This window comes from Dyadobacter sediminis (assembly GCF_005860765.1).
In the GTDB taxonomy this organism is placed as follows: Bacteria; Bacteroidota; Bacteroidia; order Cytophagales; family Spirosomataceae; genus Dyadobacter; species Dyadobacter sediminis.
Window position 1 is genome coordinate 1,211,099 of sequence record NZ_VCEI01000011.1, and the last position, 57,671, is coordinate 1,268,769.

Annotated in this window: 48 protein-coding genes (2 of these 48 running past the window's edge); 21 read left to right on the forward strand and 27 right to left on the reverse strand. The window is 45.4% G+C overall.

Annotated features, from left to right (window positions below; genetic code table 11):
- Positions 1–1,266, reverse strand: the start of a protein-coding gene (locus FEM55_RS05645) for a DUF6797 domain-containing protein (RefSeq protein ID WP_138280300.1). The gene continues 1,518 nt to the left of window position 1, outside the view; the window shows 1,266 of its 2,784 coding nt (coding positions 1–1,266); the start codon lies at positions 1,264–1,266; its stop codon lies beyond the left edge, outside the window.
- A 185-nt stretch (positions 1,267–1,451) separates the two neighbouring features.
- On the opposite strand from FEM55_RS05645, the gene FEM55_RS05650 reads away from it, so the two are divergent.
- Positions 1,452–2,750, forward strand: coding sequence for an NCS2 family permease (locus tag FEM55_RS05650; RefSeq protein WP_138280301.1), 1,299 nt, complete (start codon positions 1,452–1,454; stop codon positions 2,748–2,750).
- Between the two features lie 7 nt (positions 2,751–2,757).
- Entirely contained in the window at positions 2,758–3,564 is an 807-nt protein-coding gene (locus FEM55_RS05655; protein WP_138280302.1) for a 5'-methylthioadenosine/adenosylhomocysteine nucleosidase, read from the forward strand.
- 8 nt (positions 3,565–3,572) lie between these two features.
- On the opposite strand, the gene FEM55_RS05660 is transcribed toward FEM55_RS05655, so the two are convergent.
- Positions 3,573–3,995, reverse strand: a complete 423-nt coding sequence (locus tag FEM55_RS05660; RefSeq protein ID WP_138280303.1) for a BLUF domain-containing protein — start codon at positions 3,993–3,995, stop codon at positions 3,573–3,575.
- A gap of 734 nt (positions 3,996–4,729) precedes the next feature.
- Here FEM55_RS05660 and FEM55_RS05665 point away from each other — a divergent pair.
- The 4 genes from FEM55_RS05665 to FEM55_RS05680 all read left to right on the forward strand — a co-directional run bounded on the left by FEM55_RS05665 (position 4,730) and on the right by FEM55_RS05680 (position 9,080).
- A complete protein-coding gene (locus FEM55_RS05665) occupies positions 4,730–5,029 on the forward strand; it encodes a hypothetical protein (protein WP_138280304.1) in 300 nt (99 codons plus the stop codon).
- A 231-nt stretch (positions 5,030–5,260) separates the two neighbouring features.
- Positions 5,261–7,609: a PAS domain-containing sensor histidine kinase gene (locus FEM55_RS05670; protein ID WP_138280305.1), complete on the forward strand. Its 2,349-nt coding sequence runs from the start codon at positions 5,261–5,263 to the stop codon at positions 7,607–7,609.
- A 531-nt stretch (positions 7,610–8,140) separates the two neighbouring features.
- Positions 8,141–8,416 carry an SWEET family sugar transporter gene (locus tag FEM55_RS05675; RefSeq protein ID WP_138280306.1) on the forward strand — a complete coding sequence of 92 codons (276 nt, stop codon included), beginning with the start codon at positions 8,141–8,143 and terminating at the stop codon, positions 8,414–8,416.
- A gap of 49 nt (positions 8,417–8,465) precedes the next feature.
- Positions 8,466–9,080, forward strand: coding sequence for a hypothetical protein (locus FEM55_RS05680; RefSeq protein WP_138280307.1), 615 nt, complete (start codon positions 8,466–8,468; stop codon positions 9,078–9,080).
- 108 nt (positions 9,081–9,188) lie between these two features.
- Here the strand turns inward: FEM55_RS05680 and FEM55_RS05685 are convergent, their stop codons facing one another.
- Entirely contained in the window at positions 9,189–9,806 is a 618-nt protein-coding gene (locus FEM55_RS05685; protein ID WP_138280308.1) for a hypothetical protein, read from the reverse strand.
- Positions 9,807–10,031: 225 nt separating this feature from the next.
- Here FEM55_RS05685 and FEM55_RS05690 point away from each other — a divergent pair, with 225 nt between their 5' ends.
- Together FEM55_RS05690 and FEM55_RS05695 are read left to right on the forward strand one after the other, a co-directional pair.
- Positions 10,032–10,904: a manganese catalase gene (locus FEM55_RS05690; protein ID WP_138280309.1), complete on the forward strand. Its 873-nt coding sequence runs from the start codon at positions 10,032–10,034 to the stop codon at positions 10,902–10,904.
- Between the two features lie 225 nt (positions 10,905–11,129).
- Complete coding sequence (locus FEM55_RS05695) at positions 11,130–11,906, forward strand: TspO-related membrane protein (RefSeq protein ID WP_138280310.1); 777 nt, start codon at positions 11,130–11,132, stop codon at positions 11,904–11,906.
- A gap of 84 nt (positions 11,907–11,990) precedes the next feature.
- Here FEM55_RS05695 and FEM55_RS05700 read toward each other — a convergent pair whose 3' ends face one another.
- Positions 11,991–13,277: a sensor histidine kinase gene (locus tag FEM55_RS05700; RefSeq protein ID WP_138280311.1), complete on the reverse strand. Its 1,287-nt coding sequence runs from the start codon at positions 13,275–13,277 to the stop codon at positions 11,991–11,993.
- A 366-nt stretch (positions 13,278–13,643) separates the two neighbouring features.
- On the opposite strand from FEM55_RS05700, the gene FEM55_RS05705 reads away from it, so the two are divergent.
- A complete protein-coding gene (locus FEM55_RS05705; RefSeq protein ID WP_138280312.1) occupies positions 13,644–14,528 on the forward strand; it encodes a response regulator in 885 nt (294 codons plus the stop codon).
- A gap of 20 nt (positions 14,529–14,548) precedes the next feature.
- Here the strand turns inward: FEM55_RS05705 and FEM55_RS05710 are convergent, their stop codons facing one another.
- The 7 genes from FEM55_RS05710 to FEM55_RS05735 all read right to left on the reverse strand — a co-directional run bounded on the left by FEM55_RS05710 (position 14,549) and on the right by FEM55_RS05735 (position 19,886).
- Entirely contained in the window at positions 14,549–14,905 is a 357-nt protein-coding gene (locus FEM55_RS05710) for a hypothetical protein (protein ID WP_138280313.1), read from the reverse strand.
- Between the two features lie 165 nt (positions 14,906–15,070).
- Positions 15,071–15,244 (reverse strand): hypothetical protein, encoded by a 174-nt coding sequence (locus FEM55_RS24895; RefSeq protein ID WP_171036476.1) that lies wholly within the window; start codon positions 15,242–15,244, stop codon positions 15,071–15,073.
- Between the two features lie 985 nt (positions 15,245–16,229).
- A complete protein-coding gene (locus FEM55_RS05715; protein WP_138280314.1) occupies positions 16,230–16,496 on the reverse strand; it encodes a hypothetical protein in 267 nt (88 codons plus the stop codon).
- A gap of 11 nt (positions 16,497–16,507) precedes the next feature.
- Positions 16,508–17,599 carry a M4 family metallopeptidase gene (locus tag FEM55_RS05720; RefSeq protein WP_138280315.1) on the reverse strand — a complete coding sequence of 364 codons (1,092 nt, stop codon included), beginning with the start codon at positions 17,597–17,599 and terminating at the stop codon, positions 16,508–16,510.
- Positions 17,600–17,732: 133 nt separating this feature from the next.
- Positions 17,733–18,215, reverse strand: a complete 483-nt coding sequence (locus FEM55_RS05725; protein WP_171036477.1) for an inorganic diphosphatase — start codon at positions 18,213–18,215, stop codon at positions 17,733–17,735.
- Between the two features lie 4 nt (positions 18,216–18,219).
- On the reverse strand, positions 18,220–18,996 hold the full coding sequence (locus FEM55_RS05730) for an FRG domain-containing protein (RefSeq protein ID WP_138280317.1): 777 nt from the start codon (positions 18,994–18,996) through the stop codon (positions 18,220–18,222).
- Positions 18,997–19,295: 299 nt separating this feature from the next.
- The gene (locus FEM55_RS05735) at positions 19,296–19,886 is read right to left on the reverse strand and encodes a T9SS type A sorting domain-containing protein (protein ID WP_138280318.1); all 591 of its coding nucleotides are present in this window, start codon (positions 19,884–19,886) and stop codon (positions 19,296–19,298) included.
- A gap of 441 nt (positions 19,887–20,327) precedes the next feature.
- On the opposite strand from FEM55_RS05735, the gene FEM55_RS05740 reads away from it, so the two are divergent.
- Complete coding sequence (locus FEM55_RS05740; RefSeq protein WP_138280319.1) at positions 20,328–22,859, forward strand: GEVED domain-containing protein; 2,532 nt, start codon at positions 20,328–20,330, stop codon at positions 22,857–22,859.
- Between the two features lie 9 nt (positions 22,860–22,868).
- Here the strand turns inward: FEM55_RS05740 and FEM55_RS05745 are convergent, their stop codons facing one another.
- The 3 genes from FEM55_RS05745 to FEM55_RS05755 all read right to left on the reverse strand — a co-directional run bounded on the left by FEM55_RS05745 (position 22,869) and on the right by FEM55_RS05755 (position 29,265).
- Positions 22,869–23,987: an AI-2E family transporter gene (locus tag FEM55_RS05745; protein WP_138280320.1), complete on the reverse strand. Its 1,119-nt coding sequence runs from the start codon at positions 23,985–23,987 to the stop codon at positions 22,869–22,871.
- Between the two features lie 206 nt (positions 23,988–24,193).
- Positions 24,194–27,964, reverse strand: coding sequence for a glycosyltransferase family 2 protein (locus FEM55_RS05750; protein ID WP_138280321.1), 3,771 nt, complete (start codon positions 27,962–27,964; stop codon positions 24,194–24,196).
- Positions 27,961–29,265: a glycoside hydrolase family 2 TIM barrel-domain containing protein gene (locus tag FEM55_RS05755; protein ID WP_171036478.1), complete on the reverse strand. Its 1,305-nt coding sequence runs from the start codon at positions 29,263–29,265 to the stop codon at positions 27,961–27,963. Before FEM55_RS05755 ends, FEM55_RS05750 begins: the two co-directional genes overlap by 4 nt.
- 445 nt (positions 29,266–29,710) lie before the next feature.
- Here FEM55_RS05755 and FEM55_RS05760 point away from each other — a divergent pair, with 445 nt between their 5' ends.
- Positions 29,711–30,055, forward strand: coding sequence for a hypothetical protein (locus tag FEM55_RS05760; protein ID WP_138280322.1), 345 nt, complete (start codon positions 29,711–29,713; stop codon positions 30,053–30,055).
- Between the two features lie 208 nt (positions 30,056–30,263).
- Here the strand turns inward: FEM55_RS05760 and FEM55_RS05765 are convergent, their stop codons facing one another.
- The 5 genes from FEM55_RS05765 to FEM55_RS05785 all read right to left on the reverse strand — a co-directional run bounded on the left by FEM55_RS05765 (position 30,264) and on the right by FEM55_RS05785 (position 37,952).
- Positions 30,264–30,782, reverse strand: coding sequence for a TlpA family protein disulfide reductase (locus tag FEM55_RS05765; RefSeq protein ID WP_138280323.1), 519 nt, complete (start codon positions 30,780–30,782; stop codon positions 30,264–30,266).
- 8 nt (positions 30,783–30,790) lie between these two features.
- Positions 30,791–31,231, reverse strand: a complete 441-nt coding sequence (locus FEM55_RS05770) for a rhodanese-like domain-containing protein (protein WP_138280324.1) — start codon at positions 31,229–31,231, stop codon at positions 30,791–30,793.
- 78 nt (positions 31,232–31,309) lie between these two features.
- A complete protein-coding gene (selD, locus tag FEM55_RS05775; protein ID WP_138280325.1) occupies positions 31,310–32,350 on the reverse strand; it encodes a selenide, water dikinase SelD in 1,041 nt (346 codons plus the stop codon).
- 15 nt (positions 32,351–32,365) lie between these two features.
- Positions 32,366–33,403, reverse strand: a complete 1,038-nt coding sequence (gene mnmH / locus FEM55_RS05780) for a tRNA 2-selenouridine(34) synthase MnmH (RefSeq protein WP_138280326.1) — start codon at positions 33,401–33,403, stop codon at positions 32,366–32,368.
- A gap of 334 nt (positions 33,404–33,737) precedes the next feature.
- On the reverse strand, positions 33,738–37,952 hold the full coding sequence (locus tag FEM55_RS05785; RefSeq protein ID WP_138280327.1) for a hybrid sensor histidine kinase/response regulator: 4,215 nt from the start codon (positions 37,950–37,952) through the stop codon (positions 33,738–33,740).
- Between the two features lie 379 nt (positions 37,953–38,331).
- On the opposite strand from FEM55_RS05785, the gene FEM55_RS05790 reads away from it, so the two are divergent.
- The 6 genes from FEM55_RS05790 (at position 38,332) to FEM55_RS05815 (ending at position 44,990) form a co-directional block, all read left to right on the forward strand.
- Positions 38,332–39,519, forward strand: a complete 1,188-nt coding sequence (locus tag FEM55_RS05790; RefSeq protein ID WP_138280328.1) for a PQQ-dependent sugar dehydrogenase — start codon at positions 38,332–38,334, stop codon at positions 39,517–39,519.
- A 48-nt stretch (positions 39,520–39,567) separates the two neighbouring features.
- Positions 39,568–40,605 carry an aldo/keto reductase gene (locus FEM55_RS05795; RefSeq protein WP_138280329.1) on the forward strand — a complete coding sequence of 346 codons (1,038 nt, stop codon included), beginning with the start codon at positions 39,568–39,570 and terminating at the stop codon, positions 40,603–40,605.
- A gap of 367 nt (positions 40,606–40,972) precedes the next feature.
- The gene (locus FEM55_RS05800; RefSeq protein ID WP_138280330.1) at positions 40,973–41,887 is read left to right on the forward strand and encodes an NAD(P)/FAD-dependent oxidoreductase; all 915 of its coding nucleotides are present in this window, start codon (positions 40,973–40,975) and stop codon (positions 41,885–41,887) included.
- Positions 41,888–42,089: 202 nt separating this feature from the next.
- A complete protein-coding gene (locus tag FEM55_RS05805) occupies positions 42,090–43,217 on the forward strand; it encodes a DUF4249 domain-containing protein (protein WP_138280331.1) in 1,128 nt (375 codons plus the stop codon).
- A gap of 211 nt (positions 43,218–43,428) precedes the next feature.
- Positions 43,429–44,151, forward strand: coding sequence for a hypothetical protein (locus tag FEM55_RS05810; RefSeq protein ID WP_138280332.1), 723 nt, complete (start codon positions 43,429–43,431; stop codon positions 44,149–44,151).
- Positions 44,148–44,990, forward strand: coding sequence for an outer membrane beta-barrel protein (locus FEM55_RS05815; RefSeq protein WP_138280333.1), 843 nt, complete (start codon positions 44,148–44,150; stop codon positions 44,988–44,990). Before FEM55_RS05810 ends, FEM55_RS05815 begins: the two co-directional genes overlap by 4 nt.
- A gap of 7 nt (positions 44,991–44,997) precedes the next feature.
- Here the strand turns inward: FEM55_RS05815 and FEM55_RS05820 are convergent, their stop codons facing one another.
- Positions 44,998–45,486: a MarR family winged helix-turn-helix transcriptional regulator gene (locus tag FEM55_RS05820; protein WP_138280334.1), complete on the reverse strand. Its 489-nt coding sequence runs from the start codon at positions 45,484–45,486 to the stop codon at positions 44,998–45,000.
- Positions 45,487–45,630: 144 nt separating this feature from the next.
- On the opposite strand from FEM55_RS05820, the gene FEM55_RS05825 reads away from it, so the two are divergent.
- Entirely contained in the window at positions 45,631–46,527 is an 897-nt protein-coding gene (locus FEM55_RS05825) for an NmrA family NAD(P)-binding protein (protein ID WP_138280335.1), read from the forward strand.
- A 222-nt stretch (positions 46,528–46,749) separates the two neighbouring features.
- Here FEM55_RS05825 and FEM55_RS05830 read toward each other — a convergent pair whose 3' ends face one another.
- From FEM55_RS05830 to FEM55_RS05845, 4 genes are all read right to left on the reverse strand, one after another.
- Positions 46,750–47,607: a DUF2306 domain-containing protein gene (locus tag FEM55_RS05830; RefSeq protein ID WP_138280336.1), complete on the reverse strand. Its 858-nt coding sequence runs from the start codon at positions 47,605–47,607 to the stop codon at positions 46,750–46,752.
- Between the two features lie 124 nt (positions 47,608–47,731).
- A complete protein-coding gene (locus FEM55_RS05835) occupies positions 47,732–48,415 on the reverse strand; it encodes a DUF2490 domain-containing protein (protein WP_138280337.1) in 684 nt (227 codons plus the stop codon).
- Entirely contained in the window at positions 48,415–49,005 is a 591-nt protein-coding gene (locus tag FEM55_RS05840) for a hypothetical protein (RefSeq protein WP_138280338.1), read from the reverse strand. The genes FEM55_RS05835 and FEM55_RS05840 overlap by 1 nt, the downstream gene beginning before the upstream one ends.
- A 156-nt stretch (positions 49,006–49,161) precedes the next feature.
- Positions 49,162–49,797 carry an MgtC/SapB family protein gene (locus tag FEM55_RS05845; protein WP_138280339.1) on the reverse strand — a complete coding sequence of 212 codons (636 nt, stop codon included), beginning with the start codon at positions 49,795–49,797 and terminating at the stop codon, positions 49,162–49,164.
- 64 nt (positions 49,798–49,861) lie between these two features.
- Between FEM55_RS05845 and FEM55_RS05850 the strand changes: the two genes are divergently transcribed.
- The gene (locus FEM55_RS05850) at positions 49,862–51,022 is read left to right on the forward strand and encodes a DUF3800 domain-containing protein (protein WP_138280340.1); all 1,161 of its coding nucleotides are present in this window, start codon (positions 49,862–49,864) and stop codon (positions 51,020–51,022) included.
- Between the two features lie 75 nt (positions 51,023–51,097).
- Here FEM55_RS05850 and FEM55_RS05855 read toward each other — a convergent pair whose 3' ends face one another.
- The gene (locus FEM55_RS05855; RefSeq protein ID WP_138280341.1) at positions 51,098–52,675 is read right to left on the reverse strand and encodes a sulfatase family protein; all 1,578 of its coding nucleotides are present in this window, start codon (positions 52,673–52,675) and stop codon (positions 51,098–51,100) included.
- A gap of 229 nt (positions 52,676–52,904) precedes the next feature.
- On the opposite strand from FEM55_RS05855, the gene FEM55_RS05860 reads away from it, so the two are divergent.
- Positions 52,905–54,878 (forward strand): patatin-like phospholipase family protein, encoded by a 1,974-nt coding sequence (locus FEM55_RS05860; protein ID WP_138280342.1) that lies wholly within the window; start codon positions 52,905–52,907, stop codon positions 54,876–54,878.
- A gap of 126 nt (positions 54,879–55,004) precedes the next feature.
- On the opposite strand, the gene FEM55_RS05865 is transcribed toward FEM55_RS05860, so the two are convergent.
- Positions 55,005–56,120: an alpha/beta hydrolase gene (locus FEM55_RS05865; RefSeq protein ID WP_138280343.1), complete on the reverse strand. Its 1,116-nt coding sequence runs from the start codon at positions 56,118–56,120 to the stop codon at positions 55,005–55,007.
- A 648-nt stretch (positions 56,121–56,768) separates the two neighbouring features.
- On the opposite strand from FEM55_RS05865, the gene FEM55_RS05870 reads away from it, so the two are divergent.
- Positions 56,769–56,957, forward strand: a complete 189-nt coding sequence (locus tag FEM55_RS05870) for a hypothetical protein (protein ID WP_138280344.1) — start codon at positions 56,769–56,771, stop codon at positions 56,955–56,957.
- Between the two features lie 114 nt (positions 56,958–57,071).
- Here FEM55_RS05870 and FEM55_RS05875 read toward each other — a convergent pair whose 3' ends face one another.
- On the reverse strand, positions 57,072–57,671 hold the end of the coding sequence (locus FEM55_RS05875) for a hypothetical protein (RefSeq protein ID WP_138280345.1). It continues 1,461 nt past the right edge of the window; only the last 600 of its 2,061 coding nucleotides appear in the window; its start codon lies off the right edge, out of view; it ends in the stop codon at positions 57,072–57,074.

The following is a 57,671-nucleotide window of genomic DNA, read 5'->3' on the forward strand; positions in this document are numbered from 1 at the left end:
AACATAGATCGTATCTCTAATTACCTCCACGCTCATCGGCTCGTGCAGTCCGGAGGCAAACCTGCGCCATTTGATATCCTGAAGATCGCGGTTAATCCCTTCAATCGTCCACACGTCCCCTTCAAACGTTACGGCAGCGGCCCGGCCGTTACCGAAAAAAGCGATATCCGCAACCCGGACGTTTCTTTTCCAACGGTTTGGGAGCGGCAATGCAAGCTGGTCTGTTACGAATGCAGCCGTATCCGGAGCCAATTTTCCTTTCGTTACAGCAGCCTCGCCCCAATGCGCTGCTCCGCCTTTTCTGAATTCGGGCAGGTTTATACGTGTTTTAACACACCATTTTTCAAAAGCAGCCAGCTGACTTGCGGGTCCTTTCCAGATGGCCAGGGAAGCTTCCGGTTTTTTATCCGAAGCAACGCGGACGGTCAGGTAACGATCAGCCGTCACCTCGGGTGTGAGCATGGAATGACCTTTCCCCAGAACCCCGATTGCCGTAACCGAATCTTTGCCGGAGCCGTGATAAACGTAAGCCACGCCCCCTTTTGTCGCACCGGAATTTCCGTTCACAACCTCGGCAGCAGTCAGGTAAAGATCATTTTTCACATTACTTATGCGGAAAGCCCTCGTAAAAACCGTCTGATCTGAAAACTTTTCGCTGCCCGGCATTTCGTACACTTCCGCATTTCCGACGGTATAATGAAGTACAGCTTTGTTTCCATAAACAAAAACCCCGCTCCATCTGCCTTTTTCCGCCGGCATCGCTTTCCAGAGTGGCTGAGTTTTAGTGCCTGATGCTGCAATTCTGCCGGTAAAATCCGGCTTGCCGGTTGTCCAGCCGGGATACGAACCCGTTGCGATTGCAGGGTTGCCGGTTACAGTCGGGATCTGGTTATTTTTGTTGAAAAAATCCTTGTATGAAATCTGCGCCATCAGAACCATCGGCAGGAACTTGCCCGTCCATGCTACAGACCATCTTAACAGATCGGTATCAAAACAGACATAAGCGCTGTCGCCCAGCGTCAATGCAAGCGTTCTGGCTGCGATGTTATCGTCCGGAAAATGCGTCCCGAGTTTTCTTGCATCCATGGAAGTCGAAATGAAAGGAAAACCGGGTTCTGAAAACGAGTTCAGTTCAAGGGTATCAGCCGCACCGAAACTGCCGTTTTTGCAACCCGTGTAACCAAACAGAAATACCGAAGCCAGAAACAGCATTCCGAGCCAGATAATACCCAGATTTTTGTAGTTGCTTTTAAAATAGGAAAACATATTGTTATGAGGAATTTAGGAATAAGCTTAAAAGTCCGGAACGCTTTGGTTCTTACTGGAAAGCCCTGCCAAAATACTATTTAAATAGCAAATGCCACTGCATCCGCACGGCAAAATCCGGTTCGCATCTTCAACGATTTTTAAAAACAGGCACTAACCGGTATATTTGGAAGAAACCCGCTGCTATGTTCTCCTTTTTTGAACTGAAGAAAAATAATATTTCACTTTCTACAGAAATCCTGGCGGGCGTATCGTCATTTCTGGCAACAGCTTATATCATCGTTGTCAATCCGTCCATTTTAAGTCAGACCGGCATGCCGTTTTCGGCTGTTCTTACGGCAACGGTACTGGTTTCATTTTTCAGCAGCCTGATGATGGGCATTTATGCGAACAATCCCATACTGGTTGCACCCGGAATGGGGCTCAATGCATTTTTCACTTTTACAGCGGTATTTGCTGAAAAACTGAGCTGGCAGGTTGCGCTGGGAACCGTTTTCTGGTCAGGTGTTTTCTTTCTGCTTCTGTCTGTTTTCAATATCCGGTCCTACATTGTAAAAGCCATTCCCAAGGCACTCCGGTTTGCAATAGCTGCCGGAATCGGGTTGTTTATTACACTCATCGGTTTTGCAAATGCCCGATTTATCGTTGCCAATCCGGCCACGATGATCAGCCTCGGCAACCTGAATGCTTCCACGCTTACGTTTATCGCCGGCTTGCTCCTGACCGTTGTTTTACTGATCCGAAAAGTAAAAGGCAGCATTCTGATCGGGATTGTGCTTACGAGCCTGCTCGCATGGCCGATCGGCAGATGGTGGGGCGGCCCGGAAACGGTTGTTACGATCGGTCAGATTGTTTCCAAACCGGATTTCAGCCTGTTGTTTCAGCTGGATATTGTTAATTCACTTCAATGGAGCCTGGCACCGATTATACTGGCATTTGTATTCACCGATATGTTCGACAGCCTTTCCACTTTCGTCGGACTGGCAGAAGCGGCCGATCTGCTGGATGAAAACGGAGAACCGCGCAATCTGCAGAAGTCACTGATTGTGGATGCATTTTCCACAACCGTCGCCGGATTGGTGGGCAGCAGTCCGGGTACCGCTTACATCGAGTCCGCGGTAGGAATAGAACAAGGCGGAAAAACCGGCCTCACAGCCGTTACAGGTGCTTTTCTCTTTCTTCCGTTTCTGTTTTTATCGCCTCTGATCAGCGCGGTTCCTGCCATTGCAACGGCACCGGCTCTGGTTCTGGTCGGTGTGTTTATGATGAAACCGGTTGTCAAAATAAACTGGAACCAGTTGGAAGAAGCGTTTCCTGCTTTTATAGCCATGGTGCTTATTCCTTTTACTTATTCCATCACACAAGGCATCATATGGGGATTTCTGAGCTGGACGGCGCTGCATATTGCAACCGGAAAAATCAGGGAAATCAGCCTTGCTTTGTGGATTATTAACGTATTTGCGGTTCTCGCACTCCTTTTTTAAACCAACAATGAAAAAGAATTTACTGCTTGTTTTGTTTTTTATCAGCACTTCCATTCTTCACGCTCAGGATATTACAGGCATACTCGGTGCTTTTCCGCCTGAACTCGTTCTGCTGGAAAGTAAAATGGAACATAAAAAAGACACGCTGATCGGACAAATGCGGTTTATAAAGGGCATTTTGAACGGCAAATCCGTCGTACTCGCGCAAACCGGAATCGGGAAAGTGAATGCAGCCATTGCTACCACGCTGATGCTGGAACATTTCAGGCCGAGAGAAATTGTTTTTTCAGGCATTGCCGGCGGCATTGATCCTGCACTTTTTCCGGGAGATATCGTAATCGGAACGCAGGTTACCTACCACGACTACGGTGCGATTGAAGATGGCGGCATGCAGTACACTCCTACCCGAAATCCTTTTAATATGGAAGCCAATCCGGTTGTTTTCAGCTGTGATTCAATGCTGGTCCAAAAAGCAGTTGCTGTTTCCCGTAACCTGGTTTTCACCAAGATAAAAAGGGAGAACGGTAGTTTTTCACCGTCTGTAAAGAAAGGAGTTATTGTTACCGGCGATGTATTTGTATCATCTGCCACAGCCACGCAGCGGTTACGGAAAGACCTGAATGCAGCAGCCACCGAGATGGAAGGCGCCGCCATCGCACAAACCTGTTTTCAGCAGCACACGCCTTTTCTGATTATCCGCAGCCTGAGCGACAATGCCAATGACAAAGCCAGAAACGATATGCAGGCGTTTTACAAGATTGCTGCTGAAAATGCCGCTACGCTGGTGATGGCCGTCGTGGGAAATCTTAAGTAAAGCTGCACTCAATTGCGGTAATTATTTCTGTAAAACGTTTTGATCAGATCAATCACAACATTCTGGTTTTGCAAATCTCCGGCATACGGGTTTTTTACAATCGGCTCAATTTCCTTAATATGGCTGAATTCCCTGGCCGTCATGGTGCTGTAACCCATCGACCACTTTTCGAATGACCGTCTCGGTATATTTTGCATATACAACGGAATAACCTGCGTGTGCCTGCGGTCGCGGCTGATGACGTTGTAAAGGGATCTGACCTTTTCTTCGTCTCCTTCCAGCACCTGAATGATGCTTCCGTTAAAATAAAGGAGTACGCCGGTAATATTGTCCGAAGCGTTTTTAGTCCGGCTTTTTTGTAAAATCGTTAACAGTTCTTCCTGAGAAAGCAAGTCTGTTGATGAACTGAGATATACGATGCAATAATCCATTATGACGACTGTTTGTTGCGAAATCCGATAAAAAAGTCAGTGCAAGCTATTAACAAATAAGTAGAAGAACTTCTAAAACCCTATTTATATTTTCGAACTGACAATCCATTCCAAAGAACAGAAATATACGTAACTATTATGTTGTCCGATAAAAATCAATGAATTTCGGTGACCGGAATACCGTCTTAACCTGTAATCGAACAATGATTTTGAATAAGAACGGTGAAAATAGGCCGGACATGTTCGGAACAAACTTCTAAAATAATCATGCTTGCGATTCCATTCAGCTAAATTACCTTTTTCTGATAAGGAAAATTGATTTTTCAAGGCTTATGAGATGGTTTGTACTGCAATTCTGAACTTGTTTTGGACAGCTAAAATAATTCATTTGATTACCACAATAAATCGCAAAAATTAGAAATTAATTCTAATCAATTGTAGTATAATTAATTCTTATCAATTAAATTTCGGATGGCTTGGGTTTATTCCGTTGTTTTTCAATTCTGTGAATGATCTCTGAATGATTGAAGGACATGGAAATGCCTGATTCATAATTTTAGGTAGTATTATATAAAGGAAGTTCTCCATGAGGGCTTCCTTTCTGTTTCTGTCGGGAAGTACGCACTGATGATCAGAAAAGTACAGAAGTTTTCTGTTGTTTGTAAATAAAGAGGAATGTCGCCGTAACTGGTATGATTTTTCAGCAACGAACTGTAAATAGGCACTCTTTGATTATGAATTCTGCAGAACAAAAAGATTTTGAATATGTTACACCTACCGACGAGGAAATCAACGATACGGTTGCAGCGATCAGTGAAATACTTTCCTCAACCGATACATTTCAGTCCGAAAACAAGGATTTGCACGAAGGCTACGAAGAAGCAATACGACTGCTGACTTCCCGGAAAAACAGTTATGACGAAATCAACCCGGCCCTGGCAAGTACAAAGGGAAAAGCGGTTGCCGTACTGGCGGTCAAATACCTGAACGGCGAATGCAGCAAAGCAGTTTTAACGGGCTTGTCTGTCAAATAACCGCTTGTTGCTGTCTTCTGTTTCGAATTAACCATTATGTTTCCATTGTAAAATACACTTTCATGACAGAAAGTATAAATAATTTGCTTTTATTGAAGTGATTAATGAGCTGCATTTGGCAGTTCGGGCTGAAAACCGGCATCCGGAGTCGATCATATGGCATTGATTTGATAGCAAAATAAACCCGAAGTTAATCAGCTAATGTAAAAAGCAACCTTTATTCCATTCCATATGGACATAGAAGATCAGGGATATCAGAGGCTCAGTCAACTTTTTAACCGCTTGCCCAATGGAGTTATTCTGTACAAAATACTCGGTAATGAATCAGGCATGCCTTATGATTTCAAAGGAATTTACGCCAACTTAAAATCCGAAGACATTTTTGGCCTGCCCGTAGATCGTATCCTGAACAGCACGCTGAGCGAACTGAACGCGGACTTTGAGCTTTTGCTCGAACATTGCCGATTGGCAGCAAACAACCGGCAATCCATCTCCTTTTCCTGGGAGCGGAATTATGCAGCCTACAACGGCTTTTCCGCAGCCGTCCGCTGGATCGACGTACATATTGAAATGCTGGACGAAGACCTCTTTTGCTCGTTCACAGACGCTACCGCCTACAAGCAGGCCGAACTGGAAGCCCACCGGAATGCAGCGGCTTTACAGTTTGTACTTGATTCTACCCAGTCCGGGGTAATATTGTACCGGCCGGTTTATGATGGTAAAAAACGGATTACAGATTTTGAAATGCTTGCCTCCAACCAGGAAGCATCCGGCGCTTTCCTTTCAGATCAGTTTGTACAAACCCTTTTACCCATCGGAAACCGGAGCGAACTTTACCCGGTTTTCAAGGAAGTCGTTGAAACCGGCAGGTTCCAGCGTTTTGAACGGCTTTTTCAATGGCAGGAAACCGAAGTCTGGTATGAAGTTACGGCCAGCCGGACTTACGAAAAAAGTAATGCTTCCAATCTTCTGAGGCTTACTTTCATTGATATCACCAAAAGGAAGAAAGCGGAACAGGAAAAATTCAAGAACCTGATATTACTGCAGCAGACTGAAGATCTGGCCAATGCCGGCAGCTGGGAATACAACCGTACAACGGAAACGTATACCTGGTCCCCGGGAATGTACCGGTTATTTGGACTGACACCCGGGACGGAAGTCACACCGGAAATATACATTTCCTTATCGGTTGAAGAAGACCGCGACATTGCAAACCGGATTGTGAACCAGATGCAGCACGGCCTGCATGCGTTTGAAGAAGTGCTTACCATACAGATCGGTGATTCCAGAAAAACCATCAAGGTAAAAGGTGAAACGCTCAATATGGGAAAAGACGTAATGATCTGTTCCCTGGGAGTTGATCTTGACATTACGCAGCTGATTGAAACGCAGAACAGGATTACAAGAATTGCGGACAATCTTCAGGCGGTGCTGAATTCATCTCCGGCTTTCATCGGTATGCTGAAGGCCATCCATCATCCTGACGACCATGCGGAAATTGTGGATTTTGAACTGGTTGTGGGCAACCAAAAACTGGCGGAATTTTATCATCAGCCTTTACCGCAACTGGCTGGCATGCGTGTAAGCAATCTGGCCGGAAAACTGTGGCAGGAAAAAACGGTGGACAACTTGCGTTCGGTTTACCTTTCTAGGGAAACCATGTACCTTGAATACCAGATTATTTCCGAAGATGGCGAAGATCAGTGGCTTGCCGTATCCATAACGCGGCAGCAGGAAGGCGTTATACTGACCGGACTGGATATTACAGCCCTTAAGCATGGCCAGGAACAATGGATACAGCAACTTGAACGCTCGGACACCAACCTGAAATCACTGGATGAACTCAAGGAATATCTGAAACAGCGGGGCGAATTGCTTCGTTCGACGTCCCATGATCTTCGGGGGAATTTTGGAGCCATTGCCAGTCTTGCAACGCTTCTGATGATGACGTCTTCTGAAGAGGACCGCTCCAAAATGCTTGGAATGCTGCAAAGTACCATTGCGCAAGCCACCAAAATGCTTACGGATCTGCTGAACTATGCACGTCTCGAGTCTGGCAAGGAAGCACGGAACATCAGCCTCTTAAATGCTTCCGAAGTATTGACCAATCTGGGTGAAAGCATCAGGCCGTTTGCCATCGAACGCGGACTGGATGTGCGTATGAACAGCAATCCCGAAATCATAGTCGAAGGCGACGAACTTAACATGCTCCGGATTGCACAGAATCTGCTTCTCAATGCCATCCGATATACCGATTCCGGTTTTGTTGAATTAAGCTGGGGGTTCGGGGAAACGGAACAATCCTGGTGGTTTAAGGTAAAAGACAGCGGGCCGGGCTTTCCCGTGGAATTTGTAAAGGAATGGGATCAGTATAAAACAGCTCAGCTTCCCGAAAGTCCGGCACGAAATGCAGAAAACGAATTGCAGGATCCACAGATTTCCTGGACGCCGCTGCACGGAGAAGGAATCGGACTGAGCATTGTAAGGCAGCTCGGACAGTTGCTGCAAGCAACTATTTCTTTGAAAAGCAGCCCGGAAACCGGCTCGGAATTTACTGTAACCTTACCGTCAAAGTATTGATTTCAGCAATTTGATTCCTTTGACAATTTCAAAATTTTATTGAATAATTTCTTTTCAGCTTTATTGTGGATTTGATGCCACAATCTATAACACCCCACAAATCAGCAATTTGCGGAAACAACAATGTCCGCCGCCACTGTTCATGTTCTCTTCTGAATCCTGTCCCGTTTTCAGCCGCCTTCCCGCTATGTTTGCAAACTTGCACGCATGTCACGGGCTTCGGCAATCCTTCTTACGAAAAAAATCAAGATCGAAACAAATCTGCAACTTGGACGCTTCCTTCAGATGCGTTCGGAACAACGTATAATTAAACAGATTATCAGTTGTTCGGATTGGCAGGAGTTTTCATTGCCTTTTTCAATCCCGCTGGTACTTGTTTACACAAATAAGGAACCGCAGGATTACAGATTTAATCTGGTATGCATTTTTAACAGACTCAGACCGAAATTGATTCTTCAACCCGCATTGTTGAACATTTCTGTATAGCCGGTTTGATACGGAATGGACAACGAGGTATTAAACAAATCATAAATGGATTTTATAGAAGGGCTGGGATTAGCCGCCGGGATTTGTACATCATCCGCAATTATTCCACAACTGGTTACTACCATCAAAAAGAAAAAAGCGAGCGATGTTTCAGCACTGATGTTTATTGTTCTGCTCACAGGAAATGCATTGTGGGTTTATTACGGAGTTGACAAAAAAGATATTCCCATAATCTCGACCAACATTTTCACCTTGCTGCTGAACATTGCAATGCTGTTTTTAAAAGTAAAATACAAGAAAAATGAAAGTGACAAAGAATAATCCATAACAGCACGCCGGAAGAAACTGGTGTCCTTAATTACCCGAAACAATGGAAGAAAAAAATTACACGAACGTCATTCCAGGGCAAAAGGAAGGCGAAATCATCCATGCTGAGAGCTTGGTTGAAACTGAAAACGTCCACATGGCAAAAAAACGGTTTGAAAGTGCAAAACTGAAACTGCTGGACGTTAACAACTGGCAGAAACAGGCCGGCAAAGCACTCGCGGCATTTCAGCTTACGGATGCAGCCGGAAATGATGTTACAGGTCCGGTACAGGAAGGATATTATTTCAAGATCGATATTCCCGGGCCCGGATCCAATGCAGGAGAAGGTTTTGACTGGGTCAAGGTTGAAAAAATGGAAGAATATCAATCCGGTGACGTTGAAAGTATCGCAATCCGGGTAAGGCCGGCTTCCAATCCGGCGACGGATAACAATGAAACAGCTCATTTTTATTCCAGCGATTCCACCAGCACATTTACCGTTACAAGAGAAGGAAACAAAGTAACTGCTGCCGTTTATGACCGGAATACCAAAGCCAATGCGGAGTCAGATGGGATTATTGATAAAATCAGAGATGTACTTGTTGGCATGGTCGGAATTGCTACTTTCTCTGAAATGCAATGGAAAAGTCTTACAAACGGCCTGATCGCTGAGGATTGATTCCAATTTTGCAAATACAGCAACGACAAATAAAAAATGCGGACAGAATTGAAATTTCTGCCCGCATTTTTATTTGAGTTTTCTTAATCTAGACTCCGGCTGTTGTTATCAGTTTGGAGTAGAACCCGATGTACCTGAACCGGAAGTTCCTGAACTGGATGACGAACTGGAACCGCTCTGGTTTTTACGCTGTTTTTTCGAGTTTTTTTTGTTGGAATCCATATCAGTGCTGGTTCCTGACGAAGAGTTCAGACTTCCGGAACCTGTGGAAGTCCCTGCTGAGCCTGTTGAGCCGGAACCGGTTGTTCCTGTACCTGTTGAACCCGTAGTGCCTGTTCCTGTAGAACCTGTGGATGATGACTGTCCGCTTGTTCCCTGAGACTGGCCACTTGTTCCCTGCGACTGAATGGAACTTTCTGAATTAGATGTACCCTGATTTTGAGTACCTGTTCCCTGAGAGCTGGTTCCCTGTATCGATCCGGCCGACGAATTCATATTTGATTGTGTCGCACTGCTTCCTGTTGTTCCCGATGAACTGTTGTCGGACTGTACTCCGCTTGTTCCTGTACTTTGTGACTGTCCGGAAGTTCCCTGTGTTCCTGTTGTGGACCCGGTACCTTGCGTAGTCCCTTGTTGAGACGATGAGCCGGAAGTACTGGTCTGTGCATATACAGTTCCGGTAAGTACCATTAAAAATGTTGCGATGCTTATGGTTATCTTTTTCATTATGATTCTGATTTTTATGATGGAAGTAATAATTAATTTGTTGATGTCATGAAGGTTATAAAAACTGTTCCAGCAGAAAAGTACGTTTTGTTTTAAATTGATCCTTCCCGTTTTTTCGGTATGCCTGAAAAACTTCACATAAAGTTCATTTGAAACCTTCCTGAGGTGGTACAATTTTTTACAAGGCCACTACCTGAAAATTTTATCACCTTAACTGTTAATCATATGTTTTATCATGACGGAAAGCTTCAGTACAATGTAAGAGTAGATAAACCGAACCCTGAATTTGCAAGGTTACTTCAGCAGGCCATCGGCGGCATTGAAGGTGAAATGCGTGTTTGTCTTCAATACCTTTTTCAATCCTGGAATTCAAGAGGCCCGGTGAAATACAGGGATATGCTGATGGAAACCGGAACCGAGGAAATTGCTCACATTGAAATGCTGGCCACAGCTGTTTGTCTGAATCTGGAAGGCTCATCTACTGCGGTAAAAGACGAAATGGCAAAGAGCAACCCAATGATTGAAGCTGTAATGGGCGGCCGCGATCCGCGTCATATTTTGTCTGCCGGACTTGGCGCAATGGCATCGGATGCGAACGGAGTGCCGTTTAACGGTTCATGGATTGTAAGCAGCGGAAATATTGCAGCAGACATGTATGCAAACGTGATGGCCGAGGCAACCGGGCGTGTACTGGCTACCCGATTATACGAACTTACCGACGATTCCGGTATGAAAGACATGCTTTCTTTTCTCATTGCAAGAGATACCATGCACCAGAATCAATGGATGGCCGTATTGGAAGAACTTGGTGTCAATGCCTCGCACCCGATTCCTAACAGCTTCCCTGAAAGTCTGCAGAACAACGATGTCAGCTATACATTCTTCAGTACAAGTGTAGACGGAAATACCTCGGCACAAGGCCGGTGGACACAGGGTACTTCGATTGACGGAAAAGGCGTGTTCCGGATGGAACGAGCAGTTCCTACCGGCGGTAAGCCTGTACTGGCACCTGCCGACAAGGAAGTACATGCGCAGGTTGAACAAGGCGTAAAGCCGGACAGCGGTTTTATTGATCAGGTAAAAGACTTTTTAAGCTGAAAAATGCCTGCATTTTTTTAAAAAGCATAAAATGATAAGTATTGTAAAGCGCGAAAAGACCGGTTAATCCGGTCTTTTTTCATAAATGCAGAATCTTATCCACTCATTTGAATTCACTGAGAAATCATGAGCCTGAACATGGCCGCCAGCCAGATAAAGCCAATGGCAGGAAAATTATAGAAACAGTATAAAGTAACTTTAAACTGTGGCATATTAAAAAAACGAATGAAAAAAACACTTCAGATTTCCAACATCCTAGCACTGCTGGTTACGATCATTATGAATTACCTTTCCAATACGGGTATTTTCAATGGAAATACAATGGCAACAGTTTCGGCCAGATACCAGAATTCCTTTACACCTTCCGGATATGCGTTTTCAATCTGGGGAATCATATATCTGGGATTGGCGGCCTTTGTAATTCATCAGAGCAAGGGTTTAGTAAAAAAGAGTGATACGCCGCCTGTTGTTTCGAAAATCGGATGGCTTTTTGTTGTTTCCTGTGCCGCCAACTGCGCCTGGATCCTGGCATGGCTTTACGATTTCACGGGTATGTCGGTGATAATCATGGCTATTCTGCTGTTTTGCCTCCTGCGCATTGTGCTTGCCACACGAATGGAACTGGATACGCTTCCCTTGAAAAAAGTAGCGCTGGAATGGTGGCCTTTTTCCATTTACACCGGCTGGATTCTTGTGGCTGTTATTGCCAATGTTGCGGCTTATCTCACCAAACTAAACTGGAACGGCTTCGGGATTTCCGGTGAAAGCTGGACAATCGTCATGATCTGTGTGGCTGCGGTCATTAACCTTTATCTGATCTGGAGCAGGAATATGCGCGAAACGGCACTTGCGGGTGCCTGGGGTATCACTGCGGTCGCCGTTGCCAATTGGAATGAAATGCATTTGATTGCTTATACAGCTATTATTGCAGCCGCGGTTCTTGTCATCAATGCCACGGTTCATGCATACCGGAACAGAGGAAATTTCTTTACGCTGCAATGATCAGCAATAAAAGTACATGACGGCGTCATGTACTTTTATTGCTGGCCAAAGAACCTCCTTTTTTTCAGCGTACTTGATCCGGTTCTACATGACCGTTGAAGGTTCCTGCCGCATCAAAAATTTGATCCTCACCAACGTTCCTTTGCCGGGAGCACTTTCTATATCCATCGTCGCTTTCATCAGTTCACATATTTTCTTGACGATATACAGGCCCAGCCCTTCACTTTCCTTCATATTGCTTTCCTGTACTTTCTCTACCGGATTGCTGTTTGGCGGCGGCTGAACCATCTGAGCTTCCTGATGGCTGGCGCTGTTTATAACAATAGGTTTCAGATGTTCTGCCAGCAATGCGGTACGACTATTGGCAGAAAAACCCGGTCCTGTATCCTGTACGCTCATGATCCATCGTGTTTCGTTTTCCTGTGCCCATGTTATATATATTCCACCCTCTTCAGTATATTTCAGGGCATTGTGAATCAGATTTTGTAAAATACGCTGGACTTTTACCGGATCACTGGATACTTCAAAGCCTTTGGTACCTTCGGCCTGAAGAAACAATTTGCGGTTTTCAGCCAGCGGACGGGCACTTTCAACCGTTTTACTGATCAGACTTGCTACATCGAATTTTTTAATATCCAGTGACTCCTGCCCTGCTTCAATCCGTGTAAAATCGGTCAGTTGCATCAGCATTTCTCTGATGAACGACAGGTTTTTATTCAGCATGTTCATCAGCTGTTCACGTTCGTTTTCAGTTCCGGGCATTTCCAGCAACTGGGAAGCCATCATCAGAATACTGAAACTGGAACGCAGATCGTGCGAACTGTGCCGCAAATGCTCGCTACGCTGTTTGCCCAGTTCCAGAAGCTGATTCAGTGCATTTTGCAGACTGGCAGCCTGTTCCGCAGCTGTTGCCTGTCTGAGTTCCTGATAATAGGAAACACTTCCCCGGGTAGATTCTGAATAAAGCCGAAAAACTTCCCTGTAAACTCTGGAAAAAGCATCCGGATGCAGGCCGTCAACAGTCTCGTTAAAAAGCTGAATTTCTTCCAGCAATACGGAAAACAGATGTTCCATTTCAATAACCAGATCTGAAAGAGGGTACCCCGACTGCCAGCGGTGCAGGCCATGCTCATTGGCTATCGTAACCGGGTCGGAAAGCACGGGTTCATGGTTCAGGCGCTGATGCAAAACGTTGAGCAAAACAGGTATCTGATCATTAAACTCCTCCCGGGTAAAACTGCTTTTACTGCTCAGGACAGGATCTTCTTCGCATACATTGCGCCATCTGGTCAACAGAATTTCCCGTCTACTTTGCAGAAACTCGACCAATTTACTCATTTCATTATCGTTATCCGATTTTGTTTTAGCCATAATTAGCTTCTTGTTTGTTTTTTTAGCTGTGTAAAATGGATATTCAAACTATTGCAAATTTATCTTCAAATGGAATGCCTGAAAGGATATTTTATCTTGTAACCAAATTAATAAAGCACCTATACAGCCGATGCACTGTATTTCCAGCTTCCGAGCCGGACTAATTGTAATTTCCCGGTAACACAGTTTTACAAATTTTCTGCCAGCACTTTCGGTTATAATACAACGAAATATAAAATTATTTTCTCCTTTGTTAAATTAAGTAAACTCATTCTGTCAAATCATTTTGAATGTTTTAACTTGCGAATTGTAAATATCATTCAACTTACGAAGGATATTTCAAACTCAATAAAGGCTGGTTACCTGATGATTTCAGAGATAAAAAATACCAAGATTTACATCGCCGATGATGACGAAGATGACCGTATGCTGATACGGGTGGCGATTGAAAACGTAGTGCAAAATGCAACGGTTATTGAAGCAGTTGATGGTACGCAGCTTTTGTCCATGCTGAGTAATGAAGAAACCGGAAGACAGCTGGTCATTATGGATATGAACATGCCACAGATGAGCGGGCTGGAGACGTTTGAAATTATCAAATCCAACGATAGCACAAAGCACATTCCGGTCATTATGGTATCCACCGCATCCAGTCCTCATTTGGTAAAAGAAGCATATGATCATGGAATCAATGCGTATATGACAAAACCGTTATTTGCCAGTGAATACCAGAAAATTGCCCATCTGATCAACCTTTGTTACCTTAATGACCATTCGTCAGTGCTGCCGAGTTCGGCGGGTAAGTACATGCAGCAAAAAAATATTCTTTTAATTGAAGACAACAGCGACCATCGGACCCTGATGAACATGGCATTAAAAAACAGCGTGCCTCAATCAAACATTATCAGTGTAATGGACGAAACCAGCGCCATAGACTTTTTCACTTCTGTATGGAACAACCTCGCTCCTCTTCCGGACCTTATTCTTCTGGACCTGTACCTTCCAAACAGACAGAATGGTCTCAATCTGCTTGAACTGATCCGGAACTTTCTGAAAACCCAGAATTTAAGGAATGTACCGATTATTATACTCAGCAATTCTGACCATCCCGACGATATTGCAGAATGTTATAGGTGTAACGCCAATGCCTATATGATCAAGTCACAGGACCCTCGGACGTGGTATGCGTATTTTTCCAATTTGTGCCACTTGTGGCTGGAAATAATCAACTTGCCGGTTATGGGCAGATAAGCATCGGAGATAATTCCAGTTTATTGCTTCTGGTTATCCGCTACTTCTCCTGACATTCTCAAGGCACTAGCCAATGCTGCAAGCAAAGACGGCATTTCACCTTCAGTTCCCATGTCCGGTGCCAGAACAGCCACTTTCCCGGCAATCTGGTTCATTTGTGATGTTATATTTGCTTCATTAACAGGTTGTTCCTGTAACAAAGCTTTTAACTTCTTGATCTCTTCTGCAATGGGTCTGGTATTCTCCGAACTTTGCAGCGGGTCTATCCATTGATCTGCGAGTAAAATTCCTTTTTCAGCAGTGAGTGTATCGGTTCCTGCCATCAATTGAGCAATCGTTTCTTCCAGCAATGCCGTTATATCAGCTAAATTTTCCATTCTAATTGTTTTTTATACAGTCTGTTATTTGGTAAAAAAAATCAATCCTAACGCTCATTGACCATTACAATGATTGATTCCTGAAATACGGGATAACGGTACTGAGTACAGGTTGGATAATCTTGATGCTGACAGTGCAATCAAGTGCATTTATTCGAGCTAAAATCAGGATAACCTTACAGAATAGATCGGCTTAAGGATACGTGGTCTTTTGCCTTCTTTTTTTACAGGCTGTGTTGAATAAGTGGAAAGAAACGGATTAGTGCTTTCTTTGTATTGGTTCATGCTGTCAGCGTAATCGCTCATGCCTATGGTTGTAGTCTTATTTGTAAATTCCATTTGGTTGTTGTTTTGTTTATACCAGGAGTATTTATAAAACCGTGCCTGCATGTTTTACTACAACTTTGTTTATGCAATTTTTTATATGCCATTTTCCGTCATACATGATTTAAAAGAACAATAATAACCGAAGCTTTAAGTAACTTATTGAAAACTAAAAAGTTATTGCCTTCATGTATGGCATGAAACAGACAGCACCATTTTTGATTCCTTCTTTAAAAAATTTCCCCCACACGTGTGTAATTGCCGAAATTTCATTGTTCAAAATGCTGCACACAGGTAAACACCCCCAGTGCAGTTGCCTGTTTGTAGAAAGCGTAAAAATACATGAATTGGATTCGAACCTCGGAGAGGTTTCCGGACAATAACAAAAGGATGCTCCGCCCGAGCAAAAAATCGTAAATACCGCATTGAATTGGCTGCAAACAGAAAGCTCATTCAAAGCTACTACGAACCGCGGAGCGGTTGCCTGTTTGTAGAAAATGTAGAAATACATGAATTAGATTTGAACCTCGGAGAGGTTTCCTGACAATAGCAAAAGGATGCCCCGCCGAAGCAAAAAATCGTAAATACCGCATTGAATTGACTGCAAACAGAAAGCTTATCCGGAGCTACTGCGAACCGCGGAGCGGTTGCCTGTTTGTAGAAAATGTAGAAATACAGGAAATGGATTTGAACCTCGGAGGGGTTTCCTGACAATAACAAAAGGATGCTCCGCCGGAGCAAAACCGCAAATACCAGATTGAATTGGCTACAAACAGAAAGCTTATCCGGAGCTACTGCGAACCGCGGAGCGGTTGCATGTTTGTAGAAAATATTGAAATACAGGAATTGGATTTGAACCTCGGAGAGGTTTCCTGACAATAGCAAAAGGATGCTCCGCCGGAGCAAAACCGCAAATACCAGATTAAATTGGTTACAAACAGTAAAGCTGCTCCGCGGTTCGCGCGATCCGCGGAGCAGCTTTACTAAGGTTTAACTTAAATTACTCCTTTTTGAATTTTAAATTTTCCTTCAGTTCTTCAAAGGTCTTTTTATATGGAGCAGGAATTTTTTGAAGATCGACCGGAACGGATCGGCCGTTTACTTCCAGATAGTGACTGGTAGCATCTCTCTCATTCAGACTGGCACTTACATTTCTGGCAATATTCTCGAGCAGCTTATTCACTTCCTGATCCGACCAGTCAACTTCCGCCGTTGCTTCTTTCATCACCGGCAACAAACCTCCAAAACGCTGCAACTTTATTTTCATACCTCTAATGATTATACCTTCGCTTCCTTCCAGCCGTCAGATATCGCTTTGGATTCCAGACTTCCCGTCCCAAACAACAAATCTGCCTTTTGCAGCGTCGCCTCTTTAAAGGCAGCAAAGTCTGTGTTTTCAGAAACCATCGAATTGTCGGTTAAAGCTGCGTACCAGATTCTTCCGGCTTTCTCCCATGAAAAACCACCCAGATTAAATGCAGTTACGTAAAAAGCAAAATTGGGAATTCCTGAATTGATGTGCACACCTCCCCAGTCGCCCCTTTCGGTATCCGGCAACGATACAAATTGATCATAAGTGGCAGGCTGCGGGTCGGTACCGAGATCGGGATGATCCACGTATGCCGTTCCCGGTGCTTTCAGACTGCGGAGTGCATATTTGGATCCTTTTAAAACATTTTCTCCGATAAGCCAGTCCGATTGCTTTGCATCCTGATTCAGCAAACGCTGTTTGATCATGATTCCGAATACATCCGAAACCGATTCATTGAGCGCCCCGCTTTGATTATGATAGACCAGATTGGATTCATATTGTGTGACGCCGTGTGTCAGTTCATGGCCAATGATATCCGCGTCAGCGGTAAAACTGTCAAATATGGTTCCGTCTCCGTCGCCATAGACCATTCTCATCCCATCCCAGAAAGCATTGTCATACTGATTCCCATAATGGATATAATGCTTCAGTATCATACCCAGGTTATCCACAGAATTGCGGCTGAAAATTTCGAAATACAATTTCCAGGTAGCCGTTCCGGCTTCGATCACATTCAATGCATCCTGGTCCAGCCCTTTTTTGGGTTTTCCGTTCTGCCAGATCAGTTTGGCATCGCCCAGAACCGTATCATGCTGCATATCATAAACATGCATTTTCATAGCCGGTTTTTTCAACCGCTTTGCCGGCGGACTTAATACAGAACGCTGCGTTTCATTAAGCTTGCTGAAAAAGGACCGGTCGCTACGGAATCTGGAATTACGCAGTTCATCATCAATGACATTCGGCAGTTTACTTTTACTGGCTTCCGACAGTAATTTCTCTGAAATGTAAGGTGGTATAATACATCTGACCGGGTTATGCGAATCGTGGCTGCACATAGGATATGTTTTTAGAAATGTATTCAAGCACTTGTTCAAAAATAATAATTATTGTTCCAGCACTTGTACGATTAGCCGGTCTTTTGTTCGGTTGAATAAAAAAGAATACACGCCGGTTGAAAATGGATTTTCCCTACCCTTTCTGCTCTGTAATCAGCCGGAATGATTCCTCCGAACCAATGGTTTCAAAAGGGTCAAATTCTTTTCCCGCCTGCTCATTATAGTTTTTAAAAAAACTTCTTAACTGTTCCATGACTCGCTCGGGCAACTGGTTCACACCGGTTATGTCCCTGAATAGTTCTGACACAACGGGAACGCCCAAGAACCGGTCGTTACGCATCTTTTTCCCATTTCTTTCCGTTTGTAAAGCCTTTATGGCGCCAATAATCCTGCATTCCATTACACAGCCCGGAAAACTCCGGAATTCGGAAATCACAATGATATCGAGCGGATCGCCGTCTTCTCCAAGTGTCTGGGGTATAAAGCCGAAATCAAACGGGAACACCATACCGGCAGGTAAAATCTTTACGAGCCTGAACAACTTCATTTCCGGATCGTAATCATATTTCTGACCGCTGCCTTTCGGACTTTCGATAATTGCTGTTATATTATTCATTCGTTTACATACTGATTTGCATTTGATTACTACAGGAAAACAGATCCTGCTTGCTGGCATGCTGGTACAGGTATTCCCAGTTGAGGTAATGGCACAAACCCGAAAGTTCTGGAAACAGCGTATGCGCGTTGAACCCGAGCATATTCAGATGATCCATCAGCATGCGTTTCATGCCCGGGACAATGGTAAATTCAATCACATTCAGCTTTACATCCTCGTCGGTCTGCATGGGACTGAAGCCTTTGTTTTCTTCTGAATACGGATGTACCGTAAACCAGCCTGATTGGGCAATGATCCGCTCGTTGTTAAAGGAAGGCCGCAGGACTTTCAATTCTTTAATGGTAAACGGCGAGTTGAATTCTTCCTGAAGCGGCATCTGATCCTTATCAATCACCTGATCATTACTTCCCATAAAAGCATACACAAATGACGGTGTTTCTGAATCGTCTATATCCCGGATGGCAAAGTACAATGCCACCAGCGGATTGCTTGACCAATCCAGCAACCGCGTTTTAAGTCCGTAATGCTGTGCCAGGATCAGAAGCTCCCATTCTTCAGCCATGGTATTGGGCAAAAGCAGTTTGCCCCTGTTTTTTAATTCCATGAGCATCCTTTTTTCAATTGCGGTAATGTCATCCTTATGAAAATACCTGGCTATGGATGGAACCAGCGGTGCGTTTACGCGCTGGCCTCTGAATATCAGGAAATCAGAACCATTCTTCCTCAAACCTACAATTTCCCGTATAAACTGGTCAATTGCAGTTATTTCTACTGATTTCATAGATGCACTTTTATTATTTTAAAAATCTTTTCGGCACCGTTGCTATCAATAATTATTCCAGAAACTGTTTTTTCCGGCATTGTGCGGTTTTAGTTCAATTTTCATTTCAAACAAAAATAGCGGGCCCAAAATGGATCCGCTATTCAATTATAATATATGACTCATCAATTCAAACAAACTGCTACTACGAAAATTTACGATTTCTTTACGTTCTTTTAATCAGGTCTGCGATGCCGGCATTTGCCGGATTGTTTTTAGTGTGATGTATGTATTATTGTTTTTAGTGTGATGTGTGTATTTTAGTTGGTGTGCAACACTTTCAATGTCTGAGAAAAGTCCTCGCAGCTTACTTTTACAAGCAGGATGCCGGTCGATAGCTGCGGCACATCCAGCGTGTACGATTCGGTTGCCTGGTTTTTGGCAACCTGTTTTTTCACCAGCGAACGTCCCTGCAAATCGTAGATTTCGATCGTCGGATTGCTGTTCATCGGGCCTGTGATCTGCGTCATGACTTTTCCTGCACGTACCGGATTGCCCAGGATCACGGCTTCCCACTTGGCCTCTACTTCGCTTTCACTGGCCTGAACGGCCGGCAAAAGAAACGATCTGGATGTTTGCTGCTCGATGAAAACCGTCAGGTTTGTAACGCCGTCCTCAGCCGTGTAGCGGATCACGCAGGGTTCCGCAGGGATCTGCAGTTTGCCGGTTTCGTTGCTGATTTCGACAATTTGTTTTTTGCCGTCTACAACGAAGGCGTACTTGCCGTCAGCCACGGGCATCTGGATGGTCAGAGGCTTTGTTTTGGTAAATAAAGGTGCACTGAAAGAGGAGGATAAAGAAGTAACGATCAGTAAAACAATGAAGAGGAGGTTTTTACGTGCAGTGTTCATGTCAGTATTATTAGCAGGTGTTGTTTGATTTGATGATTCAAAATTAGGCACAAGCCCGACCTGAAAACATGACCTACATCATACTGAAAACTAACTTTAATTGACTTATCGAATTAATTTCATTTTGACACAAACACTGCGATTTCTTCCAACCCCACTTGCCAAAAACATTACTGTTGTAATTACAACTACATATAAATCTACCTGCAACTAATCCTGTTATTAAATTTATTCTACCAAAATGCAAGGCTTTATAATAAAATAATCTACGTACAAATTATTATTGAAATAGTGCATGAATGGTAAAAAAGCCGCTTATTTTTAACCTAAATTGCATTCCCGGAAAACGGGAATCTGTCGGCTCACCACACGTTATATGACATTTTTTTAAGCAATCTTTTGCACCGTTCTTATAATTGCATTTACAAAAACCCTGCTTCTATGAAACTATTTTACCATGCCTTTGTGGGTGTACTGTGTATTTTTTTCCAATCTGCTGTACTGGCTCAGCAGATGCCTTTTGAAACCGTTGCCGATCTTAAGAAATCGGGTATATCGCCCGACCGGATTCAGATACTCAGCGCCCCCAAGCTGAACAATGCAGTTGAAAAAGGAATAAAGCCGGGAGCGGCTGTGACAAACCTGGAACTGGACCGGCTTAAACTGGAACAGTTGAAATCGGATGAGAGCCCCTTGTATGAGTTTGTTCTGCCCACTGTGAACGGCTCCAAGCTGACGCTGGATATTTTTCCAACAACGGTACTTGCTCCGGATTTCAGTATTTCCGTTTCGTCCGCACAGGGAAATACTGCGCTCAAATTGCCATACGTACGCTCTTTCCGCGGTATCGTTTCCGGAGATGCCAATTCTGTGGTTTCCCTTACGATTGTGAATGATGAAATTTCGGGCCTGATTTCGGATCAGACAGGCACACGGATTTTGGGAAAATACAAAAAACCAGGAAGTACGACAGAAAGATACAGCCTGTTTTACGATCATGACCTTGTCAAACCTTCTGCTTTTTCCTGTGGAACCGACGGCCTGAAAATTCCTGAAGGCAAAATCATGCAGCAGCAAAACCAGCTTCAGGAAAATGCTTCCTGCAAATGGGTCGGTATATATATTGAAACGGACAAAGCCGTTCTGGACTCGCTGGGCAACGTTGCGTCTGTTGAACATTACATTATGAATCTTGTCAATGCAGTTGCCACAACTTTCAGCATGGAAGGAATTGCGGTACGCCTGTCAGGATTAAGCATGTGGACAACAACCGATCCTTATGCCGGAAAAAGTGATGATGAATCACTGAATATTTTCAGAGAAACATGGAACAGGAAATCCGATAATTTTCCCGGACATTTTGCACATTTGCTCAAAATGGGAAATAAAAGCGGCCTTGCTTACATTCCCGGCGATGTATGCGGCCGCAGTTACAACTATGGCCTCAGCACCATTGATGCTAAATACTCATTTGTCAGTTATCCGGATATTTACGGCGATGTGGATGTAATCTGTCATGAGCTTGGTCACAACTTCGGAAGCTTTCATACGCAAAGCTGTACATGGCCCGGCGGTCCGATTGATAATTGTGCAGCAGTGGAAGAAGGGACCTGTGACCGCGGGCCCGCTCCGGTAAACGGCGGCTCTATCATGAGTTATTGTCCTTACCGCAAGCTTGCAAACGGCTTTGGGCCGTTACCGGGAAATCTGATCCGAAACCGCATCCATTCGGCGGAATGCCTGCCGGTTTCGGATAGCAAGCCTTCGGGCCTGCGGATTGATCAAGTATTTGCAACGGGTGCCCGGATCCAGTGGAACTATACCGGCAGCAATACGGCGCACAAACTACAGTACCGGGTTGCAAATACAAAAAAATGGACGGAAGTAAGAACACCGACCAATTCCGTCTCCATTTTCGGACTGAAATCCAATACCCGGTATGAATGCAGGGTTGGCGCCGAATGCTCAGAATTTACGGGTACGAAAGCATTTACAACCAACAGCAACCCGCCGGAATATTGCCTTGCCAGTGGCAATTGCGAAGGATACGGAATTGGTTTGAGTTCCATAAAACTGAATGATGAATACCTGAGCAATTCTTCTGGATGCTCGGCAAACGGTTATCACTTTTTTTCAGATATCCATACGCCGAAGGTAAGCAAAGGCACCACCAATACATTGACGATGGATCTGCTCGGCTATTACAATGTTCAAGCTGTAAAAGCCTGGATCGATTACAACAACAACGGCATTTTTTCAGAAGATGAAGTGATCTTCAAAACAGATTCGACTGCGTCGTCTGCACAGAAATGTACTTTTGAAATTGCGGGCAATATTGCTGAACAGATTACAAGAATGCGTGTTCAGTCACGATACTTTCTGGAAGCAACCGACTGCGGAAACATTGGTTACGGCGAAACCGAAGATTATCAGATTGAAATCATTTCCAGTCCGCTTCCGGTTTCCCTTGTTTATTTCAAAGCAGGTTTGACATCGGAAAATAAGGTGGAAATAAACTGGCGCACGGCTCAGGAACTGAACGCTGCCTTTTTCCGCATTGAGCGCAGCACCGACATGCGTACATTTGAATTCCTTGCACAGGTGGAAGCAGCCGGCCATTCCGACACCCTGCAGACCTACTCCTATGTGGATGAATTTCCGGTAAAAAATCTCAGCTATTATCGTCTGCGCCAAACCGATACGGACGGAAAGGAAGTTTTGTACCGCGCGCTTGCCGTTCGTGTTCCCGGAACAGATGCCCCTTTTCCCAATCCTATGACGGGCAACACACTGCATATCCGCGCAGCCGAATCTGCGAAGATCCGGCTGCTGAATATTTCAGGGAAAGAAATTCCTTTTTTAAAAGTTTCCGTTCCAAATGGCATTCTGCAGGTAATTCCCAAACAGCGGCTTGTACCCGGATTGTATGTGATAACCAGTGACCAAAACGTTTACAAATTCGCTGTGGAGTAAAGTCCGAAGTTATTTCTGAAGGCCGGGTTTGGTAGTTACAGGCACTTTCTTGCGGAAAATAGGAAAGGTCATGGGACTTCGGGCCGGCCTTTCATCACCCAGCAATACGCCCCATTGCCTGAACATGTCCGTACGGTCAAAAATAACTTTAAGCACGGCAATGATCGGCATGGACAAAAACATGCCGGAAACGCCGGCAATATTTCCGCCGATGATTACGCCGAGTATGGAAAAGAAGGCATTGATTTTGACCTTTGACCCTACAATACGCGGCATCAGAATGTTGTTGTCCAGAAACTGTACAGCAGCAATAACGCCCAGTACCGTGACAACCGGCCACAGTTCGGTCGAAGAAGTAAGCGTGAGCAACGCACCGATCACATTGCCAAGCAGCGCGCCGATATAAGGAATGAGATTCAGGAAAGCAAAAATTACGCCGATGAGAAAAGCATGCTTGATGCCGATCAGCATCAGGATGCCTCCAACCAGAATGGTCATGTAAGTAACCTGGATCATTAATCCGACCAGATAGTTTTTGATGATCGATTCGGTTTCATAAATGGCTTCCTTGACACGCGGATGATGATCAATGGCAAACCACATGAAAATAAACCGGAGCAGAATATCTTTATAAAACAGGATCAGGTATATGTAAATTGGCAAAAGTCCGACAAAAACAAAAAGCCCGCTCAGTGTCACCGCAGCGCCGCTGGCCGTTTTTCCGGCAATCCCCAAAAGATCATTGGCATTTTTATTGATAAAATCAACCTGTTCCTTCGTGGAATAACTGCTGATGGTGGAAATCCAGTTGCTCAGCGATTTCAGATGTATGTTCACGTTGCTCCGGATTTTCGGAAAATCGGCAACAAGCAAACTGACCTGAGAAGAAAAAAACCAGATGATACTTCCGAGAATGACAATCAGCAATAAAATGGGGACTACGATCGCCAGCGCTTCGGGCACTTTATGCTTTTTGTTGAACCGGTAAACCGGCAGCAGGACGATGCTGATAAAAAATGCCAGAATGATAGGCATTATGATATCTTTTCCTATTGATAAAATAGTGATTATAAGTACTATCCCCAAAAGTTCGATAGACCGTTTTACGGTTAAGGGTAAACTGTTCATAAAAGTTGGTTCATTAATTTAGCGTTCTGTTCGTTTGCAAATAGGTTGACGGAAGCTTTTGGACAGCCAAAAAACGGGCTGTTCCCATTTATCTATACTGTACCAGAATCCGTAAACAAATCCGGACAATTTTCGAGCCAGTAATGGTTATACGACCGGCATTCAGGAAATAATTTTATTCTGTAGTACAATCATGCAGCAAATGCTTATCGCGCTTCAACCACAAGCGGCGTATTCAGCGTCGATTTGCTGATTCCGTAAACGGTGGAATTTACAATGCTGTAAAGGTAGAGCTGATATGATGCAGGATCAGCCGGAACGATCAGGTTTAAACGCGGACCTTCTCCGACGGCAGTAATTTCGACAGGCATTCCGAACAGATTGTTTTTCACCAGTTTCCATTCGAAATGCACAGCGCCTGAGTTGCTTGCCGGAAATTCCCAGCGTCCATTTTTAAAAATCAATGCATGGTAAGCAAGGTAATTGCCCGGAATTGTCATCAGCGCAGGTTTCAGTATTTTGATTTTCCGTAATTGCCTGGGTGGAGGCGTACCTTTCCAGGTATGGCTGAGCTGAAGATAAGTCCATTTTTTACGACCGTCATGATCTTTCAATCCTGAAAAACTGACACTGTTCGCCATTCTTGCATCCTGCCAGCCGGAAACAAAAGCACCTGTTCCGGTCGCTTGCATGGCAGTCATAGCCGGCACTTCCGCATAGCTGATGAAGTACGGAATGTTGAGGTCCTTAATGCGGGCAAGCGTATGAACGTCCGTTTCTGTGATCTGCAAACCAAATGAATTGATCTCAGGAATCAAATGGCTGATCCTGTAAATCAGTCCGGGTGTTTTATGCGAAAAGTATACGTCTGCGGTGATCATTCTTTCCGGATCCGTTTTCCTGATCTGCCGCACTACATCTCGGAGCCACAGTAAATACGCTTGCTGCTGATACAGCAGTTCCGGCTTGTAAAACCGGGTTTCCAGTTGTCTGAACACCGGACTTCCAAAATTCCAGGAATGGATTTCCGGACGATCTTTCAAATCCTCCACCGCATTCAGAATCTGTTTCTTCAACGTATGGAGCTGATCCGTATCCCTGACAAAATCAATTTCGGGATCTATCCAGAAACTGTAATGCACCTGAAGTTTCAGGTTTGCTGCCGCTTTCAGCATGTTGTGATCGTAAAAATCCGAGCCGTAATACTTGATGGCATTGGCGCCCAGTTCCTTTATTTCCTGTAGATCCCTTTCCAGCTCAATTCTGGTCAGCGCGTGATAGTTTTCTGTCCAGTCAATTCCTTTATTATAATTGATTCCTTTAATGCCGGCGAGGTAAAAGGCCGGGTTATTTACGGTTTCTCTTTTTCCGGGATTCTCTACTGATTCGTCCAGCAATTTTGGCATTTTCCTGTTCTGATTTTTTCGCCAATTTGAAAAGCGCTTTGTCGGCGTACTTTCCTCCGTGTTCAGTTGCAATGCAGCAAGGAAATCGGGTGCATATTCTTTTGGCAAAAGCGTGTCAAAAACAATGGCTTTGATTTCGGGAAACCGGCGCCTTGCATCGGCAAAGGGATAATGGACGTTATTTTGCGGGGCATTTGCAAAGTCCGGTGTCCTGGAAACTGTGAGTATAACGGGTAATCCTGATCTGAAAATCAGATTTTGGTGAAACGGCGCATAAAATTTTTCAAGGCCGGCTGAATTTCTTTTGCCGGCATTCGGGTTGGATACAGCAATCCAGTCTACAACCTCCCAGCCCGGAAAATAATTACCTACATCCGCCGCTTTCCACGCTGTCCACACCCAGATCACATTGCAGATATTTTTACTGGAAAAATAACGGTGAATGTATTTCCATGCCGCCCTGAATTCATTCGGCGTGTTCCTGTTGTTTTCAGACCATTGCTTTTCAGGATTGCCGGCTTCTCGCGCAAAACAGATGTAAACAGGCCGATGCAATTTCCTTACTTCCTCCGAAAATTTTTCAAGATAACTGTCATACTCACCGTTAATGATGCGGCTAAAAAACTTTTCATGACTTTCCGCTTCCTTTTGTCCGGACAAATCCTTCCGGATTTCCCAGCTGATCATGGGAACCGAACCATTTTCGTAAATGGACTCAATGGTTTGCAAAGGCAAACTGCGTTCCTTTTTCGGTTCCCAGGGCAGTTCAAGCAAGATCATGTCAAACCGGTTCTGATTTTTCTGCTGAAAATCCAGAACCGGTTTCATGGAAGATGTGCCCTGATCCGCATCGGTCAAAAAAGCTCCAGTATAAAAGAGGTCTTTTTTAACTTCGCTGATTTCATTGTAAGGCTCGGCATGCTTTATTTTCCCAAAATAGACAAATACGGAAAACAGGACCATGGCTGAAAGCAGCGCCGTGCTCCTGATGCCGGTATAAATTTTCCTTCGTATGATCCAGAAGCTGCCTTTTACATCATTCAGCCAGTTTATAACGCGGTTCAGCCCTGTCCTTCCGGACAGCATCGTCCTCAGCTGCTGCTGTCTGCTGGCTGTAATGGTGAATGCCATAAATACGCTGTTCATAACTGCATATGCGGCCATAATCAGGTTGTACGGGTTTCTGTCGGTATAAAGCCCGTATGCAGCCGCAATGACGGAAAGAACCAGAATAACGATGTTCGGAACGTTCAGCGGCCAGTTGTTATCCTCTTTTCCATCTTTGGGCGTGGGCACATAAGGCACATCTTTCCGAAGAAGCGTATAGATGAATCCCAGAATAAAAACCCACCATGTCCCGATCTGCAGAAATCCGCCAACGACGTGAAAACCCCTTTCCTGGTCCTCCATCACCCACCATTGCACAAAATGACGGATCAAGAGCGTAGCAGTAACCAGCGGCAGTACAGTTACTGCAAAATCCTGAATGCCCATATGCATGGGTGAAACTCCGGTAAGCAGCGCGACAACGGGAATCAGAAAGTTGATCAGGAACAGGATACCGGACAGATAATGCAGCGGAATCGTAGCATAATGAAGCTTCTGGCGCCATGTAAAATTCCTGAACAGTGCCGGATAAGCTGTCACAAACAGGTCAAATACACCACGTGACCATTTAAGCTGCTGTTTGTAATAAGCCGAAAGTGTCGATGGAACGAGCCCGCGTGCGAGCACCGCCGGCACATACACCGATTTCCACCCTCTGGCATGCAGCTGCATGGAAGTGTGCATGTCTTCTGCCAGACCAGCCGCATGCCCGCCGATGGATTCCAGTGCCTTGCGTCGGAAAGTACAGTTTGCCCCTATGGCAAGCACCGTTCCGTACTTGTTCATAGTCATCATCATCGGGCCGTAAAACTGGTAAGTCTGCTGCGCGGCGCCTTTGGCAATCAATCCCTCGTCATTGTTTTTATATGCCTGAACAATCTGTACGAAACCGATTTCCGGATTATTGAAATGCGTAACAATCGGGTCGAGAAAATGGGGAAAGGGAACATGGTCAGGGTCCAGAACGACGCAAAGCTCACCTGAAGAAAGGTTCAGTGCATTGTTGATGTTGCCGGCTTTTGCATCAATCTTTTTTGTCCGGGTCACATGATATATGCCGTTTTCCCGGCAAAAATCCCTCAGAAAAGGATCGTCGGCTTCATCGCACAAGTAGGTTTTATGCGGATAGGTGATCGCCTGAATGGCGGTCAGCGTTTCGATGATCATTTCATAAGGCTCGCCTGCACAGAAGGTTGTAAAAATATCAACGGTGAATACTTTTTTTCCCGGCGGCGTCTCCGGCACTGTGATATAAAGGTAATGGTACCATTCATGCAGCAACTGGAGGCACGTAAAAAAGAACGTGAACATCAGCATCCAGTACAGCGGCCCATATCCGCGCACGGTTTCGGAAAGTACGCTTTGCAGAAAAATGAGCATGGAAGCAAATCCCAGAAAAATCATGAGCCTGAGCGTCACAAGCTGCTTTCCTGTCGGCGGCTTTACATTCGGCGTGTGTGTCATCGGGTGCTTACTACATAAAAGGGCGTATTACACGTCGCCAGGTTACCTTTATAATCGTAAAGCGTAGCAAAAATCCGGTAAGGACCTTCCTGCGCCGGCGTGGTAAATTCGGCTTTCAGGCCCTGTTCTGCTCGCATGAGCTGGCTCAGCGGCATCAGTAATCGGGTACTGTTCTCATTGTTCCTTTTAAACCAGTCTTCCCTGTAAATCTGCCAGTTGATCGTTTTTATACTGTCCGCACTGCTCAGTAACGCTACTTCCGCATAGGACTTCCGGCCGGGTACCAGAATTATGTCCTGGAATGCATCTCTGTTTTCGACCAGCATATGCTTTATTTCAGGGTACGATTCGTTCAATACTTTTCCAGTCCACAAATAGTTCATTGTTTTTACAGCAGCCGTTTTTCTGCCCCGCATGTCGAATATACTGAACCATGTATGCGTGGTCTCCTGCTTATGTCCCCAGAAAAAGACAAATCCTCCCAGAAACCGCCGGCTTTCCAGCGGCATATGGAGCTGATAGCGTTCCTTATAGACCGCTGCTTTTTCATTACTCGTTTTTTCAATATACGCGCCCCATGCCGTCTGCTTTGTTCCCTGCCACGGACCGTCTGTTCCCCATTCCAGGACCATGTACGGCCCGTGCCAGAGCCAGAGGTAATAGCGCAGGTTGTTTCTGAGCAGGTCCAGCGTACTGAAAATATTGAACGAAATCAGATCAATATCACAGCGTATCAGCAAATTTGCAATGTACTTGGGATTGAAATTCAGAATAGTGGTCGTAACCGGATGATGCGGATCGTCCCGGTGAATCATGTCCGTAAGTTCGTTAAATGCCTTGTAGAAGGGATAATAAGACCAGCCGTAGGGAAAATCCAGTTCGTTTCCTACGCACCACATCAGCACGGCCGGATGCTTTCTGAACTTGTTTACAATCTTTCTAAAAGCCTCATACTGTGCTGCAACCCGTTCAGGATGATTGTACAAGGCAGCAACGTTACTGTTCTGGACAGGCAAACCCACAATGACCGAAATCTGGTTGGCGCGGGCACTATCCAGCACGGTACCCAGATGGGTTGTATCCCAAATTCTCACCGCATTTCCACCCGACTGTTTCAGTAATTTCAGATTAGAAGATCCGCTCGCACCTTTTATAAAAAACGGTTGGTTGTTTTTATATAAAATATACTTTCCATTCTGTTTTCTGATATGGACATGTCGTTCCGGCTGATTGTATCTGGTTTCGGAACAGCCGGAAAGCATGATGATAACGAATAAATTACTGATTAACGCTTTGAACATCCCGATCCGGGTTGATACATAATTTATTTCTTCAAAATAATTCTAAACATATATAAAACTAATTTACAAAACAATAGAATAACATAGCCACTGATTATAGCTTAACAGTTTATTGCACATTTGACATCGGTTTGTTCAAGCCTTTTTCAGATTGTGGCCATGCACCTTTTAAAACCAGTAAAAACGCCTTAGATCCGGCTAAAAAGCAATGAATGAGCATCTGACTAAATTTCGGCCGCATCCGATTTTAATAGGATTTAAAAGAATATTCACCGCAACAGCACCGTTTACGATCTGACTTGAATAAAGGACGAAAGAAGGTTTTCAATTATTTAACGGTAATAAGTAAGCCGTTTTTCTTGGCTGTTAAGCGTAGTTTTAGTAACTATGGCAAAGAATTCTTTCGTCCTGCATGGGATGAATGTCTTATAATCACCATTACTCAATGAAAAAATTTACCTCTGTTATCTTACTTCTTCTGATTTCAACTGCTTCATTTGCCGGACGGTACGTGATTACAGAAGCTTACGGAAAGAAATTGCTTACGCCTGCTTATTTTTATGTAGGAAACCGGAATGTATGGACACTGGACTACCGAAACGGCACCATGCAGAACTACAAGATTCTGTTGCGCCGTCCCGACGAACCCGAATGTAATATTGAAGCAATGGACGATAAAGGAATCAAATTCCAGATGTGCATTACCAAGGAATTTGGTCAGGAATCGGTTATTACCTTGAAATACAAGGATGCAACCTATGAACTGATCGGACGATACTACGCAGAATAATTTCGGGCATCTATATTCAGAAGGTCAGAAATTTAAGATCGCCTCATAAAAAAAAAGGATTGTCATATTGAGCAAAACAGCTGTCAAAGCCAGTAATCCCGGCCTTCCACATCACTCAATATGACAATCCAAAATCACCATAAAAACAACAATCAATGACAATCAATTGCTGCCCATGACAACCAGTAACAACCATTGACCACCCTTCTTACTTTTCCTCCAGCCCGGCCCTGACAAAATCTTCCAGCTCTTTTCCGTGCAGATTTAGTGCAATAATGTAGCCATCGCTATCGACAACCACATTATAAGGAATTCCTTCCAGGTTGTATGTTTTTGCAACGGGTGAAGACCAGAACTTAAGATCGCTCACTTGCGGCCATTTTATCTCGAATTTCCGGATTGCTTTTTCCCAGGCCGGTTTTTTACTGTCGAGCGATACACCATAAATTTCCAGTTTCCTGCCCTTTTTCACGGATAGATTGTAGGTGTCGTACAGTCTTTTCAGTTCCGGCTGTTCCTCCACGCACGGTGCACACCACGTAGCCCAGAAATCGATCAGCACCAGATTTCCGCGCAGGGACGATAGCGTAACGATTTTTCCCTGCGGTGTAGGCAGCGAAATTTCAGGCGCCATCACGCCTACTTTTATTTCATTTTCCTGTGCCTTAGCATGGTAACCGCACGTCAGTACAAACAGCAGCAGTATAACGGAAGCGTACCTTTTCATAAACGGACTTACTGGTTTACCGGATAACCTTTGTCGATCCAGTCTACTTTAATATTTTTGGGTACGTTCAGAAGTTTGGCATTCACAAATCCCAGCTCTTTCAGCTCGTTGAAAGCCGGCCTGATGTTCGGGCATTTGTCAAACGGGCAGCAGCCGCAGTAAATCACAACTTCCCTTTTTTTATCCACTTTGGAAAGCGTCTTGTCCAGCTTGCTGATATTTTCTTTTTCTTTTCCAGGGCCTACATCCACGGAACCTTTAATGACCGGTTGCGGGCCAATATTGATTATCAATGGCTTGTCTTTGCCTGAATTGTTGATTTTATCAGCCAGCTCCTGTGTCGGCATCAGTTGTGCATCTGTCCAGGGTTCCTGTTTTTCCTGCGCCTGCGTGGTTATGGACAATAACAGCAGGAAAATAAACCCGAATTGCTGAATCCTGTTTTTCATTCTATTGTTGATTAAGATGTGAGTTAAAAAGGGAAGCAGACAGGAAAAAACCTGCTGCTGTCTGCTCCTTGAATAATTTTATACAACGGATATTACCGGTCCGTCGTCCTTCGGTTTCAGCCAGCCGAATGAAATGGCAGGCAGCCCGAGTTCTTCCAGCTTTGCTTCAAATTCCGCCGTATGTTCTTCGGTCACTGCAACCAGCAAACCGCCGCTGGTCTGCGGATCGGCCAGTACGTATTTCTGGTTATCGCTTACCGGCCCGATTTTATGCCCGTAACTGTTCCAGTTGCGCTGCGTTCCACCGGGAAAACAGCTTTTTTCAAGGTAATAAGGCAAAGAATCAATCACCGGAACCTTGTCAAATTCAATAACGGCTGACAAACCGCTGCCATCGCACATTTCGGAAAGGTGGCCGAGCAAGCCGAATCCGGTCACATCGGTCATGGCCTTCACAAATTCAAGCTGCCCGAATACTTCGCCGGGCTTGTTCAGTGTAACCATGCTTTTCAACGCAATAGCTGCATCTTTTTCCTGCAGTAAGCCTCTTTTCTGCGCAGTGGACAAGATGCCGACACCGAGTGCTTTGGTGAGATAAAGCCTGCATCCCGCTGCTGCCGTTGAATTCTGTTTGAGCTGCGGAATATTCACCATCCCGTTGACAGCCAGCCCGAATACCGGTTCCGGACAGTCTATGCTGTGGCCGCCTGCCAGCGTGATGCCTGCTTCCGCGCAAACAGCCCTTGATCCTTCCAGCACTTTCCGGGCTACTTCCGGCGCAATCTTGTCAATAGGCCAGCCGAGAATCGCTATGGCCAGCACAGGTTTGCCGCCCATGGCATACACATCGCTGATCGCATTGGCGGACGCAATGCGTCCGAAATCGAAGGCATCGTCCACAATGGGCATAAAAAAATCGGTCGTGGAAATAAGTGCCGTTCCGTTGCCAAGGTCCAGCACCGCAGCATCATCCCGTTTGTCATTTCCGACCAGCAGTCTTGCATCGGGCTGTATGGCTACGGAACTGTGCAGTATTTTGTCAAGAACCGCCGGGCTGATCTTGCAGCCGCAGCCCGCACCGTGTGAATATTGCGTAAGTTTAATGTCGTCTGTATTCATAATGAAGCGCTATACCTAACTGGTTACAGCAATGGAACTGGTAAAATTTAAAATCTGCAATGCGTTTTCCGGCACATTGCCGCCGGTCAGCGTTAAGGGAAAAACGTGTTCCGCATTCCGGTTATTCAGGCACGTTTGATACGTTTTGTCGTAATAAACCAGAACGAGCCGGATAAAATCATCCATTCTGTCCTCATAAATAGCTTCTATGGCCTGTTTGGTCTGTAACGGGCCGAGCCTTTTACGGATCCGTTCGGTGCATGCTGCCAGAAAATGCTTATCCAGCACGCCGTATTCTTTTACAAGATCATGGACCCGCTGTTCAGTACTTACTTTCACGTCAATGAGCATGGCCGTTTTCATCTGCTGCCAGAATCCGTTGGGAATTAGCAATTTGCCGATGTTCAGGCTTTCATCTTCCACCCATATTCTTCGGTTTGCATCCAGTTCTTTCAGCTCATCGGCCAGATTGTTTTCAAACTGTTCCTGCGTGGGCTGAACCAGCCTGTTCATAGTGCCGTACGACGAACCCTGATGCTGTGCAAGCTGTTCCAGATCCATAATCTGCTCACCCGCCGATCGGAGTTCATGCAGCATTCGCGTTTTTCCGGAACCCGTTCTGCCACCCAGAATCCAGAGCTGATATGCCGCTTCAAACTGCCGGTGAACCCATCTGCGGTAATTTTTATAACCGCCTTCGATCAGGTATACTTCAAAACCGTAAAGGTTCAGTGCCCAGGCCATGGCTCCACTGCGCATACCGCCGCGCCAGCAATGAACGCCTATTTTCTTGTCGGGAGCTATTTCCAGCGCCTGCCGTATGAAACCTGACCATTTGGAACCTGTCAGATCAAAACCCAGCATAATGGCCTCTTCCCTCCCAACCTGCTTGTAAGTTGTCCCCACCAGCACCCTCTCGTCGTTACTGAACAAAGGCAGATTGAACGCGCCTGGAATATGCCCATGTGCGAACTCGGCAGGCGTACGAACGTCGGCAAGCGGGATGCTGCCTTTAAATGGAAGAAAATCTTCTATGGTTGTATTTTTAATCATCAGCTAAGGAAAAGCATTTCAAATATGCAAAGCAGTTTACTTTATAAAAACAAAGAAATTGCGCTGCATACTATTCCAGGAATATTTATTATCCTCTTTTTCCAGTAAAAACCTGTAAATCACTTGTAAAGCCGCTTTCAGATTTGTTGAGGCACCCATTGCGGACTAACAGGAGAAGCCATGCCATGCTAACTAAACAAAAATACGTCTGTTGCGTTCAAAACCGTTCCTGAAAATAGGATGAAGCTTTCCGGTTTCTTCATCCAGAAACCGGAAAGTTTGAAGCAATCAATCCTGCTTAGTAATAAAAATGAAGCTCCGTACAAACCCGGTATCAGTTTCCGGTGTGTTCTGCATTTTGTTTTCTGCTTTCGTAAGCTTTTTCGAGTGCCGTTTTTATCTCATTCAGTCGGAGCGGCTTGGAAATATAGTAATCCATACCCGCCTGCAGGCAATCCTCCTGATCTTCACGCATGGCATTGGCAGTCATGGCTACGATGTAAGGCTGTTCGATTTGCTGGCTGCGAATCCGGCGTGTTGCTTCCAGCCCGTCCAGTTCGGGCATTTGCACATCCATGAAAACGGCATCGAATCTTTCTTCCAATGTTTTCTCAAAAGCTTCCCGCCCGTTCCGGGTAACAACGGGTACATAGCCCAGCTTGCTGAGGATATTGACAAAAAGTTTTTCGTTCACCGGATTGTCTTCTGCCATCAGGATATGCAATGGGTAATGCGCGGCAAATTCCTTGGAAAGACTGGAAGGCGAAGGCTGCCGAACGTTTGCATCCGTTTCTTTCTGCTGCTTGAGTTCCATCTGGATCAGTTTTCCAAGCTGGTTGTGCCTGACGGGTTTGGTCAGGATTGCGGCAAAAAGATCCTTATGGTTACGCCCGGCTTCATCACCGACCGAACTCAGCAGGAAAACAGGAAGTGCCGGGAATTTGCTTTTTATAATGGCTGCAAGATCAATTCCGTCCATTTCCGGCATTTGCTGATCTGAAATGACCAGATCAAACCGGGCACCGCTGTCGAGTATCTGAAGTGCCTGTTTTCCCGAAGAGGCCAGCGTCGGAATGAGTTTCCATTGTTCCATCTGAACCTGTAAAATCCGCAGGTTGGTATCGTTATCATCTACAATCAGGATGGATTTCCCCTGATTTTCAGTGGTATTAAAAAACACATACTGGCGTGTCGGCTGCGTACTGATCTGTGCAATGATCGTAAAATGGAAATTGGTGCCTTTGTCCACAACACTTTCCACGCGGATGGATCCGCCCATCAGATTGACCAGTCTCTGGCTGATGATAAGGCCCAGCCCCGTACCTCCATATTTGCGCGTATGAGAGGAATCAACCTGTGAAAAGGCCACAAAAAGCCGGTCGAGCTTGTCCGCCGGAATACCGATGCCCGTATCCTGAATGTCAAAACGGATTTCTATGTCCTGCCCGTTGATCTGCCGTACAAGCCGTACATGAATAAAGACTTCGCCCTGATGCGTGAACTTGATCGCATTGCCGACCAGATTGATCAGAATTTGTCTAAGCCGCTGACTGTCGCCGATAATCTGGCTCGGAACCAGCGCATCGATTTCATAAACCAGGTCAAGCCCGATGGCAGCTGCCTTGGACGAAAACAGGTCCAGAACGCCTTCAATGCATTCGCGGAGGTCAAAACTGATGAGTTCAAGCTCCATGTTGCCGGATTCTATTTTGGAAAAATCCAGAATGTCGTTGATCACCGTCAGCAGACTGTCGCCGCTGTTGATGATCGTTTCGGTATATTCTGCCTGTTCCGGCGTCATCTTTGTCTGGGAAAGCAGCATGGCCATTCCGATCACGCCATTCATCGGCGTACGGATTTCGTGGCTCATGGTTGCCAGAAAAACGCTTTTGGCCATATTGGCTTTTTCAGCCTCTTTTCTGGCAAGCTGTTCCTGATCGTTTCGGACCTGCAGTTCTTTGTTAAGTTCCTGCAGATGCTCCGACTGTGCGAGCAGTTCATGCTTCTGCCGGCTTATTTCCTCCGTTCTTTCCTGAACCTGTTTTACCAGCATCCTTTTTTGTGCCCGTATTACACGCATGCGCAGCCTGTGAACGCCGTAAACCAGTCCGATCACCAGCAGAACGGCAAGAATGCGAAACCATGCAGTACGCCAGTACGGAGGCCAGATATGCACCTGTAACTGGGTCACTTCCGGGTTCCATACACCGTCGTTATTGGATGCTTTCACTTCAAAAACGTAGTCCCCGGCATCCAGATTGGTGTAAGTTGCCCTCCGCATCGTTCCGCTGTATATCCAGTCGTCGTCAAAACCTCGTAACCGGTACGCATACTGGTTTTTTTCGGGCATCGTGTAGTTCAGTGCGGCAAATTCAAATGAAATGACAGACTGCTTATAAGAAAGGCGGATGCTTTCCGACTGACTGACATGCCTGGTCAGTACGGCATTTTTCCCCCCGATGGCTACCTGTTTGTTGAAAATCAGAAAATCTGTTATATATACCGGCGGGATATAATGATTGTCCACAAGGCGGTCCGGGTAAAAAGTGCTGAAACCGCGCACTCCGCCAAAGAACATTTCCCCGTCACTTGTCTGAAATACCGAATTGCTCCGGAATTCGCTGCCCTGCAATCCGTCTTCAGTGCCATAGTTACGGAAAGTTTTGGAAAGGTAACTGAACCTGGAAAGTCCGTTGTTTGTACTCAGCCAGAGATTGTTCTTTTTATCTTTGGCAATGCCGTAAATGACATTGCTTGCAAGCCCGTTCTGTTCGGTGTAAGCCGTAAAAAGCTTCTTATTTCTGTCAAAATAATTGAGTCCGCCGCCTAGTGTCCCGATCCACAGATCGCCGTTATCAGCTTCATGTATTGACTGGATTTTGTTGCTGGAAAGGGAATGTTTGTTTTTGCTGTCAAACCCGAACCTTGTAAAATGCTTCCGGTCGGCGTTCAGCATGTTCAGCCCTGCATATGTTCCGGCCCAGATGTTGCCGTCACGGTCCTGAAAAACTTCCGTTACAATATCGGAGCTCAGACTGGTTTTGTCATTCGGGTCATGGCGGTAATGCGTGAATTTTCTGCTTTTCACGTCGTAGAATTCCAGACCGCCTTTCCACATGCCCAGCCAGATATTGCCGTCACGATCTCGGAACAAATTGTTTACGTCCGAACTTGAAAGGCTGTTCGGATCGTCTGGTCGCGGCATGTGGTGCTCGAACGTTCCCGTTTTGACATGGAACAGATCGAATCCTCCGTTGTGATAACCAAGCCCCAGAACATTTTCCGAAACAGAGATAACGGCAATCACATAATCATTGCTGGGCGAATCGGAATTGGTTTTGCTGTGCCGGTAATGCGTGAACTTCTTTGTTTTCCGGTCAAAAAGATTCAGCCCGCCGCCGTCCGTTCCCAGCCACACATGATCCGGATTGCTGTCGCCGCAAATGGCAAGTATGATATTGTTGCTCAAACTGTTCGGATCGCGCGGAACCTGCCGGTAAGACTGGAACTTTTTACCGAACCTGGGCAAAAAACTGATGCCGCCTGCAAAAGTCCCGATCCAGATGTTGCCAGCCCTGTCCGGATAAATGCAGTAGACCGAATTGTTGCTCAGCGATGTATTATCATCCTCATTCTGCCGATACGTTGTAAACCGGTTTGCCTTCATGTCGTAAACACTGATGCCGCCGTTTTCCGTACCGATCCACAGATTGCCGTCGCTGTTCCGGGTGATGCTCAGCACGTCGTTATGTGCTAAGCTGTTGCTGTCGTTCCGGTTGTTCAGAAAACTTCGGAATGTGTTGCTTTCCGGCAGATACAAAGACATCCCGCCACCGTGCGTTCCGATCCATAAATTGCCATTTTTATCTTTGTACAATGCTTTGATCCAGTCCGAGTACAGCTGCTTTTCGCCTGCGCCTTTGAAATAGCTGTTATACCGGCCATTTTCCGTGTTCAGCTGATAAAGGCCGTACTCCGTCCCTATCCAAAGGTTTCCGGCATTGTCTTCTTCAATGCGCGTCACAAACGAAGCACCTTTGTTTTTCCCTGCTTGCTGAAACTCCGGATAAATCCGGATGGAAGCGTCAACCGGATTGAACAGGAACAGACCTTTATCGGAACCAAGCCATATCCTTCCCTTACTGTCCTGAAAAATGTCGTTGATACCGAGATTGCGGTTGTCAAAGGTATATTGTGTGAAACGGTTTTTATCCCGGTCAAATTTATTTAGCCCTGATGAAGTTCCGACCCACAGATTTCCTGCCTTGTCTTCCAGCAAATCCAGAATGTAACTGTCATTGATGCTGGTGCTGTCGGTAACAATGTGTTTATAATGTTTGAACTGATATCCATCGTACAAATTCAGCCCGTCCTCCGTCCCGAACCACATAAATCCCTGCTTGTCCATCAGAATGGAACTGACATGATTCTGCGATAAACCCTGATTGGTAGAAAGCTGCCTGAAGCCTGGCTCCTGCGCAAACAGAATGGCAGGATAAATGGCCAAAATATACAGCCAGCGCTTACGGATAGCTTGTTGAAGATTCATTCTACGATTTACTTTTACATAAAGTAGTAAATATTGTATGTAATATTATTATTTATTTAAAATTAATGTAGCATATAGAGGAAATTATTATTTTATACTTCCTGAATTTTCAAGCGTCCGGTTTACACGAAGAAAATCTTTTCCCAAATCTGCTGCATCGTTCACCGGCTGTGGTAAGGGTGAAAAGCTGGAATTTAACAGGCTTGAAGCCGGTTGCAGGCACCTGGAAAAAACCGGACTGGGACACGGCCTTTTGTGCTGGCGTGAAAATTGTTAGGATAATCTCTGCATGATAAACCGGATCACGGAATTTCTCCGGTTTTATAAAACCGCAACCATTCAGTTTTAACCAAAATCAGCATTTATTACTTTCCAGATTATGTATAGAAAAATCATTGCGCCGTTACTTTCGCTGCTTGTTTTCACCACGTCGGTTTATGCGCAAACCGGACCGGCAGCACCGGATGTCAGCCTGAAACTCATCAGCGATGCGCTTACGCACCCGACTGCTTTTGCAGTAACCAAGAAAAACCCCGAACTGCTTTTTGTGTGCGAACAGGAAGGCCGAATCCGGATTATCCAGAATGAAAAACTGGTCAAAACGCCATTTCTGGACATTACGGACGACGTTCTGAAAAAAGAAGGGTATGACGAACGCGGTTTGCTCGGACTGGCTTTTCATCCGGATTACGCCTCCAACGGAAAGTTTTACGTTTACATCAGTGTGGCAGCAAACGGCGAAAAAGGCGTTGATCACCATTCGGAAATCCGCGAATACAAGGTCAGTAAAAGCAATGCAATGGTTGCCGAAAAGTCCGCCATGCGGAAAGTACTGACATTTAACCAGCCGGAATCCAACCATAACGGAGGCGATCTTAAATTCGGAGCAGACGGATATCTGTACATTTCCAGCGGCGATGGCGGAGGTGGCGGCGACCGGCACGGGGAACACGGCAACGGGCAGAATATAAATACGTTGCTGGGTAAAATCCTGAGAATTGACATCAACCAGACGCCATACGGCATTCCGAAAGACAATCCGTTTGTAAACCGGAAAGATGCACGACCGGAAATTTTTGCTTACGGACTGCGCAATCCCTGGCGCATCAGTTTCGACCGTCAAACGCATCAGCTTTTTGCGGGTGAAGTCGGGCAGGACAAGTATGAAGAAGTGGATATTATTACCAATGGAGGAAACTACGGATGGCGTGCAATTGAAGGTTTTCATCCTTTCAAGCCTTCCGATCCGCAGCCGTCCAAGGCGATCAAACCGATTTATGAATACCCGCATACTGAAGGCATCAGCATCACAGGCGGCTTTGTATACCGCGGCAAGGCCATTCCGGCGCTTGCGGGCAAGTATGTCTACGGCGACATGATGGGACCGATATGGGCACTTGCGCCGCAAAGCGGAAATAAATGGACACGTACAAAACTTTCTGTTTCAAGAGATCCCGGTTACTGGCATGTGTACAGTTTCGGAGAAGATGTTTCCGGGGAAATGTATGTGCTTACACAGCTTCTGCAGGAAGGAAAAGGCGCTGTTTACAAGTTTGTGCAGCAATAGACCCAACGATTTGAAAACAGTAATTAAAAAAGAACCTGAAGACTGATTATGGAATACAGACAACTGGGAGCCTCGGGCATTATGGTTCCCGTATTATCTTTTGGAACCGCCACGTTTGGCGGCAGCGAATCCTTTAAAGCATGGGGAAATACGCAAACCAAAGAAGCCACAAGACTGGTGGATATCTGCATGGAAGCCGGCATCAATATGTTTGATACGGCGGATATTTACTCCGAAGGACTTTCCGAAGAGGTGCTTGGACAATCGCTGGCACACAGGCAAAGGGACAAAATCATCCTTTCGACCAAGTCCACATTTACTTTTGGAGAAGCGCCGAATAACCAGGGTTCGTCCCGCATTCACATGCTGAAACAGGTGGAAGGAAGCCTGAAGAGATTACAGACCGATTATATTGATATTTACCATATGCATGGATTCGATGGAAATACGCCGGTTGAAGAAACATTGAGAACGCTGGACGATCTGGTTCAGAGCGGAAAAATAAGATACATTGCAGCTTCCAACTTTTCGGGATGGCATCTGATGAAATCACTGGCGGTTTCCGAGAAATACGGCTGGAACCGCTACGTCGCACATCAGGTTTATTACTCACTGACCAACCGGGAATACGAATGGGAACTCATGCCGCTCGGCATGGACCAGAAAGTAGGTGCTATTGTATGGAGCCCGCTTGCAGGCGGCCGTTTGGGCGGCAAGTTCAGCCGGAAAAAAGAATGGCCTGAAACCGGACGCGTTGCGCAAGGCGGAAGCCCGGTGCCTGAAACGGCAGTTGAAAAAGAACACCTTTTCAGAATCACGGATGCACTGGAAGCCGTTGCGGAGGAAACGGGAAAAACGGTTTCACAGGTCGCCATAAACTGGCTTCTTCAGCGGCCGACCGTTGCGAACATCATCATTGGTGCAAGAAATGAAGAACAATTGATGCAGAACCTGGAAGCTGTGGGTTGGAAACTTTCCGCGGATCAGGTCAAAAGACTTGATGAAGCAAGTGAAATCCCGCCTGTTTATCCTTACTGGCATCAGCGTCAGAACCTTACCCTGAACCCGCCTCCGAGGTTTTATTGAGAAGCAAATTTCCGTATCCGGTCGGAGAAATACATCATGTTTTTTTCAGGGCCGGATACGGATTTTGTTTATGCATATATCTGTATGCCGTTTTCTTGGTGTTTTTTTCAGATCGCCACGAAACAACATGAAAAAAGGGGTTTTTCTGCTTGCTGCATGCTGTTTTATCAGCTACAACAATTCTTAAATCCATTATTTTCAAAAATCCGGAAAACAAATTTCCTCTTTCAGGTATGAAGTTTTTAAAGCTGGATTCCATTTTCATTCAGCGGATCAGGGGTAAGCCGTTTCACATTGACTTTTGCTTTATAAATCAATAGTCCGGACTTATATCTTGATGCCGATTGATTACTTGATGATGAAACCTATGCAAGCGATTCAGAAATACGATGTTGTGATTGTCGGCGGAAGTTATGCCGGGCTTTCAGGAGCAATGGCACTGGCCAGAGCCCTCCGATCCGTGCTGGTTATTGACAGTGGAAAACCCTGCAACCGGCAAACACCCTACTCACATAATTTTCTTACACAGGACGGCAGTACACCCGCAGCCATCGGCGAACTGGCCAGATCACAGGTTCTGGCATACCCGACGGTTGAAATCTGGGATGACACCGTTATTGCCGCGGAAGGTGAAAACAATGATTTTACCGTTTCCACACTGGCAGGCAGACAGGCTTCTGCTAAAAAAATCCTGTTTGCAACCGGCGTCACGGATCAGATTGATAATATTCCCGGACTGGCGGAATGCTGGGGAATTTCCGTTATCCATTGTCCTTATTGCCATGGCTATGAATACAACGGACAGCAAACCGGCCTGCTTGCCAATGGCGACTCAGCCGTGGATTTTGTGCGTTTGATCCGGAACTGGTCGGAGCAGCTCGTTATTTTTACGAACGGCAAATCCACAATCAGTAAAACGTACACACAGCAGCTGCTGGACAGGAACATAACCATAATTGAAAAAGAAATCAAACAGCTGATCCATCAGGAAGGCCGGATCCGGGCAGTTGCATTTGCTGATGATGAAACCTGTGAACTTGATGCCTTGTACACCCTTTTTCCGGTGAAGCAGCATTGTGACATTCCGGAAAAAATCGGTTGCTCCATTATAGAAAGCGGGTATATCGAAATTGACAATTACCAGAAAACGAAAGTGCCGGGCATTTATGCTGCCGGTGACAATACTTCCGCATTACGTTCTGTGGCAGCGGCCGTTGCATCCGGTTCCAAAGCCGGTGCATGCATTCACCATGAACTGGTTTCCGATGATGTCTGGACCTAGAATTTGGCAGGAAAACAAGTATGTTTTAAATTCAATTGTCTTAATAAAATCAAAGTGACAAGGCGCAGCTGAAAGTACGGCATATCATTCCCTTTCCAGACGGGAAATGAATGAACAAAGCCTACCTTTGTCCTGCTTTGGTCCTGTTCGGGACACATTCTTTTAATTCCCTTCTTTCCAGTTCTATATTCTGAAGACCGCTATGAAATATTGTTTGCTGAAAGTTCTGTTCTTTGCCGTACTGCTTTTTCTGGACAGTTGCATTGAGCCGTTTTCACCGCCGGAAGTCAGTTCCGTTGAAAATTTCCTGGTTGTGGACGGTTTCCTGAATGTGGGTGCGGATACCAGCAGAATTGAACTGAGAAGAACACAAAATGTAAATGCAGAACAAATCCCGAATTATGAAACAGGCGCATCCATTTCCGTCGAAACAGAATCCGGCGAAAGCTATGCGTTCAGCGAGGCAGGATCGGGACTTTATCTTTTAGCCCCGAAACAGTATAACACGGCGGGCAAATACAGGCTGCGGATCCGAACGACGGATCAGAAGGAATATCTTTCCGAATACGTTTCCGTAAATGTTACGCCGGCAATCGACAGCCTGACGTATAAACTGGATGAAGTTCAGAATGCCATGATCTTTTATGTCAATACGCACGATCCGGCCAACAAAACACAGTTTTACCGCTGGAAATTTGATGAAACATGGGAATACCGGGCAGCCTATTTTTCAGCGCTGGAAGTCATTAACAAAAAAATTGTAACCAGAAGCCAGGATATCAACCAGTGCTGGGGAAATCAGAAATCAGGCGGAATTTTGCTCGGGAGCACCGTCAAGCTGAGCAGCGATGTCATCAAAGACCTTCCGCTTTTCAAGGTACCCGTTCCGACCAACAAGCTTTATATTAAATACAGCGTGCTTGTAAAACAGTACGGACTTTCCAGAGAGGCATTTGAATACTGGACCAGCCTTGCCAAAACCACGCAGGGAACCGGAAGCCTTTTTGACCCGCAGCCATCGCAGGTTACAGGAAATATTACAAGTACAACCAATTCCAGAGACCTTGTGTTCGGATACTTCAGCGCCTCAACAGAAACAGAAAAGAGAATCACCATTACGCCAAAACTGGGAAGATACCCGACCTGCATGCCGCCGGATACTTTTGACATTGTGTGCATGCCCATCAGCAACCGGCAATGTGCGCTGGAAACCAGTGCCCTGATGCTTTCTTACGGCGGCCTAAGATCCGAATATCTGCTGGGTGCGCCTCCCAGCTGCGCCGATTGCCGCACGCAGGGCGGAACGACGGTAAGGCCATCCTTCTGGTGAAAACGGATCATAATCCGGCAACTTCACAACTTCATACAGCCTGGTTCAAAAGTATGTTTTGAACCGATAAATAAGTTATTCTACAAAAATAAAGAATAATTTAGTTCTCAATTAGAATATCTTTGTCCTTTCCGTTACTTTGCTTCTGATTTGATCATGCCATTTTTATAGGGCATATTTCCAATTGTTTTGTCTTGGTAAATACCATTTTATGCAAAAATCGCTGTTGTTGTCAGGTTATCTTTTGTTGCTATTTGCGGTTGCCTGTGCTCCCAAAGTCCGCACGAATATAACTCAGAAGTATGAGCCCCTGGATTACAAGGAAGAAGTGCTGGTGATTGAATTACCGGATAAAGCACCGGAATCAGCCGAATCGCTCGGAACCATTAAAATCGGCGATGCCGGCATGAGCGTTCAGTGCAGCTATTCGCAAGTGCTGGGAAAGGCAAAAGAAGAAGCACGCAAAGCCGGAGGAAACGCAATCAGAATTACAGCACATAAGACACCGGATTTCATGAGCAGCTGCCACCGCATTTCCGCCGAAGTCCTGCGAATAGACGCAACAGTACTTGCTGCATTGAAAGCGGACAATGAAGAAGTTGAACCGGGCATTGACTACGCAGTACTTTACGTATACAGAACCGGCGGCGCGGGCATCATCATCAACTATAACCTCAGCCTCGGCGATTCGGTGATCTGCCGGGTGACAAACCGGTTCAGTCAGGCGATTAAAATTTACAAACAAGGTCCGACCGAACTTTCTGCTAAAACAGAAGCGAAATCGGTGATTCCGATTGATATACAGAAAGGCAGAAGCTATTACGTAAGATGTTCCGTCATTCCCGGCATTACAATCGGCCGTCCGGGCCTTGAACTGATGAGCAAAAAAGCAGGCAGCCGCGAGTATGAATTAGCAAAATCCAAATCCAAATGAATAAACTGTTTACCCTCATTACCTTATTTACATTGATCTGTAACCATATTCAGGCTCAGGATCTGATTGTTACCTCTGACGGTGATTCGCTGAACTGCCGCATAACCAGACAGAATGCACAGTTTGTTTATTTTACATTTGCAAAAGAGGGCCGGCCCAGCAATACGCTCCTTCCTGTCACTAAGATTTCGTCAGTTAAAAAAGCATTTTACGGCAATGCACAACTCCGCGAAGGCATGCAGCCGCTTTCCGGAAAAAGTTACAGCCAGTGGCAATTCGGCATCCGCGCAGGCTATGCTTACCGTACCGCCAAGGTCAGTGATCAGATTTCTTCTCAGTACAAGGATTACATCAAAAAACTGAAATCAGGCTTTGTACTTGGAGGCGACATGCATTATTTCATTTCTGAACCGCTGGGATTCGGGCTGAAATACAGTTTCAACAAGCATAAAAATGAAGACGGAACCGATTTGAAAGACGATATTTCCATGCATTACATTGCGGCTTCCATGATTAACCGGTACGTTCTTGCCAATCCGAAAAGCAGCTTTTTACTTGGTATCAATCTGGGTTATCAGTCTTACAAGGATAAAGCCGTCTTGCTGGGCAACGCACTGGATATGAGCGGCGGAACGGCCGGATTTGGTCTGGATGCAGGATTTGCACATCAGCTGAGTGCGGGCACGGCTATTCATTTCGGATTGTCGTACACGACGGCAACGCTTTACAGCATCAACGTCGGACAGGGTTCATACAAACAGAAGATCAAGTTGGAAAAAGGGCAGTACGAAGGTTTGTCCAGGCTGGAACTGACCGCAGGATTCAAGTTCGGAAAGTAGCCTGATTTTATTCATTCACATCATCCCTTTCCAGATTTAACTTTTCATGATACCGGATGATCTTGCTCAGCACATCAATGGCTGTATCGAATTCCTTGTCGCCGACAAGCTTGCGATATTCATCAAGAAGGTTCAGCATTTTGTTGTTGGCTTCATTTACAAACCTTTTGCCATCGTCCGTCAGGTGAATTTTATAGCTTCTTTTGTCTTTCTTCAGAGGCTGTGAAGTAATCAGTCCTTTTTCTTCCAGTTCTTTTACGGTCCTGCTCATTGCCTGCTTGGCAATGAGCGCTTTTTTTGATATTTCGGTATTGGTTATGCCGTTCTGTTGCACATTGAAAATCAATGGCATATAGGACAGTTTCATTTGCCCGTAATCCGGCCTGATGTTCCGGTGAGACCAGATATCCAGATGCTTTTTTGCTATATAAATCAATCTTCCCCAGTGTTTCTCATCGTCATACTGCAGAATACCGGCTTTCTTCGGCTCGTCCATATCATCGTTTTTATGTAAATATAAAAATAAATATAGTAAACATTTATTACCAGATAATAAACATTGTTTACATTTGTTTGCTTGTGATGTCAAATGGAAGCGGCATCAGGCAAATGCAATGGACAAACTATAAACCAAAAACGAATGAAAACGATCATACTGGTTGCAGGCGCCACGGGCGATCTCGGTGGCAGGATTGTAAAATCACTGATTGAAAAAGGGGCTGACGTACGTGCACTGGTGCGCAGCGGTACGGATCATGAAAAGGTTGAAAAGCTCAAACAGCTTGGTGCAACAGTCTTTGAAGCGGACATGAACCAAATCGCTGATCTTGAAACGGCTTGTGAAAACGTTTCCTGCGTCATTTCGGCACTTCAGGGGCTGCATGATGTAATTGTTGACATGCAGTCACTCATACTCCGGGCGGCTGTAAACGCAGGCGTTCCGCGCTTTATTCCTTCCGATTTTTCCACGGATTATACGCAGCTTCTGCCCGGCGACAACCGCAATTTTGATCTGAGACGTACATTCTTCGAGCATATTGATCAGTCGCCGATTGCAGCAACAACCATTTTCAACGGAGGATTTGCGGAGCTGCTGAATTACAACCTTCCTTTTCTTGATTTCAAAAACAAAAGTGTCGGTTATTTCGAAGATCCGGACTGGCGTATTGATTTTACAACCAAAGACAACACGGCTGAATTTACTGCTGCCGCTGCATTGGATTCCACGACGCCAAGAATTCTGCGCATTGCCAGTTTCCAGATCAGTGCAAAGGAAATGCAGGCGGTTGCCAATGAAATCACAAAAGAAGATTTTAAACTGATTCGACTGGGAAGCCGTGAAGAACTGGCCGCCAGGAACAAACAGGACCGCGCAGCCAATCCGGAAGGCGAAAATGAAGTTTATCCGCGCTGGCAGCAGGCGCAATACCTTTACGGCATGTTCAGCGCGCAAAACCGGACAACCGACAACGACCGCTATCCGGAAATAAAATGGACAAATGCTGAGGAACTGCTTTCTGCACACAGGAAAAGTTGAAAGTCCTTTGCTAAATGAAATCAGACTGAGCGGACTGCCGGGTAATCAGAAGTTTGTACAAGCAACTTACTGACATAAACTCGATGCCGCTCAGTCTGAAAATAACCAAAAGTCAGCAATCTTCCAAGTCCCGATCCCTGACCATACATGACAAAAAGCAACAACCATTGACTATCAAGACAACATCTGACAATAAAGGTCACAACTTCCCTCCTGCTCTTTTCAGACCGGAAGCCATTTCAAAATCGCCGGGCCCCAGTAATAAATCGTGAAGAAGTAAGTACCCACCATAATGAACGCCGTTGCAAGAAAAAGCAGGAATGAAGCGGAAATCCTCAGCAACGCAGAAGCATTGTATTTGCGTGCTCTTATAAATGCTTCGGCCACTATGAGATTCGGAATATAAAAGAAGAAAAACATAACGGTATCGAACGGCCCGGTAAAATGAGGCGTATGCCCCAGACCATCCGTCAGCAGGAGCCAGAAACCGTAATCCATCCGGTATAGCCACGAACCGATTGCCAGCGCATACAAGCGCAGCGCCCATGCGCGGTGAAGTTCCAGACGTTTTGTAACAGCATAACGGAAAGTCTGAATGGCTGCCACAAACATCAGTGCGCCGTATAACCCGAATCCGATGTCCATTGCAGTACCGCCAATGGTTCCTTTCAGCACGATGAATGCAATTCCGCCGGCGGCTGCAAGCAATGACGCAACGATGTAAATCCGCCCGATCCAGCGATGAACAGCAGGAAACCGCAATCTCACCTTTTCTATCAACTGGATACTTCCGAGGACAAGGATGATTCCGCCCGCTGCAAAATGAAAGCCGATCCCGGAAGTTGCGGCCAGGGAATTTCTGTTGTAAAGTCCCGGCAATACCTTGTTCCAGCGCTGCATATCGTCTTCATAAAGTGCAGCGGCATAAAACGCCAGAATGTACATACCGAATAACGCGGCACTCGTCCAGACCGTAATGACCAGCATTTTGCCGGATGCGTTCAATAAAATGCTGCTGATTCTTGTCAATCGGTGACTGCCTCTCTGCGGTGTAACGGAAGGGTCCAGAACTTTGGTCATAACTGCTTCTGTATGTAAGCCTTAACTTATGTAAAGATCGAAGATGTTATCCAGAATCCATCAGCAGGAACAATGCAAATTTTCAATTTTCCGAAATAACTTTCCTGAAATCCGGCAAGAACGGTCAGATGCTGATAAACCAGCTGACAGCCAGCCAGTATTGCTGTGACTGAACCGATTTGTTGAATTCGTTGACGCGGTATTCAAATCCCATTTCGATCCGGTTGTTATCCGTGGCATTGTAACCCAGCGCCAGCAATGCACGGATTTCAAGGTCAGCCGATTTGTCTTCATAAATGCCCAGATATTCGTTGTTGAGTTTGGCATAAAATTCCTTCGGGTCAATGTTGATTCCGTTCAGTGCTTTTTCAAAGCCTATGCGGTACCGCAGTCTTACCTGAACCGAACTGTCTCTTCGGAACGTCTCGTCCGTCACAATGCGGTGCGCAATGCGGGCATATTCATGATTGGTCACATTGTTGAACTGCTGTATCAGTCTGTGTGCAAACCGTCCCTCTTCCAGCCGGATAAGATAGCCGCCGCCAAGGGTGTTGGCCGCCGACAATTTACGGGTAAGAACCATCGTAAGGTCCGCCCGTTCGTACCGGAACCGGTTACGGGTCTGCTGCTCTTCTTCCCTTTCCGAAAAAATCTGGCGGGATTCCAGTTTGTTGTTCAGTTTCAGGTTATCCGAAATCCTGATGTTCAAATTGAATTGGGGAAGTGTTCCCGCTCTGTAAACAGCCTGGGAAAATACAGCGGCCGGAGCAAAAATCAGCAGAAAAACAGCTAAAAAAGATTTATACATCAGTAAATCAGGTTATCAGAGTTACGTTGTACAACTTCATGAATGCTCACGACGGAGCCTTCATGATCGCAAAGGACTTCAAAATAATTTATTTTTTTATCCCAGACAGCATTCAAAATCAGCTCATAATGCATGTCGATGGCAGCAGGAACTTTATCGGATAATATGGCTCTTTTCAGATCGCTTTTACTTCCTTTATACTGGATTTGTGTTTTCACGACTTTGTATTTTGTAAATTCCTTATCCAGCCTTTTTCGGATTGCTTCGCTCGTTTCCGCGTCGATCCGGCTGAACCTGCTGAGTATTTCAATATCCTGGATTTCGCCCGACTTGTCAAATTCGATGCTGTAATGTTTGCCGCCGCTTTTCAGTTTGGCTTCAATGGTGGTTTCTTTCAGGCTTTCTTCGCCATACCAATGGATTTTATCCTTTTTGAACATCGATTTTACAAATTCAACTGCTTTCCCGGGAACCGCACTTTGCCTGATCGCATATTCGCGTTCATACTTTTTCTGGGCATGGCAGGGAATCCACATGCAGCCGGCAAGCAAAATCAGAAAAGCATACAGATATTTCTTGATCGGGATCACAGTTTATTGAATTACAAGTTATTAAGTTCAAAATGTGCTTTTTGCGGCAATTTCTTCCCGAAATACGCTGAACCTGTGGCATGGCTGCTGCAAACAACATGCCTGTCAAAATTCCAAGCAGGAACATTTTCCGAACGCAATGAAAAAAACACGTTTTTATTTAAAGCTGATGATTTCCTCGGTATTTGCCAGAATTTCATTGAGCGTCATCAGATACTGCTTTTTTGCGGAAATCTGCCAGATAACGGTAAGCATATCCTGATCTTTGCTCACATGAATCTGCTCCATCTGAACATGATTGGTGGTCAGTTTGTCTTCCAGCATTTTGATTTGCCTGAAATCCGCATTCCTGAAAGTTACGGTCAGCATTTTATACTTCTGCAGATTTCCGATCAGCCGCTCTATTTTGCTGACAAGCAAAAGGATAATCAGTGTAAGAATCGTAAATAAAAAGGCAAGCGCGTGATAACCGATGCCGGTTGTCATTCCGATGGCAGCGGAAGTCCAGATGACAGCAGCCGTTGTCAGGCCCCAGACTGTAAACCGGTCTTTGAAGATCACACCCGCACCGATAAAGCCGATTCCCGTAATGATGTTGGCCGCAATACGGTCGTCTGTGTTGGACCCGTGGCCGGAAACAATGGTGAAAATAGTGGAACCCAGCGTAATGAGTACAATCGTTCTGAATCCGGCTGACTTGTTTTTATACTCCCTTTCGAAGCCGATAATGCCGCCGCAAAGGACAGACATCAGCATGCTGTATAAATCTTTTTGTTCTATCCCAAAGTCCATTTTCTCTCCCTTTAAAATTAAATGATTTTTTTCTTTTACATTTCAAGAAAACAGCCGATTTCATATGCACAACCATCTTGCTTTTCTGGATTATTGGGGAAATAACAGTCTGGATTTCAAAAATAAAAGCAATACCCGCAAGAAAGTTTCTACCCATTTTATCGTCACGGCTTTAATCATTCCCAAACAGCAGCTTTCCGAAGTAAGTGAAGTCGTGCACAATGTGCAGCAAAAGTATTTTACAAACGGCCGCATAGATACCCGGATGACAGGAAATAACCACAAGCTGCGGAAACAGATTCTGGAAGAACTTGCAACTGCGCCGTTTCAGATTTTTGCACTGATCGTGGACAAGCGGCAGCTCGTTTCCGAAGGGTTGCGCTATAAAGGCTCTTTTTATAAATTTATGCACGGACTTGCAGACCGCGAGCTGTTCCGGGTTTTTCCGGATCTGGAAATGATGGCGGCAGCAGAGCAGGAAAGCGACTCCTTCATGTCGGGATTCATTCATTTTGTGCAGCAAACGCATATTCCCAATCTTTTCAACGAATCGGCTTTCGGATTTGTACAGGTCAGCCATGAAGAAATCCTGCAGGCTGCGGGCTACCTTGCAGACACGCTTGCCCGGTGCTATGACGAAGCGGTACTTTCCGATCAGCGGCGGGAATTTGTGCAAGTGTTGCAGCCACGGCTGCTTACGATCCGTTTCTGGCCTGACGTTTTTCTTCCCGATCTTGTCAGAACCAATGCCGAAGGTTCAGGCTTTAATAAAACACTGGCGGAACTGAGCGTTAATAAAGCCAGTGACTTCCTGCAGCAGAAAGCGCCCAGCCAGACGCTGCATATCATGGATCAGCACACGACACTGAGTTATCTTCTGTTTCACTTCCGGCATATTAATCCATTGCGTTACATTTCCAGTTTCGAGCTTATGGAGCATATAAAAACCCGTCATAGCCGACCGGTTTCGCTGCATTATTTTCAAACCAAAGTGATTGCGCCGCTGCGCGATGCAGGCGTGCTCATTGCGAGCAGTTCAAGAGGTTACAAGTTGCCGGCCTGTGAAGCGGACCTGTACGATTTTGTCAATCACAGCAATGCCATTATTGAACCCATGCTTTCACGCGTCCGGAAATTCAGGGATTCGATCAGGGCGGCTACGAACGGCGAACTGGATGTGCTGGCAAGCGAAGAGTACAGTCTGATCAGGAAAGGAATTGAATAACGTTTACCTGGAATCAGAAATGAATAAAGTTATTCAGGCAGCCCGAACTGACTTACTGCCTGAATAACCGAGCGTTTATTGCGGGCTGCTTTTAAACAGTTTCAGCGCTTCATCATCCTTGTATTTGATGATATCCGCTTTCAGCTGTGCTTTAAGCGAAGCCGTTATTTTCTCGTAGCCTTTTGCGCCGTAAATATTTTTGAGGTTCTGAGGATCTTTCTGAATGTCATATAATTCCCAGAAATCTTCCGGTCCGTAAAAACGTGCCAGCGTATAACGGCTCGTGCGCAGGCCAAAATGCGGCGCTACATGATGCGGCTGCGGAAATTCGTAATAATGATAATAAGCCTGCTCCCGCCAGGGCGCTTTTTTGCCCGCCAGTAACGGCAGAAACGATTCGCCCTGAATGTCTTTCGGAACGGCAGTGCCTGTTATATTCAGGATGGTCGGCGCCCAGTCGATATTGGACACTACATTCCGCACTTCACTGCCGGGTTTGATCATGCCGGGATAACGGATGACAAACGGGGTTTTCAATGATTCTTCATAAATCCAGCGCTTGTCGAACCAGCCGTGTTCGCCGAGGTAAAAACCCTGATCGGAAGTATAAATAACGACCGTATTTTTTGCAAGACCGCTTTTATCAAGATAATCGAGCAATTTTCCGATGTTGCGGTCGAGTGAATTGGCCGTTGCAAGATAATCTTTCAGATAACGCTGATACTTCCATTCCACCAATGCTTTGCCGCTGAGTTTCTTATCATCAAATTCCTTGCTGATCTTGTTTTCATAATAGTCGTAATAAGCCTTTTTCTGTTCGGCCGACAGGCGGCTGTACGTTCCGTTCGGATTGGCGTTGTTGTAATCGGCATGTATTTTCAGGTCCGTCTTCAGGATCATGGTTTTTTCAATGCTCATATCCTGTTTCTGCGCGGCAAGCCGTCCTTCATACTGATCGTAAAAAGTAGGCGGAATCGGAAAATCAACATCGTCATAAGCACCAAGGTCTTCTATGGCAGGCAGCCATTCGCGGTGTGTCGCCTTGTGCCCCACCACCAGAAAGAAAGGTTTGGAGTTATCCCGTTTCTGCAGCCACTCGGTTGACAAATCCGTAATCACATCCGTAACATAGCCCGGATAGCGAACGGTTTTGTTGTCCGAGTTGACAAAATCCGAATTGTAGTAACTGCCGTGCCCGGGTAGTACATTCAGATAATCAAACCCGTGCGGCAGCGAGCCAAGGTGCATTTTTCCGATCCATGCAGTTTGGTAACCGTTTTTCTGCAGTTCTTCCGTAAATACCGGCTGATCGATATTGAATTGCTTTTCATTCAGTTTATAGCCGTTCATATGGCTGAACTTGCCCGTCAGCAGCGTGGCGCGGCTCGGCCCGCAAATGGAATTGACCACCACGTTATTGTAAAGAATGGCACCTTCCCTGGCGATACGGTCAATGTTCGGTGTTTTGGCAAGTTTGCTGCCGTAGGCGCTGATGGCCTGCGAAGTATGGTCGTCGGAAATGATGAAAATGACATTCGGGCGTTCGGGTGCTTTTACGGGCTGGCCGGAAGGTGTAAAACCCGGCGATGCGATCAGCAGGATACCAAGCGCAATGGCACTCAGCAACAATACAGGTACAAATCGTTTGTTCATGTAAAAAGGTTAAGATTTCAAACAGCACTGGTTTTTACCAACAAATTTGCCGCAATATATTCAAGAAGTTCCAATTCGTTCAGGCATACTGTTTGAAGTACAAAGAATAGCGGCCATGAAAAGCCACAGCTGAAAAGATATTGCGGAATCAGGCTGAATAAACACGCTGTGTTCCGAGGTCTGAAAGAGGCTGTAAACAAATCAATGACGAAATTCCCTATTTGCAAGAATGGAAAACAGCAGCCGGCAGGATTCCGAACGAACGCACAATCCTTTTGACAACATTGCGCTGGCGTTATCCGGCGGAGGTTTCCGGGCCGCTTCTTTCAGCCTGGGTGTGCTCAGTTATCTCGATACATTAAAGCTGGAAAACGGCTCAACGTTACTGAGTCGGGTGACTTATATTTCATCGGCATCCGGCGGAACAATGGCCGGTGCCATGTATGCGCTGAACAATGCCCAAGGACTTCCTTTCGGTACTTTCTACAAATCGCTTTTTGAAAACCTGGAAGGCACCGGGCTGCTGGACAAGGTCTTTGGGATTCTGAACGATGACAAACAATGGGAACTCAGGCCGAACAAGCAGCGGAATATTATCAACGCATTTGCACTTGCATACGACTCGGCACTCTTTGACGCAGCCTTGCTCGGCGATCTTTACCAGTCCGGATCGCCGGCACATATTCAGGAAATCTGTTTTAATGCGACAGAATTTTACAAAGGACTTTTATTCAGGCAGAATATCAAAATGCAGCCGGATCCGCTTTACAGATCGGACGAGCAGTTCCGGTTCGGGAACAGGAACATCAGTCTTTCGTACAGATCGGCAAAAAGGCTTAAACTATCGGATTTGCTGGCTGCTTCCTCGTGCTTCCCCGCTGGCTTTGAACCCGTTGTTTTTCCGGACGATTTCACTTACAATGCCTACTCATCCCATGTAAAGACTGCTTTGCCGGAGTTGAACAAAAGAGAATTGCTGAACGGGCTTTTTGTGCAGCTGAAAGAATACGACAAAACCGAACTGGAAAGACTGTATGGAAAACCTGGCGCCGAACAGATCATCGCTTCCCTTCCACCCGACCCGAAGCCGGAGGATATCATCCGGCTTGCAAACCAGTTTGCTGTGGTGGACGATTTTAAAATGGGCATGATGGATGGCGGGATTACGGATAATCAGGCGCTGGAAAGCATTCTGGATGCACAGGAAAGAAGAAAATCAGGAAAAACGATTTTCAAACCTTTTGATCTGATGCTGATCAACGATGTCGGGAGCGATTTCATAGACCCTTACATTCCTAACGCAAAGAAGGACACATACACCGGTATCAAAGGCATTACAATCCATAGCATCATCACTTTGCTCCTGATTGCAGGTTTGCTTTCCGCTGCTTTGACGGTATCCGGGTTTTTGTATATACAGCAAATAAACCGGGCCAAAATCGCGATTGTGGCGGAAACTGCCTGCCTTCTTGTAAGCGCAATTGCGCTGGCCGCACTCTTGCTGATCCGGTCCTACATCAAGGGAAATATTCATTTGATCGGCGGCCTGAACCTGGACAAGAACTTTTCTAAAACCATTGTCACCAATCTGTTCAGTCACTTCGGTGCTACACCGTTGATGGTGATTATCCGGATGTTCCAGGAACGGATCAGTTCGGTTCTGTTACTGAACAATGACGTATTTTTAAAGCGCATCCGTTATTTGCTTTATCACAATGCCTACGAGAGCAAGAAGTACATTTACCGCCTTAAGACAAACCATATTTATGATCTTTCATTTTCCAATGATCATGTCAGGCAGAATATTCCCTCGTTAAAGCCCGGCAGAGCTCTTCAGATTGTTGCTCAGGCTGCATTCGAAACGGGTACAACGCTCTGGTTTGATACATCCAGCCAGCAGTCGGGAAAATTACCGGCACTGATTGCCTGCGGCCAGTTTACAACCTGCTACAACCTGCTGGAATATATTTACCGCATGAAATCCATCCGGAAAAACAAGCCCTCTTATTTCAGTTCGCTTTCGGCCGCAGAACAGGAAAAAATCAATGCGCTGGAAAAAGCCCTGAAAGCGGATTATGCCCGTTTTAATTCCGATCCTTTCTGGCTTTACAATCAGAAAGGAACTCAGTTCGGGATTGCCGGTTTCAAGCCATGCGACGTGTCAGGCTTTCCTTTTCCGGCTGTATTTGAAGGGTTGAGGTAATAAATAAACCTATTATGCTAGCGTTTATAACAGCGGGAAATTCTGCAAACGACATTTTATTTTTTTGTTGCAAAAAAAAAAGCCGGACTCCCAAACGGAATCCGGCTGCAATACGGTTTGGCCAGCCTATTTATTGAATGCCTTTTTAAATTCTGAAGCGGCATAGGCCTGCGCATCTTTTGCATCCGGCACAACGGCCGATGCGCCAAAAAATTCGTGCGTCACGCCTGTATACAGCCTGGAAGTCACTTCCACGCCCGCAGCTTTCATTCGTTCGCCCAGCAAACTTCCTTCACTCTGCAACGGGTCAATTTCAGCCAGGATAATGGTTGTAGACGGAAGTCCGTTCAGATCTGCATCCACAATCGATATTTTCGGGTTTGTTACTTCAGATATGTTGTTCAGGTAATTTCTGAAAAACCATTGCATAGACGGTTTGTCAAGCGGTTTGGCCGTAGCATATTTCGTATAAGAAGCGGATGTGGTGTCTGAATCGGCAATCGGATAGACCAGAAGTTCGTGAACCGGAAGACTCACATTGCTGTCACGCGCCATGATGCTTACGTTTGCTGCAAGGTTTCCGCCTGCACTTTCACCGGCCACGCCTATTTTCGTTGTATCGCCCTGGAAAGTTGCCGCATTGTTCAATACCCATTGATACGCCTGAAATGCATCGTTGTGTGCTGTCGGGAATTTTCTTTCCGGGCCTTTTCTGTAACCTACCGAAACCACAATCGCTCCTACCTGTTCGGCAAGCGCACTGGCAGAAGCATCGTACACGTCAATATTGGCAATAACCCAGCCGCCGCCGTGGTAATAGACAATGACCGGATATGGCGCGCTGCCGGTTTTTGGCGTGTAAACGCGTGCATGGATAGTCCCGCCGGTTACCGGAATGTCTTTTCCGGTCGTATCCACTTGCGGAGCTGGAACTGCAATGTTGAATTTGGTCACAAGATCCATGACGGCATCTTTCACGGTATGGTTCATACGTGCCTGCTGAGGCGTAAGTGTCGGAATCGGTTTGTCGCCGTAGCTTAACAGTTGCTCCACAACGGCCCACATTTCATTGTCTATATCCGGCGCCCATGCCGGCTTGGCACCGACCGGTGTAACTGTTCCCGGCGCCTGCGGATTATGATCTTCCAGTGAGCAGGAAACCAGACTGAAAAACAAAGCTGAAACAAGGAGGTAACTAAAAATCTGGATGGAGCTTTTACGCGGGTTAAATCTGATTTTCATGAATTTGCTGTTGAATAATGGTTAATTACAGTAGCATAATTCAATTTCTGTACCTTATCAAATCCAAGCTTTAATCAGTGAATACATTTTCAATTGTGGCATGTTTTCCTCCATTTACGTATACGACTCGGTGCGGACATGTAAAAACCGGGATTGTAGTTTCCCAGACAGCATTGCACATCTATTAAAATAAAGAAGAATGGCGCAGGCTTCTATTCAATCCCGATTGCTTCAGTAAGATAAGCTGGTGAAGAACATGCCATTTTCGGGAGCAAAAACCTGCATGGCGTTTGAACTGGTATGTAATTTATGTATATGTAGAAATACATACCATTGTACTTGTTATTTGCCCAAAAGAAAAACAAATTTAATTTACTTAACGGTTTGCCTTTTTTTAAACTAGTTGAACAAAAGTACAGTAAATAGCTATCTGCAGAGCAATTAGCTAATTTGTAGCTTCTTTCATGCAAATTGCTTACTTGATTACATGATTTTCAATATATTGCCAAAATAAAATTGGGATACAATGCCGGATTTACGTCCGGCAAGTCATAAAAGATCTTTGTTGTAACCCAAAAAGAGAATGCCCGGCGAGGTATTCTCTTTTTTTGTAGCAAAGACTCTGAACCTGAAATTACCTCATAACGAATGAACCGAATCGATACAGCCATCAAAAAATACAAGTGGCTATTGTTGTCTTATCCAAAAGGCTTATGGCATAAGTTTGTGCTCAGCGAAGTCATCAAACTCCGCACCTGGACAATTACCAATTTTGGCGTAAGTACCTGGAATCACTGGTGCGAATCCATGAAAGTAAAGCCGGAGGAACCGGATTAAACAGGATAAATGCAATGAAAACAGCTTTTGAATTTCTTTTACCATTGACGTTCTATTTTGAAAGCTATGATAATCCGGTATTTCATTCCGTTTGAAAAAACCAGCCGGTGCATGTTACCAGAAACGGAATCCAAAACGGCCTGCTGCCCTGCGGAAATATGCTCCGCTCGGCGTATTCGTATTGATGTTCTGATTTGCAATACTTTTATTATATAACCCTCCTATTCCGTAATTCAGACTTCCCTCTATAAAAAAACCGAAATGTTTTCTTTGCATTTCCAGTCCGAACCCGCCAATAATAGAAGATACCGTTTTTTTCAGTTGCTTCCTGTCTTTGACAATAACCGACGTGGCATAATTCTCGTATTCATAATTTACCGGAATGATTTCCTCTCTTCCGATTTTGATATAGGGCCTTATTTTGTTCGGATTGGTATTGGAAAGGTGAAGTTTCACAGCCAGCGACAAACTTGCACCTTCCAGTTTGTACCGTGCCGTTGTGTATGCTTCATTATCCAGTGCATAATAAAAGGAATTGAAATATTCAGCGCTCGCCACGACGTCGATCGGATTGTGATGATCAATAAACGACGCATCAATTCCGCCTGTTGTAACCAGACCGTAACTCAGTCTTCTGTTCGAGTACGCCGGTTTATTGGTGCCCACGCTGCCGGTCAAACCGATGCGGTACATCGGACGGATTTCCCTTGATTT

Excerpts from the sequence above, each read along its gene's own strand:
- FEM55_RS05650 (WP_138280301.1), top strand. The coding sequence starts at position 1,452 with ATGTTCTCCTTTTTTGAACTGAAGAAAAATAATATTTCACTTTCTACA.
- FEM55_RS05655 (WP_138280302.1), top strand. The coding sequence starts at position 2,758 with ATGAAAAAGAATTTACTGCTTGTTTTGTTTTTTATCAGCACTTCCATT.
- FEM55_RS05660 (WP_138280303.1), bottom strand. The coding sequence starts at position 3,995 with ATGGATTATTGCATCGTATATCTCAGTTCATCAACAGACTTGCTTTCT.
- FEM55_RS05665 (WP_138280304.1), top strand. The coding sequence starts at position 4,730 with ATGAATTCTGCAGAACAAAAAGATTTTGAATATGTTACACCTACCGAC.
- FEM55_RS05670 (WP_138280305.1), top strand. The coding sequence starts at position 5,261 with ATGGACATAGAAGATCAGGGATATCAGAGGCTCAGTCAACTTTTTAAC.
- FEM55_RS05675 (WP_138280306.1), top strand. The coding sequence starts at position 8,141 with ATGGATTTTATAGAAGGGCTGGGATTAGCCGCCGGGATTTGTACATCA.
- FEM55_RS05680 (WP_138280307.1), top strand. The coding sequence starts at position 8,466 with ATGGAAGAAAAAAATTACACGAACGTCATTCCAGGGCAAAAGGAAGGC.
- FEM55_RS05685 (WP_138280308.1), bottom strand. The coding sequence starts at position 9,806 with ATGAAAAAGATAACCATAAGCATCGCAACATTTTTAATGGTACTTACC.
- FEM55_RS05690 (WP_138280309.1), top strand. The coding sequence starts at position 10,032 with ATGTTTTATCATGACGGAAAGCTTCAGTACAATGTAAGAGTAGATAAA.
- FEM55_RS05695 (WP_138280310.1), top strand. The coding sequence starts at position 11,130 with ATGAAAAAAACACTTCAGATTTCCAACATCCTAGCACTGCTGGTTACG.
- FEM55_RS05700 (WP_138280311.1), bottom strand. The coding sequence starts at position 13,277 with ATGGCTAAAACAAAATCGGATAACGATAATGAAATGAGTAAATTGGTC.
- FEM55_RS05705 (WP_138280312.1), top strand. The coding sequence starts at position 13,644 with ATGATTTCAGAGATAAAAAATACCAAGATTTACATCGCCGATGATGAC.
- FEM55_RS05710 (WP_138280313.1), bottom strand. The coding sequence starts at position 14,905 with ATGGAAAATTTAGCTGATATAACGGCATTGCTGGAAGAAACGATTGCT.
- FEM55_RS24895 (WP_171036476.1), bottom strand. The coding sequence starts at position 15,244 with ATGGAATTTACAAATAAGACTACAACCATAGGCATGAGCGATTACGCT.
- FEM55_RS05715 (WP_138280314.1), bottom strand. The coding sequence starts at position 16,496 with ATGAAAATAAAGTTGCAGCGTTTTGGAGGTTTGTTGCCGGTGATGAAA.
- FEM55_RS05720 (WP_138280315.1), bottom strand. The coding sequence starts at position 17,599 with ATGTGCAGCCACGATTCGCATAACCCGGTCAGATGTATTATACCACCT.
- FEM55_RS05725 (WP_171036477.1), bottom strand. The coding sequence starts at position 18,215 with ATGAATAATATAACAGCAATTATCGAAAGTCCGAAAGGCAGCGGTCAG.
- FEM55_RS05730 (WP_138280317.1), bottom strand. The coding sequence starts at position 18,996 with ATGAAATCAGTAGAAATAACTGCAATTGACCAGTTTATACGGGAAATT.
- FEM55_RS05735 (WP_138280318.1), bottom strand. The coding sequence starts at position 19,886 with ATGAACACTGCACGTAAAAACCTCCTCTTCATTGTTTTACTGATCGTT.
- FEM55_RS05740 (WP_138280319.1), top strand. The coding sequence starts at position 20,328 with ATGAAACTATTTTACCATGCCTTTGTGGGTGTACTGTGTATTTTTTTC.
- FEM55_RS05745 (WP_138280320.1), bottom strand. The coding sequence starts at position 23,987 with ATGAACAGTTTACCCTTAACCGTAAAACGGTCTATCGAACTTTTGGGG.
- FEM55_RS05750 (WP_138280321.1), bottom strand. The coding sequence starts at position 27,964 with ATGACACACACGCCGAATGTAAAGCCGCCGACAGGAAAGCAGCTTGTG.
- FEM55_RS05755 (WP_171036478.1), bottom strand. The coding sequence starts at position 29,265 with ATGTTCAAAGCGTTAATCAGTAATTTATTCGTTATCATCATGCTTTCC.
- FEM55_RS05760 (WP_138280322.1), top strand. The coding sequence starts at position 29,711 with ATGAAAAAATTTACCTCTGTTATCTTACTTCTTCTGATTTCAACTGCT.
- FEM55_RS05765 (WP_138280323.1), bottom strand. The coding sequence starts at position 30,782 with ATGAAAAGGTACGCTTCCGTTATACTGCTGCTGTTTGTACTGACGTGC.
- FEM55_RS05770 (WP_138280324.1), bottom strand. The coding sequence starts at position 31,231 with ATGAAAAACAGGATTCAGCAATTCGGGTTTATTTTCCTGCTGTTATTG.
- selD (WP_138280325.1), bottom strand. The coding sequence starts at position 32,350 with ATGAATACAGACGACATTAAACTTACGCAATATTCACACGGTGCGGGC.
- mnmH (WP_138280326.1), bottom strand. The coding sequence starts at position 33,403 with ATGATTAAAAATACAACCATAGAAGATTTTCTTCCATTTAAAGGCAGC.
- FEM55_RS05785 (WP_138280327.1), bottom strand. The coding sequence starts at position 37,952 with ATGAATCTTCAACAAGCTATCCGTAAGCGCTGGCTGTATATTTTGGCC.
- FEM55_RS05790 (WP_138280328.1), top strand. The coding sequence starts at position 38,332 with ATGTATAGAAAAATCATTGCGCCGTTACTTTCGCTGCTTGTTTTCACC.
- FEM55_RS05795 (WP_138280329.1), top strand. The coding sequence starts at position 39,568 with ATGGAATACAGACAACTGGGAGCCTCGGGCATTATGGTTCCCGTATTA.
- FEM55_RS05800 (WP_138280330.1), top strand. The coding sequence starts at position 40,973 with ATGCAAGCGATTCAGAAATACGATGTTGTGATTGTCGGCGGAAGTTAT.
- FEM55_RS05805 (WP_138280331.1), top strand. The coding sequence starts at position 42,090 with ATGAAATATTGTTTGCTGAAAGTTCTGTTCTTTGCCGTACTGCTTTTT.
- FEM55_RS05810 (WP_138280332.1), top strand. The coding sequence starts at position 43,429 with ATGCAAAAATCGCTGTTGTTGTCAGGTTATCTTTTGTTGCTATTTGCG.
- FEM55_RS05815 (WP_138280333.1), top strand. The coding sequence starts at position 44,148 with ATGAATAAACTGTTTACCCTCATTACCTTATTTACATTGATCTGTAAC.
- FEM55_RS05820 (WP_138280334.1), bottom strand. The coding sequence starts at position 45,486 with ATGGACGAGCCGAAGAAAGCCGGTATTCTGCAGTATGACGATGAGAAA.
- FEM55_RS05825 (WP_138280335.1), top strand. The coding sequence starts at position 45,631 with ATGAAAACGATCATACTGGTTGCAGGCGCCACGGGCGATCTCGGTGGC.
- FEM55_RS05830 (WP_138280336.1), bottom strand. The coding sequence starts at position 47,607 with ATGACCAAAGTTCTGGACCCTTCCGTTACACCGCAGAGAGGCAGTCAC.
- FEM55_RS05835 (WP_138280337.1), bottom strand. The coding sequence starts at position 48,415 with ATGTATAAATCTTTTTTAGCTGTTTTTCTGCTGATTTTTGCTCCGGCC.
- FEM55_RS05845 (WP_138280339.1), bottom strand. The coding sequence starts at position 49,797 with ATGGACTTTGGGATAGAACAAAAAGATTTATACAGCATGCTGATGTCT.
- FEM55_RS05850 (WP_138280340.1), top strand. The coding sequence starts at position 49,862 with ATGCACAACCATCTTGCTTTTCTGGATTATTGGGGAAATAACAGTCTG.
- FEM55_RS05855 (WP_138280341.1), bottom strand. The coding sequence starts at position 52,675 with ATGAACAAACGATTTGTACCTGTATTGTTGCTGAGTGCCATTGCGCTT.
- FEM55_RS05860 (WP_138280342.1), top strand. The coding sequence starts at position 52,905 with ATGGAAAACAGCAGCCGGCAGGATTCCGAACGAACGCACAATCCTTTT.
- FEM55_RS05865 (WP_138280343.1), bottom strand. The coding sequence starts at position 56,120 with ATGAAAATCAGATTTAACCCGCGTAAAAGCTCCATCCAGATTTTTAGT.
- FEM55_RS05870 (WP_138280344.1), top strand. The coding sequence starts at position 56,769 with ATGAACCGAATCGATACAGCCATCAAAAAATACAAGTGGCTATTGTTG.